Source organism: Micrococcus sp. GbtcB5, from assembly GCF_019091605.1.
GTDB classification, from domain to species: Bacteria; Actinomycetota; Actinomycetes; order Actinomycetales; family Micrococcaceae; genus Micrococcus; species Micrococcus luteus.
On the sequence record NZ_JAGXJK010000007.1, the window covers coordinates 1 to 56,691 of the forward strand.

The 56,691-nt window shown below is 73.8% G+C and carries 51 protein-coding genes and 1 pseudogene (1 of these 52 only partly in view); 36 read left to right on the top strand and 16 right to left on the bottom strand.

The window, feature by feature from the left end; translation table 11 throughout:
• Nucleotides 1-604 (top strand): integrase core domain-containing protein (locus KVS67_RS03620; protein ID WP_192535255.1); only part of this gene is annotated, 604 nt, incomplete at its 5' end.
• Between the two features lie 67 nt (nt 605-671).
• On the opposite strand, the gene KVS67_RS03625 is transcribed toward KVS67_RS03620, so the two are convergent.
• The 4 genes and pseudogenes from KVS67_RS03625 to KVS67_RS03640 form a co-directional block, all read right to left on the bottom strand.
• Nucleotides 672-1,295, bottom strand: a complete 624-nt coding sequence (locus KVS67_RS03625) for a CueP family metal-binding protein (protein ID WP_051995331.1) — start codon at nt 1,293-1,295, stop codon at nt 672-674.
• 182 nt (nt 1,296-1,477) lie between these two features.
• On the bottom strand, nt 1,478-1,813 hold the full coding sequence (locus KVS67_RS03630; RefSeq protein ID WP_269454423.1) for a metal-sensitive transcriptional regulator: 336 nt from the start codon (nt 1,811-1,813) through the stop codon (nt 1,478-1,480).
• An 11-nt stretch (nt 1,814-1,824) separates the two neighbouring features.
• A pseudogene (locus KVS67_RS03635) lies at nt 1,825-3,961 on the bottom strand (heavy metal translocating P-type ATPase).
• An 89-nt stretch (nt 3,962-4,050) separates the two neighbouring features.
• On the bottom strand, nt 4,051-4,638 hold the full coding sequence (locus KVS67_RS03640; RefSeq protein ID WP_020627858.1) for a YdhK family protein: 588 nt from the start codon (nt 4,636-4,638) through the stop codon (nt 4,051-4,053).
• A gap of 501 nt (nt 4,639-5,139) precedes the next feature.
• On the opposite strand from KVS67_RS03640, the gene dxs reads away from it, so the two are divergent.
• From dxs to KVS67_RS03660, 4 genes are read left to right on the top strand one after another with little or no spacing between them, the layout of a single operon-like run.
• Entirely contained in the window at nt 5,140-7,155 is a 2,016-nt protein-coding gene (gene dxs / locus KVS67_RS03645) for a 1-deoxy-D-xylulose-5-phosphate synthase (protein ID WP_063188918.1), read from the top strand.
• Complete coding sequence (locus tag KVS67_RS03650) at nt 7,152-7,670, top strand: hypothetical protein (RefSeq protein ID WP_063188920.1); 519 nt, start codon at nt 7,152-7,154, stop codon at nt 7,668-7,670. Before dxs ends, KVS67_RS03650 begins: the two co-directional genes overlap by 4 nt.
• Before the next feature lie 3 nt (nt 7,671-7,673).
• Nucleotides 7,674-8,648, top strand: a complete 975-nt coding sequence (locus KVS67_RS03655) for an aldo/keto reductase (RefSeq protein ID WP_036337023.1) — start codon at nt 7,674-7,676, stop codon at nt 8,646-8,648.
• Complete coding sequence (locus KVS67_RS03660) at nt 8,648-8,977, top strand: PLD nuclease N-terminal domain-containing protein (RefSeq protein WP_063188922.1); 330 nt, start codon at nt 8,648-8,650, stop codon at nt 8,975-8,977. The genes KVS67_RS03655 and KVS67_RS03660 overlap by 1 nt, the downstream gene beginning before the upstream one ends.
• 7 nt (nt 8,978-8,984) lie before the next feature.
• Here KVS67_RS03660 and KVS67_RS03665 read toward each other — a convergent pair whose 3' ends face one another.
• Nucleotides 8,985-9,497, bottom strand: coding sequence for a Rieske (2Fe-2S) protein (locus KVS67_RS03665; RefSeq protein ID WP_020627853.1), 513 nt, complete (start codon nt 9,495-9,497; stop codon nt 8,985-8,987).
• Between the two features lie 94 nt (nt 9,498-9,591).
• Between KVS67_RS03665 and KVS67_RS03670 the strand changes: the two genes are divergently transcribed.
• Nucleotides 9,592-10,248 (top strand): hypothetical protein, encoded by a 657-nt coding sequence (locus KVS67_RS03670; RefSeq protein ID WP_036382836.1) that lies wholly within the window; start codon nt 9,592-9,594, stop codon nt 10,246-10,248.
• Between the two features lie 41 nt (nt 10,249-10,289).
• On the opposite strand, the gene KVS67_RS03675 is transcribed toward KVS67_RS03670, so the two are convergent.
• The 4 genes from KVS67_RS03675 to msrB form a co-directional block, all read right to left on the bottom strand.
• Nucleotides 10,290-12,461, bottom strand: coding sequence for a 3-hydroxyacyl-CoA dehydrogenase NAD-binding domain-containing protein (locus KVS67_RS03675; protein ID WP_179297169.1), 2,172 nt, complete (start codon nt 12,459-12,461; stop codon nt 10,290-10,292).
• A gap of 76 nt (nt 12,462-12,537) precedes the next feature.
• On the bottom strand, nt 12,538-13,788 hold the full coding sequence (locus KVS67_RS03680; protein WP_166437558.1) for an HRDC domain-containing protein: 1,251 nt from the start codon (nt 13,786-13,788) through the stop codon (nt 12,538-12,540).
• 71 nt (nt 13,789-13,859) lie between these two features.
• Complete coding sequence (locus KVS67_RS03685) at nt 13,860-14,474, bottom strand: DUF3000 domain-containing protein (protein ID WP_020627849.1); 615 nt, start codon at nt 14,472-14,474, stop codon at nt 13,860-13,862.
• 75 nt (nt 14,475-14,549) lie between these two features.
• Nucleotides 14,550-15,065 carry a peptide-methionine (R)-S-oxide reductase MsrB gene (gene msrB, locus KVS67_RS03690; protein WP_020627848.1) on the bottom strand — a complete coding sequence of 172 codons (516 nt, stop codon included), beginning with the start codon at nt 15,063-15,065 and terminating at the stop codon, nt 14,550-14,552.
• Nucleotides 15,066-15,152: 87 nt separating this feature from the next.
• Here msrB and KVS67_RS03695 point away from each other — a divergent pair, with 87 nt between their 5' ends.
• Nucleotides 15,153-16,553 carry a S9 family peptidase gene (locus KVS67_RS03695; RefSeq protein ID WP_020627847.1) on the top strand — a complete coding sequence of 467 codons (1,401 nt, stop codon included), beginning with the start codon at nt 15,153-15,155 and terminating at the stop codon, nt 16,551-16,553.
• Nucleotides 16,554-16,559: 6 nt separating this feature from the next.
• Here the strand turns inward: KVS67_RS03695 and KVS67_RS03700 are convergent, their stop codons facing one another.
• On the bottom strand, nt 16,560-18,653 hold the full coding sequence (locus KVS67_RS03700; RefSeq protein WP_061867324.1) for a M3 family metallopeptidase: 2,094 nt from the start codon (nt 18,651-18,653) through the stop codon (nt 16,560-16,562).
• A 99-nt stretch (nt 18,654-18,752) separates the two neighbouring features.
• Here KVS67_RS03700 and KVS67_RS03705 point away from each other — a divergent pair, with 99 nt between their 5' ends.
• The 8 genes from KVS67_RS03705 (at nt 18,753) to KVS67_RS03740 (ending at nt 27,786) form a co-directional block, all read left to right on the top strand.
• On the top strand, nt 18,753-19,514 hold the full coding sequence (locus tag KVS67_RS03705) for a YebC/PmpR family DNA-binding transcriptional regulator (RefSeq protein ID WP_049147641.1): 762 nt from the start codon (nt 18,753-18,755) through the stop codon (nt 19,512-19,514).
• A gap of 47 nt (nt 19,515-19,561) precedes the next feature.
• Nucleotides 19,562-20,197: a crossover junction endodeoxyribonuclease RuvC gene (ruvC, locus tag KVS67_RS03710; protein ID WP_036317938.1), complete on the top strand. Its 636-nt coding sequence runs from the start codon at nt 19,562-19,564 to the stop codon at nt 20,195-20,197.
• 80 nt (nt 20,198-20,277) lie between these two features.
• Nucleotides 20,278-20,922, top strand: a complete 645-nt coding sequence (gene ruvA / locus KVS67_RS03715; protein WP_049147639.1) for a Holliday junction branch migration protein RuvA — start codon at nt 20,278-20,280, stop codon at nt 20,920-20,922.
• A complete protein-coding gene (ruvB, locus tag KVS67_RS03720) occupies nt 20,919-21,941 on the top strand; it encodes a Holliday junction branch migration DNA helicase RuvB (RefSeq protein ID WP_036317944.1) in 1,023 nt (340 codons plus the stop codon). Before ruvA ends, ruvB begins: the two co-directional genes overlap by 4 nt.
• Nucleotides 21,942-22,001: 60 nt before the next feature.
• Complete coding sequence (gene yajC / locus KVS67_RS03725) at nt 22,002-22,433, top strand: preprotein translocase subunit YajC (RefSeq protein ID WP_036317946.1); 432 nt, start codon at nt 22,002-22,004, stop codon at nt 22,431-22,433.
• 70 nt (nt 22,434-22,503) lie between these two features.
• Complete coding sequence (gene secD, locus KVS67_RS03730) at nt 22,504-24,324, top strand: protein translocase subunit SecD (protein WP_036317949.1); 1,821 nt, start codon at nt 22,504-22,506, stop codon at nt 24,322-24,324.
• Nucleotides 24,321-25,361, top strand: a complete 1,041-nt coding sequence (gene secF, locus KVS67_RS03735) for a protein translocase subunit SecF (protein WP_036317952.1) — start codon at nt 24,321-24,323, stop codon at nt 25,359-25,361. Before secD ends, secF begins: the two co-directional genes overlap by 4 nt.
• A 115-nt stretch (nt 25,362-25,476) precedes the next feature.
• Entirely contained in the window at nt 25,477-27,786 is a 2,310-nt protein-coding gene (locus KVS67_RS03740) for a bifunctional (p)ppGpp synthetase/guanosine-3',5'-bis(diphosphate) 3'-pyrophosphohydrolase (protein WP_063188926.1), read from the top strand.
• Between the two features lie 11 nt (nt 27,787-27,797).
• Here KVS67_RS03740 and KVS67_RS03745 read toward each other — a convergent pair whose 3' ends face one another.
• Nucleotides 27,798-28,415: a hypothetical protein gene (locus KVS67_RS03745; RefSeq protein WP_036380977.1), complete on the bottom strand. Its 618-nt coding sequence runs from the start codon at nt 28,413-28,415 to the stop codon at nt 27,798-27,800.
• Nucleotides 28,416-28,500: 85 nt separating this feature from the next.
• Nucleotides 28,501-30,039, bottom strand: coding sequence for a DUF349 domain-containing protein (locus KVS67_RS03750; protein WP_063188928.1), 1,539 nt, complete (start codon nt 30,037-30,039; stop codon nt 28,501-28,503).
• 174 nt (nt 30,040-30,213) lie between these two features.
• Between KVS67_RS03750 and hisS the strand changes: the two genes are divergently transcribed.
• Complete coding sequence (hisS, locus tag KVS67_RS03755) at nt 30,214-31,590, top strand: histidine--tRNA ligase (RefSeq protein ID WP_063188930.1); 1,377 nt, start codon at nt 30,214-30,216, stop codon at nt 31,588-31,590.
• Between the two features lie 60 nt (nt 31,591-31,650).
• On the opposite strand, the gene KVS67_RS03760 is transcribed toward hisS, so the two are convergent.
• Nucleotides 31,651-32,952: an APC family permease gene (locus KVS67_RS03760; RefSeq protein ID WP_060973791.1), complete on the bottom strand. Its 1,302-nt coding sequence runs from the start codon at nt 32,950-32,952 to the stop codon at nt 31,651-31,653.
• A gap of 145 nt (nt 32,953-33,097) precedes the next feature.
• Between KVS67_RS03760 and aspS the strand changes: the two genes are divergently transcribed.
• Nucleotides 33,098-34,912 carry an aspartate--tRNA ligase gene (gene aspS / locus KVS67_RS03765; protein ID WP_063188932.1) on the top strand — a complete coding sequence of 605 codons (1,815 nt, stop codon included), beginning with the start codon at nt 33,098-33,100 and terminating at the stop codon, nt 34,910-34,912.
• 23 nt (nt 34,913-34,935) lie between these two features.
• Here aspS and dtd read toward each other — a convergent pair whose 3' ends face one another.
• From dtd to KVS67_RS03780, 3 genes are all read right to left on the bottom strand, one after another.
• Nucleotides 34,936-35,388 (bottom strand): D-aminoacyl-tRNA deacylase, encoded by a 453-nt coding sequence (gene dtd / locus KVS67_RS03770; protein WP_044659818.1) that lies wholly within the window; start codon nt 35,386-35,388, stop codon nt 34,936-34,938.
• A gap of 44 nt (nt 35,389-35,432) precedes the next feature.
• Entirely contained in the window at nt 35,433-37,172 is a 1,740-nt protein-coding gene (locus KVS67_RS03775) for a choice-of-anchor I family protein (RefSeq protein ID WP_063188934.1), read from the bottom strand.
• 139 nt (nt 37,173-37,311) lie between these two features.
• The gene (locus KVS67_RS03780; RefSeq protein ID WP_020621558.1) at nt 37,312-37,902 is read right to left on the bottom strand and encodes a DUF1697 domain-containing protein; all 591 of its coding nucleotides are present in this window, start codon (nt 37,900-37,902) and stop codon (nt 37,312-37,314) included.
• Between the two features lie 52 nt (nt 37,903-37,954).
• Between KVS67_RS03780 and KVS67_RS03785 the strand changes: the two genes are divergently transcribed.
• The 19 genes from KVS67_RS03785 to carB form a co-directional block, all read left to right on the top strand.
• Nucleotides 37,955-39,352 (top strand): replication-associated recombination protein A, encoded by a 1,398-nt coding sequence (locus KVS67_RS03785; RefSeq protein WP_041103678.1) that lies wholly within the window; start codon nt 37,955-37,957, stop codon nt 39,350-39,352.
• A 172-nt stretch (nt 39,353-39,524) separates the two neighbouring features.
• Nucleotides 39,525-40,088: a general stress protein gene (locus KVS67_RS03790; RefSeq protein ID WP_020621560.1), complete on the top strand. Its 564-nt coding sequence runs from the start codon at nt 39,525-39,527 to the stop codon at nt 40,086-40,088.
• Between the two features lie 284 nt (nt 40,089-40,372).
• Complete coding sequence (gene rpsD, locus KVS67_RS03795; RefSeq protein ID WP_036313685.1) at nt 40,373-40,999, top strand: 30S ribosomal protein S4; 627 nt, start codon at nt 40,373-40,375, stop codon at nt 40,997-40,999.
• 171 nt (nt 41,000-41,170) lie between these two features.
• A complete protein-coding gene (locus KVS67_RS03800; RefSeq protein WP_020621562.1) occupies nt 41,171-41,560 on the top strand; it encodes a hypothetical protein in 390 nt (129 codons plus the stop codon).
• Complete coding sequence (gene alaS, locus KVS67_RS03805; RefSeq protein ID WP_063188936.1) at nt 41,557-44,268, top strand: alanine--tRNA ligase; 2,712 nt, start codon at nt 41,557-41,559, stop codon at nt 44,266-44,268. The genes KVS67_RS03800 and alaS overlap by 4 nt, the downstream gene beginning before the upstream one ends.
• Nucleotides 44,228-44,797, top strand: a complete 570-nt coding sequence (gene ruvX, locus KVS67_RS03810; protein WP_041103686.1) for a Holliday junction resolvase RuvX — start codon at nt 44,228-44,230, stop codon at nt 44,795-44,797. Before alaS ends, ruvX begins: the two co-directional genes overlap by 41 nt.
• The gene (gene mltG / locus KVS67_RS03815; protein WP_063188937.1) at nt 44,794-46,062 is read left to right on the top strand and encodes an endolytic transglycosylase MltG; all 1,269 of its coding nucleotides are present in this window, start codon (nt 44,794-44,796) and stop codon (nt 46,060-46,062) included. Before ruvX ends, mltG begins: the two co-directional genes overlap by 4 nt.
• On the top strand, nt 46,062-46,985 hold the full coding sequence (locus KVS67_RS03820; protein WP_063188948.1) for a shikimate dehydrogenase: 924 nt from the start codon (nt 46,062-46,064) through the stop codon (nt 46,983-46,985). The genes mltG and KVS67_RS03820 overlap by 1 nt, the downstream gene beginning before the upstream one ends.
• 79 nt (nt 46,986-47,064) lie before the next feature.
• A complete protein-coding gene (gene aroC / locus KVS67_RS03825) occupies nt 47,065-48,300 on the top strand; it encodes a chorismate synthase (RefSeq protein WP_041103692.1) in 1,236 nt (411 codons plus the stop codon).
• Nucleotides 48,297-49,001 carry a shikimate kinase gene (locus KVS67_RS03830; protein ID WP_052520057.1) on the top strand — a complete coding sequence of 235 codons (705 nt, stop codon included), beginning with the start codon at nt 48,297-48,299 and terminating at the stop codon, nt 48,999-49,001. The genes aroC and KVS67_RS03830 overlap by 4 nt, the downstream gene beginning before the upstream one ends.
• Nucleotides 48,998-50,167 carry a 3-dehydroquinate synthase gene (aroB, locus tag KVS67_RS03835; RefSeq protein ID WP_041103694.1) on the top strand — a complete coding sequence of 390 codons (1,170 nt, stop codon included), beginning with the start codon at nt 48,998-49,000 and terminating at the stop codon, nt 50,165-50,167. Before KVS67_RS03830 ends, aroB begins: the two co-directional genes overlap by 4 nt.
• Before the next feature lie 118 nt (nt 50,168-50,285).
• Nucleotides 50,286-50,849 (top strand): elongation factor P, encoded by a 564-nt coding sequence (gene efp, locus KVS67_RS03840; RefSeq protein ID WP_002857030.1) that lies wholly within the window; start codon nt 50,286-50,288, stop codon nt 50,847-50,849.
• On the top strand, nt 50,842-51,294 hold the full coding sequence (gene nusB / locus KVS67_RS03845; RefSeq protein ID WP_063188939.1) for a transcription antitermination factor NusB: 453 nt from the start codon (nt 50,842-50,844) through the stop codon (nt 51,292-51,294). Before efp ends, nusB begins: the two co-directional genes overlap by 8 nt.
• 169 nt (nt 51,295-51,463) lie before the next feature.
• A complete protein-coding gene (gene pyrR, locus KVS67_RS03850) occupies nt 51,464-52,072 on the top strand; it encodes a bifunctional pyr operon transcriptional regulator/uracil phosphoribosyltransferase PyrR (protein ID WP_036313707.1) in 609 nt (202 codons plus the stop codon).
• Between the two features lie 3 nt (nt 52,073-52,075).
• A complete protein-coding gene (locus KVS67_RS03855) occupies nt 52,076-53,059 on the top strand; it encodes an aspartate carbamoyltransferase catalytic subunit (protein WP_036313715.1) in 984 nt (327 codons plus the stop codon).
• Nucleotides 53,056-54,435 (top strand): dihydroorotase, encoded by a 1,380-nt coding sequence (locus KVS67_RS03860; protein WP_063188942.1) that lies wholly within the window; start codon nt 53,056-53,058, stop codon nt 54,433-54,435. The genes KVS67_RS03855 and KVS67_RS03860 overlap by 4 nt, the downstream gene beginning before the upstream one ends.
• Nucleotides 54,432-55,058: a hypothetical protein gene (locus tag KVS67_RS03865; protein WP_036380937.1), complete on the top strand. Its 627-nt coding sequence runs from the start codon at nt 54,432-54,434 to the stop codon at nt 55,056-55,058. Before KVS67_RS03860 ends, KVS67_RS03865 begins: the two co-directional genes overlap by 4 nt.
• Entirely contained in the window at nt 55,055-56,239 is a 1,185-nt protein-coding gene (carA, locus tag KVS67_RS03870; RefSeq protein ID WP_134416485.1) for a glutamine-hydrolyzing carbamoyl-phosphate synthase small subunit, read from the top strand. The genes KVS67_RS03865 and carA overlap by 4 nt, the downstream gene beginning before the upstream one ends.
• A gap of 3 nt (nt 56,240-56,242) precedes the next feature.
• A protein-coding gene (gene carB, locus KVS67_RS03875) for a carbamoyl-phosphate synthase large subunit (protein ID WP_134416487.1) crosses the window boundary here: on the top strand, nt 56,243-56,691 show its 5' end (the start). It continues 2,857 nt past the right edge of the window; only the first 449 of its 3,306 coding nucleotides appear in the window; its start codon is at nt 56,243-56,245; its stop codon lies beyond the right edge, outside the window.

Here is a 56,691-nt window from a genome sequence, read left to right on the forward strand (position 1 = left end):
GTGGCGTGACGAAGGGCTCCGGGTCCCGCAGCGGCGTCGACGCAAGCGCGTCGGGTCCTCGACCGTCGACGCGCCGACGGCGGACGCGCCGAACGTGGTGTGGGCGGTGGACTTCCAGTTCGACGCCGACGAGCACGGACGACCGATCAAGATCTGCTCGATCGTCGACGAACACACCCGGGAGTGCATCGGCGGGCTCGTGGAGCGCTCGATTACCGCCGACCGACTCACCGCCCACCTCGAGGACCTCGTCGCCGCCCGGGGCGCCCCGGCGGTGCTCAGGTCGGACAACGGGCCGGAGTTCATCAGCGAGGCGATGGCCGACTGGGCCGGCACCCGCACCGGCCTGTCCTACATCCCTCCGGGCTCGCCGTGGCGCAACGGGTACGTCGAGTCGTTCAACAGCCGGATCCGCGACGAGTGCCTCAACATCAACAGCTTCTACTCGCTGCTGCACGCACAGGTCATCATCGGCGACTGGAAGGACGAGTACAACCACCACCGCCGGCACTCCTCGCTCGGCTACCTAACCCCAGCCGAGTACGCTCGGCAGTGCACCCATCAAATGGAAACCGACGACTCACAGAACGTCCGGACCGAATGAAGGGGGCGGCTCAGGACGTCTCGACGCCTGATCTGTCGGCGCTGAAGAGGAGCATGAGGCCTGGGCCTCAAGCCAGCTGAAGACCGGTCAAGCAGGTGGGGTCGTCGGGGCGGGTCGAGATGGCCTTTTTCGCGGTGCGGCCTTCAGCTGAGACAGTGAGAGTGGCGTCAATTCCACGCGGCAGCCAGACCCCGACGAATCCGTTGTCGTACGTCGTCAGCGTTTCATCGAGGAGGGTCTCCCCTGACGTCGCCTCGACCACGGTGACGTGGACGTCAGTATTGGCGAGTTCGCCGGTGCAGGTCGTGAGGCTGTGGAAGTAGCATTCGTGAGTCTGGCTGCGATACGGGGCGATAGAGACGTAGAACTCGTCTTCTGGCATCGGCACGGTGGTCTGATTGTTCTGATCGTCGGTCAGTACAAGCTGGTCGGGTTCAATCGACGCGATGAATTCAGACGAGCGATCTGTCACCTTCGTTGAGTCGAGTCGCTTGATGATCTCGCGAGCATTCAATCCGTCTAGATTGTGCTCGACCACCAGTGAGTGATCGGATCCTGCATCAGCGGACGGTCCCGCATCAGCACAGCCGCTGAGCAGGAGGACGGCGCTGGTCGCCAGACCGGTCAAGGCCGCGCAGATCCTCAGGCGGCTCCTGGAGGACTGGATCGGAGCAACAATGGCAAGTGGCATGCCCAACTCTTTTCTCAGGTGAACGTGTTCATGTCGTCAGGTTAGACAGAAGGCATCCCGAGTTCGCCGGTGCCAAGGGCGCGACGACGTGCAAAGCACGCCTGCCCGGAGACATCAAGAGCCTTGTCCTGATCTGGGGCCCACCGGTCCGAGGCACCCTGTGTTGACGAAATCGGATGGTGTCAGGAGCGCACGAGGCGATTGATGGCGTCGGTGGCCTCCTGGATCTTGGCGATGGCCGCGTCTTCATCGCCTTTCTTGGCGGCGTCGAGCACGCAGTGCTTGAGGTGGTCATCGAGCAGACCGGTCGCCACTCCTTGCAGGGCGCGGGTGAGGGCCGAGACCTGGGTGAGGATGTCGATGCAGTACTTTTCGTCGTCGATCATCTTCGTGATGCCGCGGGCTTGGCCTTCGATACGCTTCATGCGGTTGCGGTAGCGGTCCTTGTCACTGATGTAGCCGTGCCGATGGGCTCCGGCGTCGGTACCGGTCTCATCGGCTGCAGTTTCAGTGGTCACGGGTGTGTCCTTCACTTCTGGTGCTCCAGGACGGAGCGGGTGCTGGCAGCTGGGGCGAGGTCGATGCGACGCAGCAGCTGGGCGTTGAGCGCGACGACGACGGTGGAGATCGACATCAGGATCGCACCTACTGACATCGGCATGACGAAGCCGACGGGTGCGAGCACGCCAGCCGCGAGCGGCACAGAGAGCAAGTTGTACCCTGCAGCCCACCACAGGTTTTGCCTCATTTTACGGTATGCGGCACGGGAGAGCTGGATCACCGAGAGCACGCTACGCGGGTCGGAGCTGGCGAGGATGACACCTGCAGAGGCGATGGCGACGTCGGTGCCGGCCCCGATGGCGATGCCGACGTCGGCCTGGGCCAGGGCAGGGGCGTCGTTGACGCCGTCGCCGACCATGGCGACCTTCTTGCCCTCCTTCTGCAGCTGGTCGACCTTGGCGGATTTGTCCTCGGGGCGGACGCCGGCGAAGACCCGGTCGATGCCGAGCTCTCTTCCCACCTCGTTCGCCACGGCTTCCGCGTCGCCGGTGATCATGACGACCTCGACGCCGAGCTGATGGAGCGCATCGACGGCGTCGCGGGACTCTGGGCGAACCTCGTCGGCGAGCTTGAGACCGCCGATGACCTTGCCGTCGCGGAGGACGTGCAGGATGATCGCACCCTCTGCCCGCCATTCGTCGGCGACACCGATCTCGTCCTGGCCGGTCTCCTCGAGCAGACGGGGTCCGCCGACGCGGATCTCATGGTCGGCCACCGTCGCGGTGACGCCGACCGCCGGGGAGGAGGTGAACCCGCTGGCCGGTTCGACGGCGAGGCCCTTCTCCTTGGCGGCGGTGACGATGGACCGGGCGAGGGGGTGCTCACTGTCGGCCTCGGCGGAGGCGGCCAGGGCGAGAAGCTGTTCGGCATTCAGGCCGCCGGTTGGGCTCCACGCCGGTGACGGTGGGCTCGCCCTTGGTCAGGGTGCCGGTCTTGTCGAAGAGCACCGCGTCGACCTGGCGCATGGACTCCAGGGCGAGGCGGTCCTTGATCAGGACGCCGCCGCGGGCGGCGCGCTCGGTGGCGATGGACACGACCAGAGGGATCGCCAGACCCAGCGCATGGGGGCAGGCGATGACGAGGACAGTGATGGTGCGAACGACCGCGTCGTCGGGGAGCCCGAAGAGCGTCCAGACGACGGCGGTGATCAGCGCAGCTCCGAGGGCGAACCAGAACAGCAGGGCCGCAGCCCGGTCGGCGATGCGCTGGGCACGGGAAGATGAGCCCTGCGCCTCGGCGACGAGCCTGTTGATGCCCGCCAGAGCCGTGTCGTCGCCGGTGGCGGTGATCTCTACGCGCAGGCCGGAGTCGGTGGCCACGGTGCCGGCGGTGACGTTCTCGCCCTCGCCGCGGGCGACGGGGTGTGATTCGCCGGTGATCATGGACTCGTCCATGTCGGCGCGGCCGTCGACGATGGTGCCGTCGGCGGGGACGCTGCCGCCAGGCCGGACGATGACGACGTCGCCGACGCGCAGCTCTGCCGGGTCGACCTTGACGACGTCGTCTCCCTCTATACGCTCAGCCTCGTCAGGGAGCAGCGCGGCGAGGGAGTCCAACGCCGAGGTGGTCTGGGCCAGTGAGCGCATCTCGATCCAGTGGCCCAGCAGCATGATGACGATCAGCAGCGCCAACTCCCACCAGAACTCGAGCTCGGGGTGGACGAGACCGACAGTGGCGGCCCAGGAGGCGAGGAACGCTACGGTGATGCCGAGCGCGATGAGCAGCATCATCCCCGGCTGGCGGCTTTTCAGCTCGCTGACAGCACCGGTGAGGAACGGGGTGCCGCCCCAGGCGTACATGACGGAGCCGAGGACTGCGGCGACCCAGCCCGCCCAGCTGGGGACCGAGTAGCCCAGGAGCATGGCGAACATGGGGGAGAACGCGACCACCGGGATGGCGATGATCAGATTGATCCAGAACAGCCGCCGGAACTGGCCGACGTGGTCGCCGTGGCCCGCGTGACCACCGCCGTGATGACCGTGCCCGGCGTGGTCACCGTGTTCCATGGTGTGGTCTTCGTTCTCGGCGCGCGAGTCGTCACGGTGGCCGGACTCGGTGGTCGCGACGCCGGCGTGGTCATGGTGATGCGTGGTCGGGTCCGTCATGCTCTTCGCTTCCCCTCGTCATTCCCCGATCTTTCCTTCGATCGGGTCGTATTTCGCCGCGGACCTTCAGCGCGCCCGCGGCGATCGGCTCAGGAGGCCGGCTTGAGCTCGCTCTCGACGACCCACTTGTGGTTGGTCATCGTCATGCCGTCGGACTCGTAATCGACCATGTAGACGGTCTCCTCGGTGGAGGAGGCGATGGTCGCCTTCGCGCCCTTCATGCCTTCCATGTGTTCGGCCTCGAGAGTGACCTCGGTGCCGTCGGCCAGACGTTCATCTCCGGCGTCCTTGATCTCCTGCTGGACGACCCACTTGTGATCCTTGACCGGCTCCCCGCCTGCGGACGGCGTGAAGTCCACCGCATAGGTGTACGTGTCGTACGCGCCGGCGATCATCGCGTTCGCACCGTCCATGCCCTCCATGTGGTCGGCGGTGAGCGTGACCTCGGTGCCGACCGGGTATGTGGGCGACGCAGCCGTCTCGATGCCCTCGGGGGCGGGGCCGCCGTCCATCGGATGCTCCATCCCGCCGCTGTCAGAGCTGCTGCCGTGGCCCTCGTGCTGGCTGGTCGTCGAGGGGGTCCCTTGGTCCTGGTCGCCGCCGGTGCTGCAGCCGGTGAACACGAGCGCTCCTCCGAGCACTCCTGCGGCGACGGTGGTCTTGAGGTGCTTGCGCATGAAGTCTCCTGTTCGTTCTGGTCCAGTCAACGCTATACCCCTCCCGGGTATCAAGTCGATGTCGATCGGCGGGCGTGGAATCGCCCGGCCAAGATCCAGTCGACCCGGGGTGGCAGCGCTGAGGCTGCGATGGAGAACATCGGCTCGGCGGCCCTGGTCGCAGATGGAATCGAGGCCCGAACGGACGGGCTCACCTCGCTCGCCGTCGTGACGGGATCGGCTGCGTCGTCTCGTGAACATCACCGTGGTGAGAAGACGATCCCAGTACCGCCGATCACCCAAGAGAAATTGGTCTTGTACGGTTGCATCGTCGGGCGTCCCGTCGAGACAGGGATCCTGAGAGCCGACGGAAGCTGTGCAACTATCGCCAGGCAGAGCGAAGCATGTCTCAGTACGTGCTCCGTCAGATCGCCGCGAAGGCCTGATCCACGGGGCCCGCCCGCGCGGGCCGCCGCCCGCGTCCCGCCCGGGCGCGGACCCGCGGAGTAGGCTGGTCGCACCATGGAACATCTGCCCCCCACGAGCCCCGGCGCCCCGCTGCTGCCGCAGATCGCCCGCCCGGCGGACCTGTCGGCCCTCACGGAGGACCAGTTGACCGCGCTGGCGGCGGAGATCCGCGCCTACCTGATCGCCCACGTCTCCAAGACGGGTGGCCATCTCGGACCGAACCTGGGCGTCGTCGAGCTGACGCTGGCCGTGCACCGCGTGTTCGAGTCGCCGAAGGATGCGGTCATCTTCGACACGGGCCACCAGTCGTACGTGCACAAGCTGCTCACGGGGCGCCAGGACTTCACGACGCTCCGCCAGGAGGGGGGCCTGTCCGGCTACGGCGACCGCACCGAGTCCGAGCACGACGTGGTGGAGTCCTCGCATGCCTCCAGCTCGCTCTCCTGGGCGGACGGCATCGCGCGGGCCTGGGCGCAGACCGGGCAGGGGGACCGCACCGTGGTGGCCGTGATCGGCGACGGCGCGCTCACGGGGGGCATGGCCTGGGAGGCGGTCAACAACATCGCCGCCGGCCGGGATCGGCGCGTGGTGATCGTGGTCAACGACAACGGCCGCTCGTACGCGCCCACGGTGGGCGGCGTCGCCGAGCACCTGGGCGGACTGCGCCGCGGGGTGCTGGACAAGGTGCGCACCCACCACCGCTACGAGCAGACCCTCGACTACCTCAAGCGCCGCCTCCAGGAGGCCGGCCTCGCGGGTGAGCTGGTGTACCGGCCGCTGCACGCGGCGAAGAAGGGCCTCAAGGACCTCTGGGCGCCGCAGGGCCTGTTCGAGGACCTGGGCATGAAGTACATCGGTCCGGTGGACGGTCACGACCTCACCGCCATGGAGGAGGCCCTCGAGGACGCGCGGGCGTACGGCGGGCCCGTGATCGTCCACGCGATGACCGAGAAGGGGCACGGCTACGCGCCGGCGGTCGCGCACGAGGCGGACCAGTTCCACGCGATCGGCGTGATCGACCCCTCCACGGGCGAGCCCATCACCTCGTCGACGGCCCAGTCCTGGACCTCCGTGTTCGGCGAAGAGATGGTCGCGATCGCGGACGAGCGGCCGGACGTCGTGGCCATCACCGCCGCCATGCAGAACCCCGTGGGCCTGGCCCCGATGGCGCTGGCCCACCCGGACCGGGTGTTCGACGTCGGCATCGCCGAGCAGCACGCGGTCACGTCGGCCGCCGGCATGGCCTTCGGCGGCCTGCACCCCGTGGTGGCCGTCTACGCGACCTTCCTCAACCGCGCGTACGACCAGGTGCTCATGGACGTGGGCCTGCACCGTGCGGGCGTGACGTTCGTGCTGGACCGCGCGGGCGTCACCGGGCCGGACGGCCCCAGCCACCACGGCATGTGGGACCTGGCCCTGCTGCAGTCGGTCCCGGGGCTGCGGATCTCCGCGCCCCGTGACGCGGACACGCTCCGGGAGGAGCTGCGCGAGGCCGTCGCCGTCGAGGACGCGCCCACCGTGGTGCGGTTCGCGAAGGGCTCGGTCGGCGAGTCGGTGCGTGCCCTGGAGCGGCTGTCGGACGGCACGGACGTGCTCGCCCGGCGCGGCGAGGCCGGCGGACGCGACGGCGCCGAGCGGGACGTGCTGATCGTGGCGGTGGGTGCGATGGCCGAGCTCGGCCTCGACGTCGCCGAACGGCTCGAGCGGCACGGCATCAGCGCCACGGTGATCGACCCGCGGTGGGTCCTGCCCGTGGCCCGATCCGTGATCGACACGGCCGCCCGCCACCGGATCGTCGTGTGCCTCGAGGACGGGGTGCGGGCCGGCGGCGTCGGCTCGCGGATCCGCCAGGAGATGCGTGCGGCCGGCGTGGACACGGCCCTGAACGAGGTTGGCCTGCCGGTCGAGTTCCTCGCCCACGGCAGCCGCGAGCAGGTGCTGGCCCGCGTGGGCCTCACCGCGCAGCGCATCACCCAGGACACCGTCGCCCAGGTCCTCGGCGCCAAGGTCCCGTACGCCCGGCCCGTCCCCGAGGACGCGGCCGCCCCCCACCACCAGGAGCAGGCATGAGCATCGTCCGGTTGTACCGTGAGACCGTCGGTGACGACGGCGCCCGGCTCTTCGAATACCGCGAGGCATGGGCCGACGCGGAGGCCGGGGAGTTCGTGGTCCACCACGGCCGGGTCGGCCAGCCCGGCACCGTCGGGGAGCAGCCCCTGGCCGACCCTGCCGAGGGCGATCAGCTGCTGGCCGCGTTCGTGGCACAGGGCGCGGAGGAGGGCTTCGCCGAGGCGGACCCCGCGACCTTCGCCGTGTTGCCGGTGGCCTACCGGCTCCGCGGCCGGGAGGCCACCGCGATCGAGCGGCGCACCGTCGAGCGGCTGCGCGTCGAGGTGACCCACCAGCTGGCCTGGCGCGGTCTCGGCGAGGTCGAGGACCTCGTCGACGAGGTCGGTGCCCTCGTGCTGCGCGTGCGGACCCCCCACGCCCGCAAGGCCGCCGCCGAGATCCCGGCGGCCGCCAAGCGCGCCGACGGCGTGCAGCCGAACAAGGTGGACGTCCGCACCGCAGAGCAGGAGGGCTGACCCGTGCGCCACACCCGTCTCGGCCGCTCCGGGCTGACCGTCTCCGTCGTCGGCTTGGGCTGCAACAACCTCGGCCGCCCCGGCACCGCCACGCTGGAGCAGGCCGGCACCGACGCCGTCGTCCACGCCGCGCTCGACGCCGGCATCACCTTCTTCGACGTCGCCGACGTCTACGGCGCGGAGCCCGGCCTGTCCGAGGAGCGGCTCGGCCGCGCCCTCGGTGCCCGCCGCAACGAGGTGGTGATCGGCACCAAGTTCGGCATGGACATGGGCGGCGTCGCCGGTGACGACGGCGGCGCGCGGGGCTCACGCCGGTACATCGTGCGCGCCGTCGAGGACTCCCTGCGCCGCCTCGGCACCGACTGGATCGACCTCTACCAGTTCCACACCCCGGACCCGGCCACGCCCATCGAGGAGACCCTCCGCGCGCTCGACGACCTCGTGCGCGCCGGCAAGGTCCGCTACGTGGGCCACTCGAACCGGGCCGGCTGGCAGATCGCCCAGGCCGAGTACGTGGCTCGCGAGCTGGGCGTGGAGCGCTTCGTGTCCACGCAGAACCACTACAACCTGCTGGACCGCCGGGCCGAGCTCGAGGTGGTCCCGGCGGCGGCCGAGTTCGGGCTTGGCGTCCTGCCGTACTTCCCCCTGGCCAACGGGCTGCTCACGGGCAAATACTCGCAGGGCGACGCCCCCGAGGGCTCGCGCCTGTCCCACGTGCGCCAGCACATGGTGGCCGACGCCGACCTGGAGCAGCTGGCCGCGTTCGGCCGGTTCGCCCGGGAGCGGGGGATCACCGAGGTCCAGGCCGCGATCGGGTGGCTGGCGGCGCAGGGACCGGTGTCCTCCGTGATCGCCGGCGCCACCCGTGCCGCGCAGGTCGTGGAGAACGCGGCGGCGGCCGACTGGCTCGCCACCGCGGAGGACCTGGCCGAGCTGGACGCCCTGTTCCCGGGCCCGGAGAAGGTCGCGCTCTTCTGATGGTCGGCGCGCTGACCGGCGCGGCCGCCGCGAACCCGCTCGTGCCGACGCCGGGGGAGGCCGCCCTGGGCTGGACCGTGTCCGTCGTGGCCGGCGCGCTGTGGGTGGCCGGCTTCGTCTCGCTGGGCCGCAGCCCCCTGGACGCCCGGGCGCGCCTGCCGTGGGTCGGCCTCATGCTGCTGCTGCCGGTGCTGGGGGCGCTCATCTGGTTCTGGTGGCGGCACCGCTACTACCCGGCGCGGCGGCGCGAGCAGCCGGCGTGGGACCCCAACGACCGCTCCGCCGTCGTGGTGCCCCCACGGCGGCGCTACGGCGCGCCGGAGGACTGAGCAGGGCTCAGAGCTTGACGACGATGCGGTCGTCGACGACGGCCGCGTCGTAGTCCATGAGGGCCTTGCGGGCCGGGCCGCCGAACGGCTTCCCCGAGGTGACGTCGAAGTGCGAGCCGTGGCAGGGGCAGGCGTAGGCCGGGCCCTCCTGCCGGTCCACGACCTGGAGCAGGCAGCCCTGATGCGTGCACACGTTGGTGAAGGCGGTCACCGTGGTCTCGTCCACGCGATGCATCATCAGCGTCCGACCCTGCACCTGCACCTCCCGGGAGGCGCCCACGGGCAGCTCGGCGGCGGGCAGCGCGTCGACGGCGTCGGAGCCGGTGTAGTGGTCCTGCGCGGTGTCCTTCTCACGCAGCCGGTCCGTGCAGCCGGCCAGCGCGAGTGTGCCGGCACCCGCGGCGGCGACGGCGGCGCCGCGGCCCAGGACGGTGCGGCGGGAGGTGTCCGGGCGGGCGTGGTCGTCGCAGCAGCCGGACCGGGAGGAGTTCGGGGTGAGGGGGGAGTCCTGCGTGGTCATCGACCCATTATCGCCCGTGGCGAGGGCGGATGCGACCGGGCCCGACGGGTGCGAGGATCGGGGGGACGGACCCCCGAGCCCCAGGAGCACCGCCGTGACCCACCCCGCCCCGCGCCCCACCGGCGCCGCCCGCTTCGACCTCACCCCCTTCGAGCGGTGGGAGGCCGTGACCCTCGACGACGTGCACGTCGGCTTCCTGCACCGGGTGCTGGAGGACGGCGTGCTGACCACCCGCATGGGCTTCGCCCCCACGCCCGCCCAGCGCGCCGCCCGCGGTGGACTGCCCGAGCGCTACCTCGCCCAGACGCAGGTCGGCTTCACGCCCGACGGGGACGGCTGGGCATGGACGACCCACGAGGACTCCGCCGGAGCCCAGCGGGTGCGCATCGACCGTGAGCGGGCCGGCATCGACGCCGCGGTGCTGCCCTCGTACGCGGAGTACCTCCTCCTCGCGCGGGTGGCCGCCGAGGGCCCGCTCGCCGTGGACCGGCTCGAGGAGGCCTCGCCCCTGCAGGGCGGGCTGCGCGTGCCCCGCGCCGAGCTGCGCCCGGCGGACGCGGGCGGGTCGGACGTGCGGGTGGCCGTCGTCGCGGACGGCGTGGAGCTGGGGGCGCACCTCGTGCGCGAGGGCGCCGTGGTCGCCTCCGACTGGGGCGGGGGCACCGCCTCGACCCCCGTGGCCGACCAGGCCGCGGCGACCGCCGGGCTCGACGCGCACGTGGTGACGTTCGCCGGGCTGCCGATCGCCTGAGCCGTGGGCCGGGCCGTCGCGGACGGCCCGGCCGGGGCCGGTCAGGCCTGCGCGGCCGGGTGGAAGCGCCGCCCGTTCACCCGCTCGGCGGCCCCGCAGTCGTCCAGGTACGGCGTGATGCCGCCCAGGTGCAGGGGCCAGTTGGCGCCGAGGATCATGCACAGGTCCACGTCCTCGGGGGCCGCGACGACGCGCTCGTCCAGGAGCAGGCCGATCTCCTCGGCCAGCGCGTCCTCGACCCGGCGCAGCAGCTCCTCGGAGGTCTGCGGGGTCGAGCCCTGCTCCAGCAGGGCCGCGGTCGCCTCCGGGATCTGCTCGCCGGTCGCGCCGGCGGCCTCCTCGTCGCGCCGGTCGGGGCGGACGTCCTTGGCCCAGATCGCGGTCTTGCCGGCGTCGATCAGGCGCTGCAGGTTCGCCGAGACCGGGAAGCGCTCCGCGCCGAAGGACGCGGAGAGGGACTCGGACACGTGCTGGGCCACGGGGATGCCGACCATGGCCAGGAGGGTGAACGGCGTCATCGGCAGGGCCAGCGGGTCCAGCGCGTGGTCGGCCTCGTGCGCGTCGGTGCCCTCGTCGAAGGAGTTCTGCACCTCGCCCATCATGCGCAGCAGGACGCGGTTGACCACGAACGCGGTGGCGTCGTGGACGAGCACGCCGGTCTTGCGGAGCCGGCGGGTCAGTTCGAACGCGGTGGCCACGACCTCGTCCGTCGTCGCCTCGGTCCGCACGATCTCCACGAGCGGCATGACCGCCACCGGGTTGAAGAAGTGGAAGCCCACGAGGCGCTCGGGACGCTCGAGGACCTCGGCCATGGCGGCCACGGACAGGCTCGAGGTGTTGGTCATCAGGATGGCGTCCTCACGCACGATGCCCTCGAGCTCGCGGAAGACGGTGCGCTTGACCTCGAGCTCCTCGAAGACGGCCTCGATGACGATGTCGGCGTCCGCGTACACCGCCTTGTCCGTGTCCGCGGTGATCAACCCGGCCAGGGCCTCGCCGTCCTCGGCGGAGAGCCGTCCACGGGAGACCATCTTCTCGACCTGCGCGCGCACGCCCGCCAGGCCGCGCTCGACACGCTCGGCGTCGACGTCCGTCATCACGACGGGCACCCGCAGGTGCCGGGCGAAGACGAGGGCGAGCTGGCCGGCCATCAGGCCTGCACCGACGATGCCGACCTTGCGGACCTCGCGGGCGAGCTCGCGGCCCGGGTCGCCGGCGGGGCGCTTGGCGCGGCCCTGGACGAGGTCGAGGAACGCGTACACGGTGCGGCGGAACTCGGGGGAGTGCAGCAGGGTCCCGAGGGCGTCCGCCTCGGCCTGGGCGGACTCGGCGCGGGTGCGCGTGCGGGCGCCGGTGAACAGGTCCTCCAGGTGGCGGCGTGCCGGCAGGTGGCGTCCGGGGCGAGCGGCCTGCAGCCGCTCCAGCGCCGCCAGGGCACGGTCCCAGGCGGCGTCGGACACGTCGCGGTCGCGGTGGGCGGCCAGTTCGGCCGCCACGGACTCGTCCCCCGTGACCAGGGCGCCGGCGAGCTCGAGGCCGGCGTCGAGGAGGTCCCCCTCGGCGATCCGGTCCATGAGGCCGAGCCCGTGCGCGGCGCGGGCGTCGAGCATGCGGTTGTCGTCGAGGGGGTTCTTCAGCACGACGTCGACGGCGGCCTCCGGGCCGATCAGGTGGGGCACGCGCCACACGCCGGACCAGCCGGGGATCAGGCCGAGCCGGACCTCGGGCAGGCCGAAGCCCTTCGCGTCGGCGGCCACCACGCGGTGTCCGGCGGCCAGGGCCAGCTCGAGGCCGCCGCCGAGGGCGAGGCCGTTCACGAGCGCGACCGTGGGGATCTCGAGGGCCGCGAGCCGGTCGTAGACGGCGTGGCCGAGCAGGGCCAGGTCGCGGCCGACGTCGTCGGTGAGGCCCGCGATCAGGGACAGGTCCGCCCCGGCCGCGAAGGTCCCCTCCACACCGGTCACGGCCAGGGCCTGGATCTCGCCCGCGGCGGCCCGGGCGGCCTGCTCGTCGAGCACCCGGCCGAGGCCGAGGAGCGTGGCCGGGCCCAGGGTCGCGGGCCGGCGGGGTCCCTGCCCGTTGTCCAGCGTGAGCAGCGCGAGCGTGCCCGCACCCTCGGGCAGGGCGTGGTCGGTCACGGTGACGGTGGTGACGACCTCATCCGGGGCCAGGGCGGGCAGGTGGTCGAAGGAAGCAAGAGAAACGGATGTCATGCGGGTCACACTACCGGCGAGTAGCCTCCGCGTCGACGCGACGCGACGGACCGATCCGGCCGGCCGCGTCGGGGGGTCAGGCGTCGGCGGGATCGGGGTCCAGCAGCGCGACCGTGACGATCGCGCCGACGTTCTCCACCTGCCACGGGCGCGCGCCCCGCTCCGTCAGGAACGCGTCCACGGTCTCGGGGGTGATCGGGGCGGGCGGGGTCCAGCAGATCCGCCGGAGGGTGTCCGGGGTGAGGAGGTTCTCGGTGGGCATCCCCAGCTGCTCGGCCCGACGGGCGACGCGGGCCTTGGCCGTGCGCAGGCGGCGGTCCGCCACCGGGTCCCGGTCCTTCCAGGCCCGGGGTGGGGGCGGGCCGTCCCCGGTGCGGACCTGCGCCGCGGGGGCGTCGCCCCGCTCGGCGTCCTCGACGCCGGCCCGGATCGCGGCGATCCAGCGCGGAGCCTCGCGGCTCGCGGCGCGGCCGTGGAAGCCGGAGGTCTGGCGCAGGGCGGGGACGGTGCGCGGCTGGGCGGCCGCGGCGGCGACGATCGACCGGTCCGGGATGAGCCGGCCGGGGGCGACGTCGCGGTGGCGGGCGAGGTCCTCGCGGGCCTCCCACAGGCGCTTGAGGACCGCGCGCTGCACGGGGCGGCGCAGCGTCTGGGAGCCCGAGGTGCCGCGCCAGGGGTCCTTCTTCGGCGCGGGCGGCGGGGCCGTGCGCACGTGCTCGAACTCCTGTTCGGCCCACGCGAGCTTGCCGTCGGCCTCGAGGCGCGCGATCAGGGCCTCACGCAGCGGGACGAGCAGCTCGACGTCGAGCGCCGCGTAGGTGAGCATCGCCTCGGGCAGCGGACGCACCGACCAGTCGGCGGCCGAATGCTCCTTGGCGAGGGTGACCCCCAGCAGCTCCTCCAGGACCGCGGCCAGGCCGACGCGCGGCAGGCCGGACACCCGGGCCGCGAGCTCGGTGTCGAACAGCCGATCGGGGCGCAGCCCCTGCTCGGCCAGGCAGGGCAGGTCCTGGCTGGCCGCGTGCAGGATCCACTCGACGCCCGCGAGGGCCTCCTGCAGCGGGGCCAGCCCGTCGAGGGCTTCGGGATCGACGAGCCAGATGCCGGCGCCCTCGCGCTTGAGCTGGACGAGCATAGCCCGCTGGCCGTACCGGATCCCGGAGGCGCGCTCCGCGTCGACGGCGACGGGCCCGGTCCCCGCGGCGAGCGCCGCGGCGCAGGCCTCCAGGCCCGCGCGGGTGTCGGTGAGCCGGGGGACTCCACCGGCCGGTGTGGCGATCAGCCGCGGGGGCGCGTCCGGGGCGGCCGTCTCGGGGGCGTCGGTCATGCTGCTCCTGTTCGGGGAGGTCGGGGCGGGGACGGGCCGGGGCCCGGTGTGTCGGAGGCGCGGGCGCGCGGTCAGGGGCCGGCCGTGTGGACGTCCGCGGCGTGCTCGGGCGGCAGACCGGCGAACGCGCAGATCATGTCCGACCACGCCTCGAGATGCGAGCCGAGGTCCCGCGGGGCCGGGGTCCACGAGGCGCGCAGCTCGATGTCGGTGGTGTCCGGGGCCGCACTGAGCGTCCCGAAGCCCTCCGCGATGCTGCGCGTCGCGGTGCCGCCGGCGTGGGAGTGCTCGGCGTGGCGGCGCTCGAGCGCCTCCACGAGCCACGTCCACGCGACGGCGCCGGCCAGCTGGTCCAGTGCGACGTCCGGTTCCAGGCTCGCACGGATCCATGTCACCGCCCGGAAGCCTCCCGGCCACCGGGCGTCCGGGGCCGGGTCGTGCAGGAGGACGAACCGCCCCGTGGCCAGCACGCCGCCGGTCGCGCCCGGCCCGTCGCACACGTCGGCGGCGAGGGCGACGGCGAAGGGCGCCTGCCCCTCGGGTGCCGGGATCTCCCGCAGCCGCACCTCGGTCCGTGGCCGCGCATCGCGCAGGTCCGCCAGGGCACGCCGGAACACCCCCGGCGGCACGGGCGCCTCGACCGCCCCGGGGGCGGCGGAGAGGCGACGGGGCCCGATCACGCTCATGCCCGTCAGCCTAGGCTGCGGGGCCCAGCGGGCCGCGGGGGCGCGCCGTGGACGCCACGGCGCTCCCGCACCGGATCAGCGCGCCCCGTCCGGGGCCGCCGCGTCGTCGGCGGGGGCCAGGCGCAGCGAGATCGAGTTGATGCAGTAGCGCAGGTCCGTGGGGGTGTCATAGCCCTCGCCCGCGAAGACGTGACCCATGTGGGAGCCGCACGCCGCGCACCGCACCTCGATCCGCTCCATGCCCAGGGTGGTGTCCTTCAGGTACTCCACCCGGTCCTCCGCGAGCGGTGCGAAGAACGAGGGCCAGCCGCAGTGCGCGTCGAACTTCTCGTCCGAGCGGAACAGCTCGGATCCGCACGCCCGGCACGCGTACACGCCCTTCACGTGCGAGTCCCAGTACTCGCCCGTGAAGGGCCGTTCCGTGCCGGCCCGGCGCAGCACCTGGAACTCCTCGGGCGTGAGCCGTCGGGCCCACTCCTCGTCCGTCAGGCGGGCGCCGCCCGGGGCGGCCAGGGTCTGCTCGGGAGCGGGGACGTCCCGCGCGGGGTCGGGGGTGGGGCCGTCATGGGGGGTGTGGGGAGTCTCGGTCATGCCCGGTGCAACGGTCCGGAGCGCCGTCGTGTTCCCGACCGGCGTCGCATTGGCGGGCGCGCCCGCCCGTGGAGGACAATGGCGCGCATGGCCGCACGACCCCGCCGTCCCCGTCCCCACCCCGCCGACCTGCCGCCCGCCCTGGCCGCCGCCGTCACCGTGGCAGCCCGGCGGGCCGGGGGTCGCGACTCCCGCGTCCGCCGAGCGGGCCGCCTGGTCCGCCGCGGAGTCACCGGATCGGTGCGCGGCGGCGTGGCCGTGGCCTCCCCGGTGGCCCGCTGGGCCCCGCCCGTGCTCAGCGTCGCCGCGGCCTCCGCCTTCGTGCTGGCCGGGGCGAGCTCGGCGCTCGCAGGCGTGTTCGCCCGCACCGTGGTGACCCCCGTGCGCCGCCACGCCGAGTCCACGCCGATCCTCGCCGTCGTCGACACGCCCGCCGGGCAGGACGTGATCCTGCAGGCCGACGAGTACACCACCGTGCCCGGCCAGTACTCCCTCACGTTCGACGACGGCGCCGGATGCGCCCGCATCGGGGAGATCACCTCCTTCGACCCCCGGGACGGCACGGTGCAGCGCGCGGTCGAGGAGGTCTTCTCCGGCGATCTGACGACGGCGACCCGGGGCCGGTTCACCGGCTTCGTCTACCCGACCCCCGCCGACGCCGGGCTCGACGCCGAGGACGTGCAGGTGCCGGTGCCCGGCGGCCACGCCCGCGCATGGCGCATCGAGCCGGACCCCAGCGAGGACGGCGAACCCCGTCCCGCGGAGGGGCTGTGGGCGGTGATGGTCCACGGCCGCGGCGCGCGCCGCAACGAGGGCATCCGCGCCGTGCCGACCGCCCGCCGCCTGGGCATGACGTCGCTGCTGATCTCCTACCGCAACGACGGCGACGCCCCGGACGCCGCCGACGCCCGCTACGGGCTCGGCACCACCGAATGGGAGGACGTCGAGGCGGCCATCCGCTACGCCCTCGACCACGGCGCCCGGGACGTCGTCCTCTTCGGCTGGTCCATGGGCGGGGCCGTGGTGCTGCAGACCGTGGACCGCTCCCCGCTGGCCCCGCACGTGCGCGGCGTGGTCCTGACGGGCCCCGTCATCGACTGGGTGGACGTGCTGCGCCACCAGGCCCGGCTCAACCGGATCCCCGAAGCCGTGGGCCTGCTCGGCCAGTGGCTGCTGGCCAACCGGGCCGGCCGGTTCATCACGGGCCTGGCCGCCCCCGTGGACCTCAAGGCCCTGGACTGGGTGACCCGCGCCGACCACGTGCGTGTGCCCACGCTGATCCTGCACTCCGAGGACGACGAGTACGTGCCCGTCGGCCCCTCGCAGGACCTGGCCGAGCGCAACCCGGACCTCGTGCGGTTCGTCCGCTTCCACCAGGCCCGCCACACCCGCGAGCAGAACGTGGACCCGCGCAAGTGGGACACCACCGTGCGCGGCTGGCTGCGCGCCGTGCTCAGCGCCCCCCGCCCCGGCGGCCGGGGGCGCTGACCGCGCTCAGGCCGCGGCGTCCGCCAGCCCCCGACGGCGCAGCAGCGGCTCGAGCTCGGCGTCCCGGCCACGGAACGCGCGGTAGGACTCCAGCAGGTCACGCGTATCGCCCCGCGAGAGCAGCTCGTCCGCGAACCGGCGGCCGTTCTCCCGCGTCATCCCGCCGTGCTCGCGGAACCACTCCACGGCGTCCGCGTCCAGCACCTCGGCCCACACGTAGGAGTAGTACCCGGCCGCGTAGCCGCCGCCGAAGATGTGCTTGAAGTAGCCGGTGCCGTAGCGCGGAGGCACCAGGTCCGGGTCGATGCCCGCCTCGGTCAGCACCCGGCGCTCGAACGCGGCCGGGTCGGCCGTGGCGGCGTCCACCGTCTCCTCCGTCAGCGAGTGCCAGGCCCAGTCCACGAGCGCCGCGCCCAAATACTCGACCGTGCGGTGCCCCTCGCCCCACAGGTCCGCCGCCTCGAGCCGCTCCAGCGTCCCCGCCGGCAGCGGCTCGCCCGACTCCACGTGCCGCGCGTACGCGGCCAGCAGGGACGGCTCGCGCAGCCACACCTCGTTGACCTGCGACGGGAACTCGACGACGTCGCGCGGCACGTTCGTCCCGGTGAGCGAGGCGTACTCGCCCCGGGCCAGCAGCCCGTGCAGGGCGTGGCCGAACTCGTGGAACAGCGTCGTGGCCTCATCCAGCGTCAGCAGGGCCGGACGCCCCGCCGCCGGGGCCGGCACATTCATCGTGGTGAACACCACCGGGCGCTCGCCCAGGGCGTCCGCCATGTCCCGCACCGTGTGCATCCAGGCACCGCCCGACTTGGTCGGCCGCGCGAACAGGTCCGCGACGAACAGACCCACCCCGGCACCGTCCTCACCCGTCACCTCGAACACCCGGATCCCGGGGCGGTACAGCTGCCGCGCCAGCTCCGGGCGCTCGGCGAACGTGAGCCCGTACAGCGCCGTCGCCGCCGCGAACACGCCCTCGGTCAGCACCCGGTCCAGCTCGAAGTACGGGCGCAGGGCGTCCGCGTCCACCGCGAACTCCTCCCGCGCGTACGCCGCGGACAGCGCCGGCCAGTCCCATGGGGCCACCTCGGCGTCCGTCCGGCCCGCGTGCGCCGCCGCCGTCGCCGCGTCCGCCCGCGCGTTGGCCATCGCCCGCGGCGCCATCGCGGCCAGCAGCTCCTCCACGGCCGCCGTCGACGGCGCCGCCCGGTCCTTCAGCGCCTGCTCGGCCCAGCTCTGCGCCCCCAGCAGCCGCGCCTTGCGCAGCCGCAGCCGCACCATCGCCATCGCCGTCGTCAGCGTCTCGTGCTCCCCGGCCCCGCCCCGGCCCGTCGACGCCTCGAACACCTCGCGCCGCATCCCCTCGTCCTGCAGGGACGCCAGCCACGGCTGCGACGTGAACAGGGACAGCGTCAGCAGCCACGGGCCCGCCGCCGCGTCCCCGTCCCCGTGCCCCGCCTCGGCGGCCGCCCCCGCCGCCGCGGCCAGGTCGTCCTCGCTCAGACCGGCCAGGCGCTCGCGGTCCGTGACGAGCACGGCGCGGGCCGCGGTGTCCGCGACGAGGCGGCGCGTGTAGGCGGCCGAGAGGGACGCCAGCTCCGTGTTGATCCCGCGCAGCTCCTCGCGCGCGGCGTCGTCCAGGTCCGCCCCCGCCAGGGAGAGGCGCAGGCGCAGCGCCTCCAGCAGGCGGGCGTCCTCGCCCGTGAGGCCGCCGTCGTCGATCGCCGCGACGCGCGCCACCAGCCGCGGGTCCAGCAGGATCGCGTCCTCGTGGGCCGCGAGCTCGGGGGAGAGCTCCTCGGCCAGGGCCTGCCGCGCGTCCGTGCCGTCCGAGCCGACGAGCGTGAAGAACATGGCGGCGGAGCGGCGCAGCAGCTGGCCGGACAGCTCGAGCGCGCGGACGGTGTTCTCGAAGGTCGGCGCCGTGGCCGCCCCGAGGATCTGGTCGACCTCGGCGCGCTGGGCCGCCATCCCCGCGCGCACGGCCTCGGCCAGCTGCGCGTCGGAGACGGCGGAGAAGTCGGGCAGCCCGTAGGGCAGGTCGGAGGGGGTCGCCAGCGGGTGGTCGGCGGGCAGGACGGAGGGCGCGGAGGTGTGGGTCATGGGCGCGAGTGTAGTCAGCCGTGATCCGCGCCACCCCACCGGGCGTCGCTAGACTGGGCGGTCGAGCCAGCAGACGAGATCCAGACCTGAGGAGGCGTGATGGCAGGACATTCCAAATGGGCGACCACCAAGCACAAGAAGGCCGTCATCGACGCGCGGCGCGCCAAGGCGTTCGCGAAGTACATCAAGAACATCGAGGTCGCGGCACGTGCCGGCGGACCCGACGTCGCCGGCAACCCCGCCCTCGACCTGGCCGTGTCCAAGGCCAAGAAGGCCTCGGTGCCCAACGACAACATCGACCGCGCCGTCAAGCGCGGCGCCGGCCTGACCGGCGAGGTCATCGACTACGCCGAGATCATGTACGAGGTCCGCGGCCCCCAGGGCTCGGCGCTGCTGGTCGAGTGCCTGACCGACAACAAGAACCGCGCCGCCGCGGACGTGCGCGCGGCCGTCACCCGCAACGGCGGCACCATGGCGGACTCCGGCTCCGTCTCCTTCCTCTTCGAGCGCAAGGGCCTCGTGCGCCTGCCCACCGAGGGCAACACCGAGGACGGCCTGCTCGAGGCCGTGCTCGAGGGCGGCGCGGACGCCGAGGAGGTCGTCGTCTCCGGCGACTCCTTCGAGATCCTCTCGGACCCCTCCGACCTGCAGTCCGTGGCCAAGGCCCTCGACGAGGCGGGCGTGGAGTACGAGTCCGACGAGCTCGAGTTCGTCCCCACCATGAAGGTGGACCTGGACGCGTCGGGCGCCCGCACCTTCCTCAAGCTGGCCGATGCGCTCGAGGACCTCGACGACGTCCAGAACGTCTTCTCGAACGTGGACATCGCCCCCGAGGTCCTCGCCGAGCTCGACGAGGACTGATCGCGCTGAGCGCGCGCCGGCCCGCCGACGTCGTCCGGATCCTCGGGGTGGACCCGGGGCTCACCCGCTGCGGGATCGCCGTGGTGGACGTGGACGCGCGACGGCGGGCCGCGCTCGTCCACGTCGAGGTCACGGGCACCCCGCCCACCGCCCCCCTGGACCAGCGCCTCCTGCGCATCGACGAGGCCGTCTCCGCGGTCCTCGCCGCGCACCGGCCCGATCGCGCCGCCGTCGAGCGCATGTTCGCGAACACGAACACGCCGACCGTGCTGGGCACGGCCCAGGCCGCGGGCGTGGCGATCGCCGCGGCCGCGCGCGCCGGCGTCCCCGTGGGCCTGCACACCCCCTCCGAGGTCAAGGCCGCCGTCACCGGACACGGCGATGCGGGCAAGGAGCAGGTCACCACGATGGTCACCCGGATCCTCCGCCTCGACGCCCCGCCGCGCCCGGCCGACGCGGCCGACGCCCTCGCCTTGGCCATCGCCCACGGCTGGCGCGGCACCGCCCTCGGCGCGGCCGCCGGCCAGACCGGCCTCGACACCGCAGACCTCGCCTCCCGGGCGGGGCGCTCGCAGTTCGCCGCCAAGGCGCCCGCGCGCGCCCGCCCGCGGGGCCAGCTCACCGCCGCGCAGCGGGCCTGGCTCGACGCCGAGCGCTCGGCGGGCGGCGGGCGTCGCCGGTAGGCCGCTGCCGGGCCGGCGTTCGATGATATGTTCGAATCCGCGCCGACCGGCGTCCGTCCGTCCCGACAGGAGGGCCCCTCATGATCGCCTCGCTCAGCGGCACCGTCGAGCACGTGGCCCTCGACCGGGCGGTCATTGCCGTCGGCGGCCTGGGTGTGCAGTTCTCCGCCACCCCGCAGACGCTGTCCACCCTGCACGAGGGCCGGCCGGGGGCGGTGCAGACCCACCTCGTGGTCAAGGAGGACGCCCTGACCCTCTACGGCTTCGCGGACCGCGACGAGCGCGAGGTGTTCGAGGTGCTCATCACGGCCAACGGCGTGGGTCCCCGCCTCGCCCTGGCGATCCTCTCCGTCCACCACCCCGAGACCGTGCGCCGGGCGGTCACCGAGGAGGACGAGAAGACCCTCACCCGCGTGCCCGGCATCGGGCCGAAGATGGCGCGCAAGATCATCGTCGAGCTCTCCGGCCGCCTCGCGCCCACCGGGGAGCCGGTGCCCGAGGCGGAGGCCGAGGCGAGCGCCGAGCCGACCGTCGAGGCGCTCTGGCACGCCGACGTCGTGCAGGCGATGGCCGGCCTGGGCTGGTCCGAGAAGGAGGCGCTCAAGGCCGTCGAGGCCACCGTGGCGGCCCGCCCGGAGCTGGACGAGGGCCGCGACGTCGCCGCGCTGCTGCGCGCCACCCTGCGCGACGTCGGCATGGCCGGCGCGGTGCGAGGCGGGCGATGAGCGCGGAGTCCTCACCGCTGTCCGCGGCGGCCGTCGACCCGGAGGAGCGTCGGCTCGAGGCCGCGCTGCGCCCCAAGCACCTGGACGAGTTCGTGGGCCAGATGCGCGTGCGCGAGCAGCTGGACCTCATGCTCGCCTCCGCCCGGCTGCGCGACCGCGCCGCGGACCACGTCCTGCTCTCCGGTCCGCCCGGGCTCGGCAAGACCACGCTGGCGATGATCGTGGCCGCGGAGATGAACGCCCCCCTGCGGCTGTCCTCCGGCCCCGCGATCCAGCATGCGGGCGACCTCGCGGCCATCCTGTCCTCGCTCACCGAGGGCGAGGTGCTCTTCCTCGACGAGATCCACCGGATGTCCCGCCCGGCCGAGGAGATGCTCTACATGGCCATGGAGGACTTCCGGGTGGACATCGTGGTGGGCAAGGGCGCCGGCGCCACCTCGATCCCGCTCGAGCTGCCGCCCTTCACGCTCGTCGGCGCCACCACGCGGGCCGGCCTCCTGCCGGGGCCGCTGCGCGACCGCTTCGGCTTCACGGGCCATCTGGACTTCTACACCGAGGTGGAGCTCGAGCGCGTCCTGCGCCGCTCCGCCCTGCTGCTGGACATGCGGCTGGCCACGGAGGGGTACCGGCAGATCGCCCGGCGCTCGCGCGGCACCCCGCGCATCGCCAACCGCTTGCTGCGCCGCGTGCGGGACTGGGCGCTCGTGAAGGGGCTGGCCGAGGTCGGCGCGCACGACGCCGCCGCCGCCCTGGACATGTACGAGGTCGACGGGCGCGGCCTGGACCGGCTCGACCGGTCCGTGCTCACGGCCCTGTGCACCACGTTCGGCGGCGGGCCCGTGGGGCTCAGCACGCTGGCCACCGCCGTGGGGGAGGAGGCCGAGACCGTGGAGACCGTGGCCGAGCCCTTCCTCATCCGCGAGGGCATGGTGGCGCGGACCCCCCGTGGCCGCGTCGCGCTGCCGGGGGCCTGGGAGCACCTGGGCCTCGCCGCTCCGGAGGCCACGCCGGGGCCGTGACGCCCAGGGCGGGCCCCTACACTGGACAGGCCCGCCCACCCCGAGCATCAGGAGTCCCCCATGCCCGTCGCCACCGCCGCGACCCTGCCCGTGATCGCCCAGCAGGCCCAGGGGGGTGGCGGCAGCCTGCTCATGCTCATCGCCTTCGCCCTGCTCGCGGTGATGCTCTTCCTCTCCTTCCGCAAGGGCAAGAAGATGCAGCAGCAGCAGGCGCAGATGCGCAGCACCCTCGCCCCAGGCGTCGAGGTCATGACGGGCGCCGGCATCTTCGGCACCGTCGTGGCCGTGGACACCGAGGGCCAGCGGGTGACGCTGGAGACCGCCCCGGGCACCCGCATGGACGTGCACCTGCAGGGCGTCACCACCGTCGTGGAGCCGGAGACGGCCGCCGCGCCCACCACGGACCCGTCGCGTCTGGATGACGCCCCCGGCACCGAGTACCGCGCCGACGACGCCGACGACCCGCGTCCGCGCCGCGACGACCTGGCCTGAGGCCCACCCACCCCTGCACACGCGGCCCCGCCTGGCGGGGCCGCTCGAATGTGACGGAAGCACCTGAGCAATGGCGAAGAGAACACCCACCGGCTCCGCCGGGCGCACCCTGGCCTGGCTGGCCGCCCTCCTCGTGGTCCTGGCCGCGATCCTCGGCGGGGGCGTGGCCTCCGGCGCGGCCTCCTGGGCTCCCAAGCTCGCCCTCGACCTCGAGGGCGGCACGCAGATGGTGCTGGCCCCCCAGACCTCGACGGGCGAGTCCGTCACCCCCGAGCAGCTGGACCAGGCCGTGGAGATCATCCGCCAGCGTGTGGACGGCTCCGGCGTGGCCGAGGCGGAGGTCGCCACGCAGGGCTCCCAGAACGTGGTCGTCTCCCTGCCCGGGGTCCCGGACGAGGAGACCCGCCGCCTGATCCAGGCGTCCGCGGACATGCAGTTCCGCCCCGTGCTGCAGTCCGGCCCGGGGGAGGCCACCCCCGAGGACCAGCGCCTGCCAGAAGACCAGCTGCCGAAGCCCGACGGGGAGCCGGCGGACGCCTACGACCCGAACTGGGTCACCCCGGCCCTGCTGGCCGAGTTCCAGGCCACGGACTGCACCGCCCCGCGGGACCCGGCCGCGCCCCCGCCGCCGTCCGACCGGGCGATCGTCGCCTGCCAGCCCTCCGAGGAGCTCGCCGACGGCGCCGTCACGCCGGCCCAGAAGTACATCCTGGGCCCCGTGGTCATCCCGGGCACCCAGATCAAGGGCGCGTCCAACGGCATGGCCCAGGCCCAGGGCGGCGTCTCCACCAACCAGTGGGTCGTCAACATCGAGTTCGACGAGGAGGGCACCAAGGCCTTCACGGAGGTCACCCAGAAGCTCACCCCGTACCCCGAGGGCGACCCGCGCAAGCAGTTCGCGATCCTGCTGGACGGGGACGTGATCTCCGCGCCGCAGTCCAACGTGGTCATCACCAACGGCAGCGCGCAGATCAGCGGCCCCACCCTGAACGAGCAGACGACGGCGCAGTTGGCCGAGCAGCTCAACTACGGCTCCCTGCCGATCTCCTTCTCGATCGAGTCCGAGCAGCAGATCTCCGCCACGCTCGGCCGGGACCAGCTCTTCTGGGGCCTGATCGCCGGCCTGATCGGCCTCGGCCTCGTGGCCGTGTACCAGTTCTTCCAGTATCGGGCCCTGGGCCTGCTGACCTTCGCCTCGATCATCGTGGCGGGCGTGCTGACGTGGCTGACCATCGCGATCCTGGGCTGGACGGACAACTACCGCCTGTCCCTCGCGGGCATCGCCGGGCTCATCGTGGCGATCGGTCTGACGGCGGACTCGTTCATCGTCTACTTCGAACGCATCAAGGACGAGCTGCGCGCGGGCCACACCGTGCCCGTCGCCGTGCACGAGGGCTGGAAGCGCGCCCGGCGGACGATCACCGCGTCCAAGGCCGTGAACCTGCTGGCCGCCGTCGTGCTGTACTTCGTGGCCGTCGGCAACGTGCGCGGCTTCGCGTTCACCCTCGGCCTCACCGCGATCGCCGACCTGATCGTGGTGTTCATGTTCACCCACCCGCTCATGGTGCTGTTGGCCCAGACCCGCTTCGTGGGCGAGGGACACCCGATGTCCGGACTGGACCCGTCGCTGCTGGGCGGGCCGTCCCTGTATCAGGGCGCCGGCCGCTTCCGCGAGCCCGCCCACGCCCCCCGCACCGGGCTCCCGGCGGAGGACTCCGACGAGCCGGCTGACGCGGCGGCCGCCGACGCCCCGCGCCCGCTCGTCGCGACGGGCGCCCCCCGCGCGGGCTCGTCCGCCCGGGGGGGCGGCCGCCGCTCGCGCACCGCGCCGCCCATGACGATCGCCGAGCGACGCCGCGCCGAGCGACGCCGCCAGGAGGAGGACCAGTGAACCGCTTCGCCGACTGGGGCAACGCCCTCTACTCGGGCCGCATCTCCTACCCGTTCATCCAGCGCTGGCGGCGGTGGTTCGCCCTCGCCGCCCTGCTGCTCGTCCTCGCCGGCGGCCTGACCGCCCTCCGCGGTGGCTTCAACCTCGGCATCGAGTTCCGGGGCGGCTCCGAGTTCACCGTCTCGCAGACGGCCTCCACCGACGTGGCCGCGGGCGAGCGCGCCGTGACCGACGTGCTGGCCGACGGCCACGCCACCGTCACGAACGTCGCCCCGGGCACCGTGCGCGTCCAGACCGAGCAGCTCGACGACGCCCAGACCCGAGCCGTGGCCGCGAACCTGCAGGAGGCCTACGGCGTCGGCCAGGACCAGGTGACCTCGACCTTCGTGGGGCCGACCTGGGGCGCCGCGGTGTCGCAGCAGGCCCTGATCGGCCTGGTGATCTTCGTGGTGCTCGTGACCCTGTTCATGGCCGTGTACTTCCGCACCTGGAAGATGTCCCTGGCCGCCGTGCTCGGCATGCTCTACGTGGTCGCGCTGACCGCCGGCATCTACGGCGCCACCGGCTTCGAGATCACGCCGTCGGCCATCATCGGCTTCCTCACGATCCTGTCGTACGCGCTCTACGACACCGTGGTGGTCTTCGACAAGATCCGCGAGAACACGATCGGGGCCGAGGAGGACCCGGAGCGCTCCTTCGTCGAGAACGTGAACCTCGCGGTGAACCAGACGCTCGTCCGGTCCATCACGACCTCCGTCGTCGGCATCCTGCCGGTCGGCTCGATCCTGTTCATCGGCGCGGGGCTGCTCGGTGCCGGCACGCTGCGGGACATCGCGCTCGCGCTGTTCGTGGGCATCATCGTGGGCACCCTGTCCACCCTGTTCCTCCAGGCGCCGCTGTACGCCCTGCTGCGCCGCAACGACCCGGACGTGCGCGACCACGACGCCCGGGCCGCGGCCCGCGCCGCCCGGGAGCGTGCCTCAGAGGCGGTCACCGATCCCGACGTCGCCCCCTGGGACGACGGCGCGCGACTCTGACGGAGCCGCTGCGGCCCCGGTGGTCTTCCTGGGGCGGGGTGGGACGGGCGCGGGTAGACTCGCCGATCATCCCGGCCGGAGCGGTCGGGGCCGCACGAGTCAGGAGGCGTGGCCCATGAGCGAGCAGGACCCCACTCCCGCCCCGGCCCGTCCCGCCCCGGCCCGTCCCGCCCCGGTCCGGCCCCGCAGCCGGATCGCACGCCTGACCGGCCGGCACGCCACCGAGTACTCGCCCCTGCTCGAGCCGCTGATGCGCACCGTGCGGCAGCGAGCCACCAAGACCGAGCTGGCCGAGATCGTCCGCGCCTTCGAGGTCGCCCGCGCGGCACACGAGGGGCAGATGCGGCGCTCCGGGGACCCGTACATCACCCACCCCGTCGCGGTCGCCACGATCCTCGCCGAGATCGGCGTGACGGGCCCGACGCTCCTGGCGGCCCTGCTGCACGACACCGTCGAGGACACGGACTACTCCCTGGAGCGCCTCCGCGCCGACTTCGGCTCCGAGGTCGCCCTCCTCGTGGACGGCGTGACCAAGCTGGACAAGGTGACCTACGGCGCCGCGGCGCAGGCCGAGACCGTGCGCAAGATGGTCATCGCGATGGCCCAGGACGTGAACGTCCTGCTCATCAAGCTCGCCGACCGGCTGCACAACGCGCGGACGTGGCGGTACGTCTCCCCGGAGTCCAGCGCCCGCAAGGCCCAGGAGACCTTGGACATCTACGCCCCGCTGGCCCACCGGCTCGGCATGAACACCGTCAAGTGGGAGCTCGAGGACCTCTCCTTCGCCGCCCTCAAGCCCAAGATGTACGCGGAGATCGTGCGCCTCGTGGGGGAGCGCAACCCGGAGCGGGAGAAGCACATCGCGGCGCTGCGCACCGTGATCGAGGAGCACCTGCGCGAGCACCGGATCCGGGCGACCGTCACCGGACGGCCGAAGCACTACTACTCGATCTACCAGAAGATGGTGACGCGCGGGAAGGACTTCGACGACATCCACGACCTGACGGGCATCCGGGTGCTCGTGGACTCCGTGCGTGACTGCTACGCCGTGCTCGGCGCGATCCACGCCCGCTGGAACCCGGTCCCGGGTCGGTTCAAGGACTACATCGCGGTCCCGAAGCTGAACATGTACCGCTCCCTGCACACCACGGTGATGGTGCCGGGCGGCAAGCCGGTGGAGATCCAGATCCGCACGCAGGAGATGCACCGCCAGGCCGAGTACGGCGTCGCCGCGCACTGGCGGTACAAGGCCCAGGCCGCCGGCCAGGCGCCGGTGCAGGCCACGCCGGCCTGGCTGCGCTCGGTGATGGACTGGCAGGCGGACACCCGGGACCCGGACGAGTTCCTCGCCTCGCTGCGCACCCAGATCGGGGCGGACGAGGTGTACGTCTTCACGCCGAAGGGGGAGATCCGCACCCTGCCGGCCGGCTCCACGCCCGTGGACTTCGCCTACGCCATCCACACCGACGTCGGCCACCGCACCATCGGTGCCCGGGTCAACGGCAAGCTCGTCCCGCTGTCCACGCCGCTGAGCCACGGTGACACCGTGGAGGTCTTCACCTCGCGCGCCGAGGACGCGGGCCCGAGCCGGGACTGGCTGGGCTTCGTGGTCTCGCCGCGGGCCCGGTCCAAGATCCGTCACCACTTCGCCACGCAGCGCCGCGACGAGCAGGCCGACCGGGGACGCGAGTCGCTGACCCGTCAGCTGCGCAAGGCCGGCATGGCCGTGCAGCAGGTGCTCGGCGGCGAGGAGCTGGTGCAGGTGGCCACGGATCTCGGCTACGCGGACCTCGACGGGCTGTTCGTGGCCCTCGGCGACGGCCACGTGTCCGCCCAGTCCGTGCAGGAACGCGTCGCGGAGCGCCTCGCTCCGCCGACGCCGACGCAGGCCGAGCCGGAGGGCGAGCTGACCGTCGGCGAGGTGCACCTGCAGGAGCTGGTCCCGGCCCAGTCGCGGCGCGCCCCCGCGCGGGCCACCAACGACGCCGGCGTGCTCGTGGACGGCGACGGCGGCGTCATGGCCAAGCTGGCACGGTGCTGCAACCCGGTGCCGCCGGACGCCATCGACGGGTTCGTCACCCGCGGCTCCGGGGTCTCCGTGCACCGGGTCGACTGTCCCAACCTGGCGACCCTGCTCGCGCAGGAGCCGGAGCGCCGCACCCCGGTCAGCTGGGCGCCGTCGCGGGACACCGTCTACCTGGTGGAGATCCAGATCGAGGCGCTGGACCGCAAGTCGCTGCTCTCCGACGTCACACGGGTCCTCTCCGAGAACCACGTGTACATCCTCTCGGCCTCCGTGAACACCACCCGCGACCGCGTGGCGATGAGCCGGTTCGTCTTCGAGATGGGCGACCCCCGGTTCCTCGGCCACGTGATCGACGCGGTGCGCCGCATCGACGGCGTCTTCGACGTGCACCGCACCTGAGCCTCCCGGCCTCAGTCGGGGACGTCCAGCGCCGCCAGCAGCGCGCCCAGCCGGCGCCGGGCCGCCACGACGCCGGCACGGCGGGTCCGGCGGGCCAGCCGCTCCCGCAGCCCGGCGGCGCCGTGGGCGCCGATCACGGCGGCCGCGCGCCGCGCCGCATCCGGGTCGGCGCTGAGCAGCAGGTCTTCGACTGTCCGGGCGGGCGTCGTGACCCGCACGGGGCCGAAGCGGAGCACGTCGTGCTCGGCGGGGGCGACGCCCGTGGCATCGGCCGCGACGTCCGACTGCGTGAGCGTCCAGGGCAGCAGGCCCCCGCCGGCGGGGCGCCGGTGGAAGTGCGGCACGGCCGCGTGTAGCCGCCCGGGCGCCGCGCCGCCGGCCAGGATCCAGGCCGCCGACGGGCCGATCGCGGTCCAGCCGGCGGCCAGGAGCGGGCCGCCGAGGGTCCACAGGGCAGCGGCCCGGACCGCGGGATCGTCCGCGGCGTCCGGCCGCGCCCACACCCCGGGCAGCAGCGGCCGCACGGCGCCCCGCGCGCCGAGCGCCTGCAGCTCCGGCTCCGTGAAGGGGTCGCCCGCCAGCACGAGTGCCCCGGTCGGGGCGGTCTCCTCGATCGTCACGGTCGTCATGCCCGGATCCTGCCAGAGACGGGGACGCCCCCGCGGCCGCCTGTGGACAGGCGGGCCGCGGGGGCGTGCTCGAGACGGGTGGGGCTCAGCGGAGCTCGGAGGCCGAGGCCTCGAGGGCCTGCTTCCACTGCAGGCGCGCGTCGAGCGCCTCCTGGGCCTTCTTGACGGCGCGCTGGTCGCCCCGGGCCTGGGCCCGGGCGAGATCCGCCTCGAGCCCCGCGATGGTCTCCTCGAGCTGCGTGAGGGCGGAGTTCGTGCGGGCCTTGGTCTCCGGGTCGGTGCGGCGCCAGTGCTCGTTCTCCGCCTGCTTGAGGGCGTCCTCGAGCTTGCGGAGGCCCTCCTCCATCCGGCGGACGTCCCCGCGGGGCACGCGGCCGGCATCCTCCCACCGCCCGCGCAGCTCGTTGAGCGCGCGCCGTCCGGCCTTGACGTCCGTGAACGGGAGCAGCTTCTGGCCGTCGGCGAGGATCTGCTCCTTCACCTTCAGGTTGGCCCCGTACTCGCGGTCGATCTCCTGGTTCGCGGCCTTGCGGGCGGCGAAGAAGACGTCCTGGGCGGCGCGGAAGCGGGCCCAGAGGGCGTCGTCCTCCTTGCGGGAGGCCCGGGGGGCGCGCTTCCACTCGTCCATCAGGTCGCGGTACTTGCCGGCGGTCACGCCCCAGTCGGTGGAGGTGGACAGCTCCTCGGCACGGGCGATGAGACGCTCCTTGACCTGCTTGGCCTCGGCCGAGGCGGCGTCCAGCCGGGAGAAGTGGGCGCGGCGGGTCTTGTCGAACGCGGTGCGGGCGCCGCGGAAGCGCTTCCACAGGTCGTCCTCGACCGACTTGGCCAGACGCGGACCGGCCTTCTGGGCGGCCTTCCACTCCTCGAACAGCTCCGTCATGCGCTTGGACGCGGTCTTCCAGGGCATCCGCTCGGCCGGGGTCTGGGCGAAGGTCTCGGCCTCGGCGACGATGGCCTCGCGGGTGGCCAGCTGCTCGGCCTGGGCGGCCTGCCGGGCCTCCTGTTCCGCGGCGCGGTAGTCGCCCAGGAGGGTCTCCAGGGCCGCCAGGCGGGTGCGGAGGGCGTCCATGTCGCCGACCATGTGGCGCTCGTTCACCGCGGTCGTCATCTGACCCAGCGCCCGGCCCAGCTCACTCGAGGGGGCGCCGGCGGCGATGCGCTGCTCGAACAGGGCCATCTGGGCGCGCACGTCGTCGTACTTGCGCACGAAGTACGCCAGCGCGTCCTCGGTGCTCGCGTCCGGCACCTGGCCGACCGCGTGCTCCTCCTGCCCGTCCAGCAGCGTGACGTGGCCGTCCTCGCTCACCCGGGCGAACCTGGCGGCCTCCTCCACCGGGGTGGGCGGCACGGTCGGGGCCACGACGGGGGTCGGGGCGGCGGACGCGGCGGCGGGCGTCGCGGGGCGCACGGCGGCCGGGCTGGCCTTCTTCATCGCGGCCGGGGAGGGCACGGCGGGCGCCTCGGCGGGCTGGGAGGAATCACCGTGCGCCGGCGCGTCGGGGACGACCTCGGGGACGGGCCGGGCCTCGGCGGGCACGGTCGGCTCGGCGGCCTCGGCCGACGCGGGGGCGGCCTCGGTGGCGGGGGACTGCTGGTCGTCGGGCTGCATGTGATTGGTCACCGCTGGAACTCTCCCTGACTGCGCCGGCACGCAGTCGTCGAGGGATGCGGCCGGTCGGGATGGACACGAACAGGGCCAGCGTACCGGGCCGGACAGCGCCCGCGCCTAGAATGGGCCGGTGCGCCGGCGGGGGACCGTCGCGCGTCCCCGCCGTCGTCGTCTCGAAGGATCGCCATGTCCCGCAAGGCCTCCCTGTCCGGTTTCCACGAGTGGCTGCCCGCCGAGCGGCTCGTGGAGCAGCACGTGCTCGACACGCTGCGGCGGACCTTCGAGCTGCACGGGTTCGCCGGCATCGAGACCCGTGCCGTGGAGACCCTGGGCCAGCTGCTGCGCAAGGGCGAGGTGGACAAGGAGGTCTACGCGGTCTCCCGCCTGGCCGAGGACGAGGAGGTCGCCGCGGGCCGGCGCGATCCCAAGGACCCGGCCGACCCCAAGCGCCTGGCCCTGCACTTCGACCTCACCGTGCCGTTCGCCCGCTACGTCGTGGAGAACGCCGGCCACCTCGCCTTCCCCTTCCGTCGCTACCAGATGCAGAAGGTCTGGCGCGGGGAGCGCCCTCAGGAGGGCCGCGCCCGCGAGTTCACCCAGGCGGACATCGACGTCGTCGGCGACGGCGCCCTCTCGCCCCGGTACGACGCCGACGTCGCACTCGTGATGGCCGAGGCGCTCGGCGCCCTGCCGATCGGCGACTTCCTCATCCGCGTGAACAACCGCAAGCTCGCCGAGGGCTTCTACCGGGGCATCGGCCTGGAGGACACCGCCGGCGTGCTGCGCAGCATCGACAAGCTGGAGAAGGTCGGCCCGGAGGAGGTCGCGCGGCTGCTCCAGGAGGAGGTCGGCGCGAGCCCCGAGCAGGCTGCGCAGGCGCTGGCCCTGGCGGACATCCGCACGTCGGACGCCTCGTTCGTCGAGCGGGTCCGCGCCCTGGGGGTGACCCACGAGCTGCTCGAGGAGGGGCTGACCGAGCTGGCCGACGTCGTCGCCACCCTGCACCGCCGCGCCCCCGGGCGCGCCGTGGCGGACCTGTCCATCGCGCGCGGCCTGGACTACTACACGGGCACCGTCTACGAGACCGTCCTGGTGGGCCACGAGCAGCTCGGCTCGATCTGCTCGGGCGGCCGCTACGACGCGCTCGCCTCCAAGGGGAACCGCGTGTTCCCCGGTGTCGGACTGTCCATCGGCGTGACGCGGCTGGTGATGCGCATGCTGTCCCAGCAGATGGCCGTGGCCTCCCGCTCCGTGCCGACCGCGGTGTACGTGGCGCTGACGGCGGACGAGGACTGGCCCGAGGCCCAGGACGTCGCGGCCCTGCTGCGGGAGCGCGGCATCCCCGCGGAGGTCGCGGTGTCCGCGGAGAAGTTCGGCAAACAGATCAAGTACGCGGACCGCCGCGGCATCCCGTTCGTGTGGTTCATGGGCCGGGACGACGCCGGCGCGCGGGTCCACGAGGTGAAGGACATCCGCTCCGGCGAGCAGCACGCCGCGGACCCGGCCGACTGGACCCCGCCGGCCGAGGACCTGCTGCCGCAGGTCGCCCGCGCGCAGGACTGAGCGGACGCGGCCGCTGTGCCGGCCCCGGTGTGCGGCGGCGGTGGGTGTCTGCGCGTCGGGTCACCGGCCCCGGCGCCCGGCCCGCACGAACGCGCGCCCGCCCACCCCGATCAGGAACACGCCCGCCATCGCGGCCACGGACATCGGCGGCAGGCTGAGGGCGAGCAGCAGGCACAGGGCCAGGCCGAGGACGTTGACGGCGCGGGGCACGCGCAGCGGGCGCAGCGGGCGCGGCCGGGCCGGGCGGCGGCCGTCGTCGTCCCCGCGCAGGGTCAGGGCGGACAGGTTCGCCACCGCGTAGTAGACGAGCACGCCGAACGAGCTGAAGCCCACCACGGTGAGGATGTCCGTGGTGAGCAGGAGCAGGATCACGGCCGCGGCCACCGTCAGCTGAGCCGTCCACGGCGTGCCGGTCCCCGCATGGACCCGTGCCAGGGGGCGGGGCAGGTCGGACTCGCGGGCCATGGCCAGGGCGGTGCGGGAGATGCCCGTCAGCAGGTTGAGCATGGCCCCGGCCGCGGCGAGGGCGGCGCCGGCCACCGCCACCCAGCCCCAGCCGGAGCCCAGGGCGGTCTCGAGCAGGTCGCGCACGGGCGCCGGGGACCGGGCCAGCCCGGAGGTCCCGAGGCCCGAGATCAGCGCCGTGGCGAGCAGCAGGTACAGCGCCACGGTCACGGCGAGGGCGATCAGGATGGCGCGCGGGATCGTGCGTGCGGGGTCGATGACCTCCTCACCCATGGTGGCCACGCGCGCGTAGCCGGCGAACGCGAAGAACAGGACGCCCGCGCCCATGAGCACGCCCTGCACGGGGGAGTCGACGCCGAGCGCCGCGGCCGAGCCCCCGGGGGCCTCGCGCGCCAGGCCTGCGCCGATGGCCAACACGAGCACGGCGAGCACGGGCACGAGGATCGCCAACGTCGCCTGCGCGGTCCGCGTCACGCCCGCCATCGCCACCCCGGTGAGCACGACGACGGCGGCCACGCCCGTCCACCGGGCCGCGGCGGCGTCGTCGGGGAAGAGGTACAGGCCGAGGGTGGCCGCCATCGCGGCCACCGACGCGGTCTTGCCCGTGACGAAGCCCCAGCCGGCGACGAAGCCGGCCCACGGGTGCAGCTGCCGCCGGCCGTAGACGTAGGCGCCGCCGGACTCGGGGTGGACGGTGGCCAGCTGCGCCGTGGACAGGGCGTTGCACAGGGCCGCGACGGCCGCGACCGCCAGGGCCCCGTACAGCAGGCCGGGGTGGCCGCCGGTGAGCGCGGCCGCCAGGCCGATCGCGGTGAACACGCCCGCGCCGATCATCGAGCCGAGGCCGATCGCGACGGCGTGGAGCAGGGTCAGGCGGCGCTGCAGGGCGGCGGTCATGACGGGGTCCTCCTGGGCTGGGGCAGTGTGGACGGGGCACTAGACTGACGGGAACGGCGCGCGCCCGCCCCGCAGGCGTATCACACGGCGTCGACCATCACATGAACCCCGCACATCGTCCGGCGACCGGACGGAGAGGATCCTCGTGCTGCGCACCCACTCCCTCGGCGAGCTCAACGCCTCGCTCATCGGCCAGACCGTCACCGTCACCGGCTGGGTGGCGCGGCGGCGCGACCACGGCGGCGTGGCCTTCGTGGACCTGCGCGACGCCTCGGGCTTCGCCCAGGTCGTGGTGCGGGAGGAGGCGGACTTCGACCCGCTGCGCAACGAGTGGGTCCTGCAGGTCACCGGCACGGTCGAGCGCCGCCCCGAGGGCAACGAGAACCCGAACCTGCCCTCCGGCGAGATCGAGCTGATCGCGGAGACCGTGACGGTGCTCAACACCGCCGCCGCGCTGCCGTTCCAGGTGGACGAGCACGTGGAGGTCGGCGAGGAGGCCCGGCTGCGCCACCGCTACCTGGACCTGCGCCGCCCGCAGCCCTCGCGCATCATGCGCCTGCGCTCCGAGGTCAACCGGACGGCGCGCGAGCTCCTGCACGGCGAGGGCTTCGTGGAGGTCGAGACCCCGACCCTCACGCGCTCGACGCCGGAGGGCGCCCGCGACTTCCTCGTCCCGGCCCGCCTGGCTCCCGGCTCCTGGTACGCCCTGCCGCAGTCGCCGCAGCTGTTCAAGCAGCTGCTGCAGGTGGGCGGGATCGAGAAGTACTACCAGATCGCCCGCTGCTACCGCGACGAGGACTTCCGCGCGGACCGTCAGCCCGAGTTCACCCAGCTGGACATCGAGGCCTCCTTCGTGGAGCAGGATGACGTGATCGCCCTCGGCGAGAAGATCGTCAAGGCCCTGTGGGCCCTCGTGGGCGTGGACGTGCCGACGCCGATCCGCCGCATGACCTACGCCGAGGCGATGGAGAAGTACGGCTCGGACAAGCCGGACCTGCGCTTCGGCCTCGAGCTGACGGACCTGACCGAGTACTTCAAGGACACCCCGTTCCGCGTGTTCCAGAACGAGTACGTGGGCGCCGTCGTGATGCCGGGCGGCGCCTCCCAGGCCCGCCGCACCCTCGACGCGTGGCAGGAGTGGGCCAAGCAGCGCGGCGCCAAGGGCCTGGCCTACGTGCTCATCCAGGAGGACGGCGAGCTGACCGGCCCGGTGTCCAAGAACATCTCCGAGGAGGAGAAGGCCGGGCTGGCCGCCGCCGTGGGCGCGAACCCGGGCGACTGCGTGTTCTTCGCCGCCGGGAAGCCGAAGGAGTCCCGCGCGCTGCTGGGTGCGGCCCGCGTGGAGATCGGCCGTCGCTGCGGGCTGTTCACCGATGCCGGTGACGGCGTGGCCGCGAAGGACGCCGACTGGGCGTTCGTGTGGGTCGTGGACGCGCCGATGTTCGAGCCGGCGGCCGACGCCGTGGCCTCGGGCGACGTCGCCGTGGGTGCGGGCGCCTGGACCGCCGTGCACCACGCGTTCACCTCGCCCAAGCCGGAGTTCGCGGACACCTTCGACACCGACCCGGGCGCGGCCCTGGCGTATGCGTACGACATCGTGTGCAACGGCAACGAGATCGGCGGCGGTTCCATCCGCATCCACCGTCAGGACGTGCAGGAGCGCGTGTTCGAGGTCATGGGCTTGTCCCCGGAGGAGGCGAACGAGAAGTTCGGCTTCCTGCTCGAGGGCTTCAAGTACGGCGCCCCGCCGCACGGCGGCATCGCGTTCGGCTGGGACCGCGTGGTCGCCCTGCTGGCCGGCACCGACTCGATCCGCGAGGTCATCGCGTTCCCGAAGACCGGCGGCGGCTTCGACCCGCTGACGGCCGCACCGGCGCCCATCACCGCCCAGCAGCGCAAGGAGGCCGGCGTCGACGCGCAGCCGGAGCCGAAGCAGGCCGAGGCCGAGCCGGAGGCCTGATCCGGGTCCGCGGCGGGCCCGCCTCAGCCGCGCCGCGGACCGGCCAGCTCGTCCGAGTCCACGATCAGCGTGAACGGCCCGGAGTTGGTGAGGGAGACGTCCATCTTCGCGCCGAACACCCCGCGCTCCACGCGCACGCCGGCGGCCTCGAGCTCGGCCGTGAACCGCTCGTAGAGCGGCTCGGCCTGGTTGCCCTTCGCCGCGCGCGTCCAGGACGGCCGCCGGCCCTTCCGCACGTCGCCGTACAGCGTGAACTGGCTGACGACGAGCGCCGGGGCACCGGCGTCGGTGAGGGACCGCTCGCCGTCGAGCATGCGGAGCCCGGCCACCTTGCGGGCCACCTGGACGGCCTCGGCCTCGGTGTCGTCGACGGTCACGCCGAGCAGGATCACCAGCCCCTCGCCCTCGAAGGAGCCGACGACTTTGCCGTCGACGGTCACGGACGCGGAACGGGCGCGTTGCAGAACGGCTCTCATGCAGCCATTCTGCAACGCGCCCGGAACCGGTCCGCGTCAGCGGATCACTGACGACGGGTCGGATTCACCTCGTACACGGTGGTCGAGCCGGAGACCTCGTTGGCGACGATCAGCAGGGCGGTGCCGGAGGGGGACTCGTCGGCCGGCACGAAGGTCAGGCCCTCGGCGCCCATGTCACCCAGGCCGGCCGTGGCGTCGTCGCCCGCGGCATCCCAGTCACGGTCGTTGACGTAGTCCACGTAGGTGGCGTTCCGCGGGTCGGTGATGTCGAAGACCACCACGCCGCCGATGCGCTCGAGGCCCACGAACGCGTAGGTGCGGCCCTGGATCGTGCCCACCACCACGGACTCGGGCTCGGGGCCCTTGTCATCCGAACGGGAGTCCCCGGACGGGGTCTCGTCGTTGTTCGCGTTGAACGCGTGCTCCGGCAGCTCGCCGGCGGCCACGAGCCGGGCGATCTGCTCCTCGATCATGCCGGCGGAGTCGAACAGGCGGGTGCCGTCCGCGGTGTAGATGGAGAAGGACCGGCCGCCCAGTGTGGTCAGGGAGGAGTGGCACTCGCGCTCAGAGTCGTAGCCGAGGTCGGTGAGCACCTTCAGGCGGCCCAGGGCATCCTTCTTCTGCAGGGCCTTGGCCCCCGGGAACTCGGCGGCGCACAGGTCCAGGTCGCTGACGCGCTCGGAGTCGTTGAAGTCGCCCCACTCCCGCCCGTCACCCTCGTTGGCGGTGACGACCAGGTTCTGACCGCGCCAGCGGTACGTGTCGATGCCGTCGGGCATGGGCAGGCCGTCGACCGGCCAGTGGCCCAGCTCGATGCCGCCGTCCTTGTCCGAGGCGTCCAGCACGCCCTCGGTGGACCAATCGGTGGGCGTCAGCGCCCAGAGGTCCTCCAGCGTGGCGGACTTCAGGTCCACGACGGCGACGGCGTTGGCCTCCTGCACGGACACGTAGGCGGTGCGTCCGGTCGGGTCGACGGTGACGTACTCCGGCTCGAGGTTGCGAGCCACCCGACCGGCGGGCTCGTGACCGGCGGGCACCGCCATATCGGGGCCGGAGACGCGCACGCCGGCGGGCAGGGCGGTGCCGGCGTCGTAGGCGCGGAAGTCCACGGTGCGCACCGCGTCCTGGGTCAGGCGGGAGAACTGCCGGGCGTTCTTCGGTACGGAGACCACGGAGATCGTGCCCTCCGGGTCGACGGAGAAGTCGTCGGCCGGTTCGCCCTCGTTGGCGACCACCACGTACGCCCCGTTCGGGGAGAAGGCCAGCGAGTCCGGCAGGGCACCCACCCGCACGCCGCCGAGGTAGCGCAGGGTGGTGGTGTCGAAGAACACGACCCAGCCGTGGTCGGTCTTCTCGGCGGCCTCCACGGCGACGGCCATCACGCCGCCGGAGACGGCCACGGAGTTCACCGTGGCGCCCTTGTCCGTGACGGAGCCGTCCGCGGTGCGCAGGCCCTCGGCGGAGAGGGTCCGCTCGGCCACGGGGGCGGCGTCGGCGCCCAGGCGCATGACGTCGACGGCGCCGCGCTGCGCGTTCACCACGAACAGGCGGCCGGAGACCGCGTCGAAGGCCGGGATCTCGGCGGCGGACTCGCCGAACACGCCGGTCTCGTGGGTGCCGGCGCGGGTGAGCTCGATGCTCTTGCCGGACGGGTTGGCGGCGATGGCGGCGCGCTGGGCCGTGGCCGAGTGCGGGGCGGGCGCGCTGAGGGAGGCCGGGGCGAGGAAGGCCGTGGACAGGGCCGCGGCGGTGACGGCCGTGGCGAGGCGTGCGAGGCGAGGCATGGATGCTCCAGTCAGGGCAGGGAGGCGGAGGACGGGGTCACCCCATCGCACGGATGTGAACGGACCGTGACGTCCCGGCCAGCGCGCGGTGTCCCGCGGGTGTCGACGCCCCGGACGCCCCGCGTGCCGTCCGCCGAGGTCAGTCCTCGCTCGGCAGCCCCGCGAGCACCCGCACCGTCGTGAGGTTCCGGGCCGTGCCGCGCACCCCGAGCGCCCGGTCGAGGCGAGCCGGGGTGAGCGGGGAGTCGGCGACCCCCGCGGCGCAGCGCATCCACAGCAGCCGTCCCTCCAGGGCCGTGCGATCCGGCCCCGCGGGTCGGCCATCCCCGTGGTCGAGCGCGGCCAGGGCGGCGGCCGCCTCGGGTGCGGGGTCGTCCTCGAGCACGGTGAGCTGGGTGCGTTTCGGCTCGCCGCCGGCCCAGGGGAGCGCGTCGTGCAGCTCCAGGGCGCGCCGGAGCGTGCCCACGTCCACGAGGACCACGGGGACGTCGAGGCCGCCCTCCTCACGCGCCCGCCGCGCGAACCCCTGCCGCACGCCCTCGGCGGCCGCGTCGGAGGACGCCCGGAACAGGACGTTGCCGCTGGCCAGGTGGGTCGTGACCGCCTCCCCGCCGGCGGCCCGGGCCCAGCGGATCAGCGTGTCCTTCCCGACACGGTTGCTCCGGCCCACGTTGATCCCGCGCAGCAGCAGGACATGGGTGTGGTCGGCGCGCGGGGCGGCGGGGCTCATGCGGCCAGGATGCCACCCACGCGCCCGCGGGCCGAGGACTACCCTGGACCCGATGGACGACCTCTTCAGCGCCGCGCACAACGGGGCCGACGACGACGGCCCGGCCGGCACCGTGGCCGCCCCGCACCCCGGCGCACCGCTGGCCGTGCGCATGCGCCCGCGCACGCTGGATGACGTGCTGGGCCAGCGGCACCTCATGCGGCCGGGCTCCCCGCTGCGCAAGCTCGCTGAGCCCGATCCGGACTCCGCCGCGGGACCGAGCTCGGTCATCCTCTACGGGCCTCCGGGCATCGGCAAGACGACGCTGGCCCACGTGATCGCCCGCGCCCCCGGGCGCACGTTCACGGAGCTGTCCGCGATCACGGCCGGTGTGAAGGACGTGCGGCAGGTGATGGAGCAGGCCCAGCGCGAACGGGACCTCTACGGGCGCACCACCGTCCTGTTCCTCGATGAGATCCACCGCTTCTCCAAGGCGCAGCAGGACGCGCTGCTGCCGGGCGTCGAGAACCGCTGGGTCGTGCTGGTGGCCGCGACCACGGAGAACCCGTCCTTCTCCGTGATCGCACCCCTGCTCTCCCGGTCGCTGCTGCTCACGCTGCGTCCCCTCACGGACGACGACATCGTCGGGCTGCTGGACCGTGCCGTGACCCAGGAGCGCGGGCTCAACGGCGCCGTGGTGCTCCAGGACGACGCGCGGGACTACCTGGTGCGGATGGCCGGCGGCGACGCGAGGCGGGCGCTCACGGTGCTGGAGGCCGCGGCCGGCGTCGCCCTGGACAAGGCGCGCGAGGCCGGCCGGGCGGGGGAGGGCGCCGTCGCGGTCACGGAGGAGGACGCCGCGCAGGCGATGGACCACCACGTCCAGCGCTACGACAAGGACGGCGACCAGCACTACGACGTGATCAGTGCCTTCATCAAGTCCATCCGCGGCTCGGACGTGGACGCGTCGATGCACTACCTCGCCCGGATGCTGGAGGCGGGGGAGGACCCCCGGTTCATCGCCCGGCGGCTGATCATCTCCGCGTCCGAGGACGTGGGCATGGCCGACCCGACCGCGCTGCAGACCGCCGTGGCCGCCGCCCAGGCCGTGCAGCTGATCGGCATGCCGGAGGGACGCATCATCCTGGCGCAGGCCGTGACGCATCTGGCCACCGCGCCGAAGTCCAACGCGAGCTACACCGCCGTGAACGAGGCGATCGCGGACGTGCGGGCCGGCCACACGGGCGCGGTGCCGGCGCACCTGCGGGACGCGCACTACCCCGGCGCGGCGGCCCTCGGCCACGGCCAGGGCTACGTCTACAGCCACGACGAGCCGCACGCCGTCGCCCGTCAGCAGTACGCGCCGGACCCCCTGGTCGGGAGGGACTATTACCGGCCCAAGCCCATCGGACACGAGAAGCGGCTCACCGAGCAGGTGGCCGCGCTGCGCCGGATCATCCGCGGCGACTGAGCGCGCGCCGGGCCCGGGGGCGGACGCCTCGGGCGGCCGCGCGGAATAAAGACGCCCGGATCACCGGTTGTCCAGGGATGAGCGGGGCGGTCGACGTCGGCCCGCCGACTCCTCGCCCGCTCGCGCCCCCATGCACCACCGACGCACAGAAGGAACAGAAGGAGCCGCCCCCATGACCCAGTCCACTCCGCAGCAGTCCACCCCGCAGCACACCGCCGCGCAGCAGCCGGCCCCGTACGGCCGCCCCGGCGCCGGCGGCCCCGCCCTCCCGCAGGCCGACTACCGCATCCTGCGCTCCGTCCCGGCCTACGCCGAGGCCCAGGCCCTCGTGGACCAGCTCTCCGACGCCGGGTTCCCCGTGGAGCGCGTGCGCATCGTGGGCACCGGGCTGCGCTCCGTGGAGCAGGTCCTGGGCCGGATGACCACCGGCAAGGCCGCCGTCCGCGGCGGGCTGCAGGGCCTGTGGTTCGGCCTCCTGCTCGGCCTGCTCTTCTCGATCTTCGCCCCCGGCTTCGGGTTCCTCTGGATCCTGCTGATCTCCCTGGGCCTGGGCGCCCTGTGGGGGGCGGTCTTCGGGGCGATCGGCCACGCGGCCACCGGCGGCAGGCGCGACTTCACGTCCCTGCAGACCATGGAGGCCGAGTCGTACGACGTGCTGGTCGAGGCCTCCCACCTGGACCAGGCCGGTCAGCTCCTCGGCGCGGACCCCGGCACCGCGGCCACGCCGCGCGCCTGAGCCCCGGCCCGCCCCGTCGTCGTCGCTCTGGTAAGGTGGACCGGTCTGGCAGGCGCTGCGCCCCGGACGCATCCCCCTCGCTCGGATCCCCGCGGACGCCCGCGTGCCCGGGCGAGGGACGCGCAGCGCATCAGTGGATGACGGGCGGCGGCACGCCCCTCAGCTCTCCTCAGGATCGCGGGGAGGCCAGGTTCGAGGCCCCTTGACCCGTGCGCCCCGGCGCCCGGACGAGACCTCGAGACAAACCCGAACCGTGCCGCACGTCAAGGAAAGGCAGGTCCACCATGAGTGGCAACCTTCGCACCCGCCGCACCGTGCGGCACTCCCGCGCCCTGGGCATCGCGCTGACTCCCAAGGCCGAGAAGTACATGGAGCGTCGTCCGTACGGCCCCGGCCAGCACGGCCGTGCCCGCCGCAAGCAGGACTCGGACTACGCGGTGCGCCTCAAGGAGAAGCAGCGTCTGCGCGCCCAGTACAACATCCGCGAGGCCCAGATGCGCCGCTACTTCGAGGAGGCCAAGCGCACCGCCGGCCTGACCGGTGAGAACCTGGTCGAGCTCCTCGAGCAGCGCCTCGACGCCCTCGTGCTGCGTGCCGGCTTCGCCCGCACCATCCAGCAGGCCCGTCAGCTCGTCGTGCACCGCCACATCATGGTGGACGGCAAGCGCGTGGACGTCCCCTCGTTCCGCGTGAAGGAGGGCCAGATGATCCACGTGCACGAGCGCTCGGAGAAGATGGTCCCCTTCCAGCTGGCCGCCGCCGGCGCCCACCAGCAGGTCCTGCCCGCCACCCCGGGCTACCTGACCGTGGAGATCGACAAGCTGCGCGCCACCCTCACCCGTCGCCCGAAGCGCTCCGAGGTCCCCGTGACCTGCGAGGAGCAGCTCGTGGTCGAGTACTACGCGCGCTGATCCGCCGCGGCCGGGTCCGTCCCGGACGACGGCGCCCCGCGCGTCCCGCAGGCCCGGTCACCTCTCGGAGGTGACCGGGCCTGCGGCGTCCCCCGGGCCCGCCGCCGGGGATCGGCGCCGCGCCCGGTAAGGTGGGGCCGGAATCCCTGCCGTCCGAAGGAGGCCCCCGCCATGCTCCGCTCGCTGCTGCTCGTCGGCGCCGGCGCCGCATCCGGCTGGTTCGCACACCGCGCCCTCGGCGACCGTGCCCACCCGGCCACCGACGCGACCGACGCGCCGACGTCTGACCCTGGCTCCGCGGGGGGGCGCGCGGGGTTCTCCGCCCGCCTGGACCCGGAGCGTCTGGCCCGCCAGGCCGGTGAGGCCGCCGCCGACGCCGCGGCGGCCGCCCTGCAGGACGGTGCCCGGCGCCTGGCCGAGCGCGTCCGCGCCGAGGCCCCCTGGGCCGCGCCCTACCTGCCCCACACGGGGCCGATCATCTCCGGGGAGACCGTGGAGCCGCCGTCGCACGGCGCCGCCCGCCCCCAGACCACCACCACGCAGAAGGACACCCCCGCATGAAGTCCCAGGAGATCGCCCGCCGCTGGACCGCCTTCTTCGAGTCCAGGGGGCACCGCGTGGTGCCGTCGGCGTCGCTCGTCTCGCCGGATCCGTCGCTGCTGTTCACGGTGGCCGGCATGGTCCCGTTCATCCCGTACTTCCTGGGGGAGCAGACCCCGCCGAGCCCGCGCGTCGTCTCGGTGCAGAAGTGCATCCGCACCGCGGACATCGAGGAGGTCGGCAAGACCGTCCGCCACGGCACCTTCTTCCAGATGTGCGGCAACTTCTCCTTCGGCGACTACTTCAAGGAGACGGCCATCCCGATGGCCTGGGAGCTGCTGACGTCCTCGGTCGAGGACGGCGGCTTCGGCCTGGACCCCGAGCGCCTCTGGGTCACCGTGTACCGCGAGGACGACGAGGCCGAGCGCATCTGGCGCGAGGACGTGGGCGTCCGTCCAGAGCGCATCCAGCGCATGGGCAAGGAGGACAACTACTGGCACACCGGCCAGCCCGGCCCGGGCGGCCCCTGCTCGGAGATCTTCTACGACCGCGGCCCCGCGTACGGCGTCGACGGCGGCCCGGCCGCGGACGACACCCGCTACATCGAGATCTGGAACCTCGTGTTCATGCAGTACCGCCTCTCCGCGGTGCGCTCGAAGGACGACTTCGACGTCGCCGGCGAGCTCGAGCACAAGAACATCGACACCGGTCTCGGCCTCGAGCGGCTCGCCATGATCCTCCAGGGTGTGGAGAACATGTACGAGACGGACCAGGTCCGCCCCGTGCTCGACCGCGCCGCGCAGCTGGCCGGTCGCTCCTACACCTCCACCGAGGACCCGGCCGACCCGCACTACGACGACGACGTCCGCCTGCGCATGGTGGCCGACCACGTGCGCTCGGCCCTGATGCTGATCAGCGACGGCGTGCGTCCCGGCAACGAGGGCCGCGGCTACGTGCTGCGCCGCCTCATCCGCCGCGTCGTCCGCGCCCTGCGCCTGATGGGCGTCACCGAGCCCGTGTTCCCCGAGCTGCTGCCGGTCTCCCGGGACGCGATGAAGGGCACCTACCCGGTCGTCGCGGACGAGTTCGAGCGCATCGCCCGGATCGCCTACGCCGAGGAGAAGGCGTTCCTGCGGACCATCGCCGCGGGCACGGCCCGCCTCGACGCCGCGGTGGGCCAGGCCCGCTCGGCGGGCGGCGGCATCGCCGGCCCGGACGCGTTCGAGCTGCACGACACCTACGGCTTCCCGATCGAGCTGACGCTGGAGATCGCGGAGGAGGCCGGCGTCGCCGTGGACGAGGCCGGGTTCCGCGCCCTCATGGCCGAGCAGCGCGACCGCGCCCGCGCGGACGCCAAGGCCAAGAAGTCCGGCCACACGGACACGGCCGTGTACCAGCGCCTGCGCGCCGAAGGCCAGACCCACTTCACCGGCTACACCGAGCACACCACCGAGTCGGTGGTGCGCGGCCTGCTGCAGAACGGCGAGGAGGTCCCGTCCGCGGGCGCCGGCACGGAGCTCGAGCTCGTCCTAGACGCCACGCCGTTCTACGCGGAGTCCGGCGGCCAGGCCGCGGACACCGGCCTGATCACCGGCGACGGCTTCCGCCTCGAGGTGCTCGACGTGCAGGCCCCCGTGAAGGGGCTGTCCGTGCACAGGGTCAAGGTCCTCGACGGCGAGGTCGCCGCCGGCGCGCAGGCCCTCGGCGCGATCGACCTGCAGCGCCGCCTTGACGGCGAGAAGGCCCACTCCGGCACCCACCTGGTGCACGCCGCGCTGCACCAGATCCTCGGCCCCGAGGCCACCCAGTCCGGCTCCTTCAACAAGGAGGGCTACCTGCGCTTCGACTTCCGCTGGGCCGAGTCGCTCTCGGCCGGGGCCCGCTCCGAGGTCGAGGACGTGGTGAACATCGCCATCCGCGACGACCACACCGTGCTCACCCAGGAGATGAGCCTCGAGGAGGCGCGCGCACTCGGCGCGATGAGCCTGTTCGGCGAGAAGTACGGCGACCGGGTGCGCGTCGTGGAGATCGACGGCGCCTGGTCCCGCGAGCTGTGCGGCGGCACCCACGTGGGCCGCACCGCGCAGATCGGCTCGCTGACCCTGCTCGGCGAGCAGTCCGTGGGCTCGGGCAACCGCCGCGTCGAGGCCCTCGTCGGCCTGGACTCGTTCCGCCACCTCGCCGCGGAGCGCACCCTCGTCTCCGAGCTCTCGGAGATGTTCAAGGCCCCGGCCGAGGAGCTCAAGGACCGCATCGGCGCCACCCTGGACCGGCTCAAGGCGGCCGAGAAGCAGGTCGCGGAGCTGCGGGCCCAGGCGCTGCAGGCCCAGGCCGGACAGCTCGCCGCGCAGGCCCGGGACGTCACGACGTCCGGTGGGACGTCGGTGCGGGTGCTGGCCCACCACGCCGGCGACGTGGCCGGGGACCAGCTGCGTTCCCTCGCGCTGGACCTGCGCGCCCGGATCGAGTCGGCCGGCGGCAACGCGGCGGGCACGCCCGTGTTCGTGGCCCTCACGGCCGAGGCCAAGGGCCGGCCCCTCGTGGTCGTGGCGACCAACGAGGCCGCCCGCGCGGCCGGCCTCAAGGCGGGCGCCATGGTCAAGACCGCCACCGGCGTGCTCGGCGGCGGGGGCGGAGGCAAGGACGACGTCGCCCAGGGCGGCGGCCAGGACGTCACGCGCGTCGGGGATGCGCTCGACGCCGTCGTCGCCGCGGTGCGCGCGGCCTGAGGCGGACGTGAGCGCAGGTCAGGACGGGGCCAACGCGGCAACCGACGCCGTGCGCCGGGGGCGCACCCTCGGCGTCGACGTCGGCCGTGCCCGCGTGGGCGTCGCGTCGGCCGACCCCGACGGCCTGATCGCCACCCCCGTGGCCACCCTGCGGCGGGATGCGCGTCGACGTCGTGACGTGGACGAGCTCGTCGCCCACGCACGCGAGCTCGACGTCGTCGCCGTGTACGTCGGCCTGCCGGTGAATCTACGGGGCGAGCACACGCCGTCCACGCAGGACGCCCTCGACTACGCGGACGCCGTCGCCGCCGCCCTGGCCGAGGCGGGCCACCCTGTGCCGGTCCGGCTCGTCGACGAGCGGCTCAGCACGGTCTCCGCGCAGGCCGGACTGCGGGCCGCGGGCCGGTCCGTCAAGGACAGCCGCGGCGTGATCGACCAGGCGGCCGCCGTCGCGATCCTGCAGGCCGCCGTGGACGAGCAGCGCCGCACCGGGCGCTGGGCCGGCCAGGACCGGGAGCCGATCCGGTGACCGGCGACCACCAGCACGCTCGGCGTGAGGACCACTGGGACGATCTGCTCGACGACGAGGCCGACGTCCACGACGACCTCGACGTGTTCGGCTTCGCCCACGAGGAGGCGGACGAGGCCGACGTCGGCGCCCCGTCCCAGCCGGTCGGCGCGGCCGGCCCACGCCGGCCCCGCACGTTCCTGCGCCGCCGGGGCACCGGGTCCCACCCGGCCTCGCGGGTCGACCGCGGCGCCGGCCGGCGGCGGACCGCGCTGGTGCTGGGCACGGTGCTGGTGGCGTTCGCCGTCGTGGTCGGGCTGATCGTGCGCGGCTTCCTGAGCGGCCCCGACCACACGGCCGTCGAGGGCGACGAGGTGACGTTCTCGGTGGAGCCGGGCGAGGACCTGGGCTCCGTGGCGGCCCGCCTGGACCGGGCCGGCATCGTGGGCTCAGCCCGTGCTTTCGAGCGCGCCGCCAGGGACACGGGCAGCGGTCTCGTCCGTTCGGGGGACTTCGTGCTGCGCGAGCGGATGCCCGCGGCCGAGGCCCTCGCGGTGCTCCAGGGTGCCACGGACGGGGCCGTGCACTACGTGCTCGTGGAGCGCGGGCGGCGACTCACCGAGGTGCTGGACGCCGTCGCCGAGGCCACGGGGCTGCCCCGCGAGGAGCTCGAGGCCGCCGCCCAGGACCCGACCCGCTACGGCGTCCCCGGGGAGGCGGGCACGCTCGAGGGCTGGCTCGACGCCGGGGAGTACCGCCTCCCCGTCGACGCCACCGCCGGGCAGGTGCTCGACGCCCTGGTCCGGCCCACCCTCGCCGAGCTCGAGGCCCTCGACGTCCGCGACCCGGCCGAGCAGCAGCGCGTGCTCACGATCGCCTCCATCCTCGAGGCGGAGGCCCTGCCCCAGGACTACCAGCAGGTCGCCGGCGCCATCGAGAACCGCCTCGCCCCGGACAACACCGAGACGCACGGGCTCCTGCAGATCGACGCCACCGTCACGTACGGCCTCGGAGTGCGCAGCCTCAGCTTCACCTCGGGCCAGCGGCAGGACGCCTCGAACCCCTACAACACGTACGTGCACCCGGGCCTGCCGCCGGGTCCGATCGGCATGCCCTCCGACGCGGCCGTCGAGGCCGCCCTCGACCCGGCCGAGACGGACGCCTACTACTGGGTGACCACGGACATCGGCACCGGCCACACCGAGTTCTCCCGCACCTATGAGGAGCACCAGCAGCACGTGCGCACCCTGCAGCGCTACTGCGCGTCCAATCCGGGGGTGTGCTGATGCGCCCCGTGCTGCGCGCGGCGGTCCTGGGCCGGCCGATCGCCCACTCGCTCTCCCCGGTGCTGCACGCGGCCGCCTACCGGGTCCTCGGCCTCGACGTCGACTACGGCCGCCGTGACCTGGGCGAGGACGAGGTGCTGGCCTTCGCGGCCGAGCACCTCGGCGCCCCGGGCGCGGCCGACGGCGGCGCGGCCGCGGCCCGCGGGCAGGACTGGCTCGGCTGCTCCGTCACCATGCCGCTGAAGCGGGCGGTCGTCGCCGCCGCCGGGCACGTCAGCGACCGCGTCCGGCTCCTGGGCACCGCGAACACCCTCGTGCGCGACCATCCCGCCGCCCCCGGGGTCGTCCACGCCGAGAACACGGACGTGGACGGCATCCTCGGCGCCCTCGCCGCGGCCGGCCTCGACCGTGCCGCCCGGGGCGGGACCGTCGGCGTCCTCGGGAACGGGGGGACCGCGACGGCGGCCGTCCTCGCCGCCGCCACGCTCGGCGCGAACGCGGTGCTCTTCGGCGTCCGCGACGCCGCCCGCGCCGCCGAGGTGACGGCCCTGGCCGACGCGCTGGGGCTGCGCTGGGCGACCCTGACCCAGGCGGATCTGCTCCGGCGGGCGCCGGGGCTGCGTGCCGTCGTCGCCACCCTGCCGCCGCGCGCCGCGGACGCCCTGGCCGCGCACGTGCCGGCCGACGCCGCCCTGCCGCCCCTGCTGGACGCGGCCTACGACCCGTGGCCCTCCGTGCTGGCGGCCGCCTGGTCCCGGGAGGGCGGTCCGGTGGCGTCCGGGCTGTCCATGCTGCTGCACCAGGGCGTCGAGCAGGTGCGGCTGTTCACGGCCCGGCCCCGCGCCGCGGCCGGGATGCCCGAGCCGGACTGGGCGGCGGTGACGCGCGCCGCGGCGGACGCCCTGGGGCCGGCCGCCGGCTGAGCGCGGGACGCCGGATCCGGCCCGTCCCGTCCGGTCACACGTGACGGCGCGGTGCCCCGTGCGTGAGAGACTGCACGCCATGGTGCGCTGGTTGACAGCGGGGGAGTCTCACGGCCCCGCGCTCACAGGAATCGTTGAGGGACTGCCGGCCGGGATCCCGGTCACGACGCAGGACGTGCAGGACGCGCTCGCGCGCCGCCGCCTGGGGTACGGGCGCGGCGCGCGCATGAAGTTCGAGCAGGACGCGGTGACGATCCTCGGCGGCGTCCGCCACGGCCGCACCCTCGGCTCGCCCGTGGCGATCCAGGTGGGCAACACGGAATGGCCCAAGTGGGAGAAGGTGATGGCCGCCGATCCCGTCCCCGCGGAGGAGCTCGACGGTCTGGCCCGCAACGCGGCGCTCACCCGCCCGCGGCCCGGCCACGCCGACCTGACCGGCATGCAGAAGTACGGCTTCGACGAGGCCCGCCCCCTCCTCGAGCGCGCCTCCGCCCGTGAGACCGCCGCCCGTGTGGCCCTGGGCACCGTCGCCCGCGCCTTCCTCGGCGAGCTCGGCGTGCGGATCGTCTCCCACACCGTGGCCTTCGGGGAGGCCGCCCTGCCGGAGGGCCACCCGTTCCCCGTGCCCGAGGACGAGGCCCGCCTCGACGCCGACCCGGTCCGCTGCCTCGACCCGCAGACCTCGGCGGCGATGGTCGCCGAGGTCGACGACGCCCACCGCGCCGGGGAGACCCTCGGCGGCGTCGTGGAGGTGCTGGCGTACGGCGTGCCGATCGGCCTGGGCTCCCACGTGCACTGGGACCGCCGCCTCGACGCGCGGCTGGCCGGGGCGCTCATGGGCATCCAGGCGATCAAGGGCGTGCAGGTCGGCGACGGGTTCGCCACGGCCGCCCGACGCGGCTCCGCCGCCCACGACGGGATCGCCCGCGGCGCGGACGGCCGCCCCCGGCGCACGAGCGACCGGGCCGGCGGCATCGAGGCCGGCATGTCGACGGGTGAGCTGCTGCGCGTGAGCGCCGCGATGAAGCCGATCGCCACGGTGCCGCGCGCGCTGCCCACGGTCGACGTCGCCACGGGCGCGGAGACCACGGCCCACCATCAGCGCTCCGACGTGGCGGCCGTGCCCGCCGCGGGCATCGTCGCCGAGGCCATGGTCGCCCTCGTCCTGGCCGACGCGATGCTCGAGAAGTTCGGCGGCGACTCCGTGGCCGAGACGCGCCGCAACCTCGAGGCGTTCCAGGCCGCGGTCCCCGCCCTGCCGGAGCCGGCCGCCGACGTCGTGGCGGACGGCCCGATGGGCGACCCCCTGCCGTGACCGACACCCCCGGGACCGCGCCGGCCCCGGGACCGGACCCGAGCACGCGTCCCGTCCCCGGCCCCGTCACCGTGTGCCCGTGGGAGGGCATGACCGGTGCCCTCGAGGCGCGCCTGACGGCCGCGGCCACGGTGGCCGCCGCGGCCGACGAGGACCCGGCCGCGCGCCCGGCCCGCCGGGTCGTCCTCGTCGGCCCGATGGGGGCCGGGAAGACGACGGTCGGCCGGGCCCTGGCCGCCGTGACCGGGCTGCCCTTCGTGGACTCCGACGAGCTGTTCACCCAGGTCCACGGCCCGATCCCGGAGTTCTTCGCCGAGCACGGCGAGGCCGCGTTCCGGGCGGAGGAGGCGCGCGTCATCGGCCATGTGCTCGGCCGACCCACCCCGTGCGTCCTCTCGTGCGGCGGCGGCGCCGTCCTGCATCCGGGCACCCGCCGCGCGCTGGCCGGGCCGGACTCCGACGTCGTCTACCTCGCGGTCGGAGAGGAGGAGGCGCTGCGCCGCGTGGGCGGCGGCGCGGGCCGCCCCGTCCTGGCCGGCGACCCCGCCGGGACCTGGCGGCGCATCCTCGCCGAACGCGAGGGGCTGTACCGCGAGGTCGCCGACCTCGTGCTCGACACCACAGGCCTGACGGCCGCCGAAGCGGCCTGGCGTATCGTGGGGGACGCCCACCGCCCCCGAAGGAGTGAGTCACACCCATGACCGACCGTGAGCCGGACATCACCGAGCAGGAGACACCGGGGGCGGCGCCCGCGGCCGCTCCGGCCGCACCCGAGGACGTGACGGTCATCCCCGTGGCCGGCGGCCACGAGGCGGCCGTGCACGGCGGCTACGACGTGGTGGTGGGCCGGGGCCTGCTCGCGCGCCTGCCGGACCTGCTCGGCCCGACCGTCCGACGCGTGCTGGTCATCCATCCGCGCGCCCTCCGGGCCACCGGCGACGTCGTCAAGAACGACCTCGAGGCCGTGGGCCTGACCGCACTGACCGCCGAGATCCCGGACGCCGAGGAGGGCAAGCACCTGCAGGTGGCCGGGTTCTGCTGGCAGGTGCTCGGCCAGAACGACTTCACCCGGTCGGACGCGATCGTCTCCGTGGGCGGCGGCGCCGTGTCCGACCTGGCCGGCTTCGTGGCGGCCACGTGGCTGCGCGGCATCCGCGTCGTGCACATGCCCACCACCCTGCTGGGCATGGTGGACGCGGCGGTGGGCGGCAAGACCGGCATCAACACCGCCGAGGGCAAGAACCTGGTGGGGGCGTTCCACAATCCGGCCGGCGTGCTGGCCGACCTGGACACGCTGCTCACCCTGCCGGCCAACGAGCTGATCTCCGGCCTGGCCGAGGTCGTGAAGTGCGGCTTCATCGCCGACCCCGCGATCCTCGACCTCATCGAGGAGGACCCGGCCCAGGCCCAGAACCCGCACTCCCCGCGGCTGCGCGAGCTGATCGAGCGCTCGATCCGGGTCAAGGCGGACGTCGTCTCCCGCGACCCCCGCGAGTCGGGCGCCCGCGAGGCACTGAACTACGGCCACACGATGGGGCACGCGATCGAGCTCGCCGAGCGCTACCAGTGGCGCCACGGCGCCGCGGTGTCCGTGGGCCTGGTCTTCGCGGCCGAGCTGGCCCGATCCCTCGGCCGGCTCGACGACGCCACCGCGGACCGGCACTGGTCGGTGCTGACAGCCCTGGGCCTGCCCGTCTCCTACCGCGGGGACCGGTGGCAGACCCTGCTCGAGGGCATCCGCCGGGACAAGAAGAACCGCGGCGACCAGCTGCGCTTCGTCCTGCTGGACGGGCTCGCGCAGCCCACCACCGTGGACATCCCGGACGCGTCCCTGCTCTTCGCGGCGTACCAGGAGATCGCGGAGTGAGCCGCCGCTGACCCCGGCCCCGCGCGGGGCCTCCCGTAGACTGGCCCGCGCACATCCAAGACCCCACCCACTGCAGGCGGACCCGTGACGGTCCGCGAGACCGATTGGGAGCACACACGTGGCAACGAGCAACGACATCAAGAACGGCGCCGTCCTGAAGCTGGAGGGCCAGCTCTGGAACGTCACCGAGTTCCAGCACGTCAAGCCGGGCAAGGGCGGCGCGTTCGTCCGCACCAAGATGAAGAACATCACCACGGGCAAGGTCGTGGACAAGACCTTCAACGCCGGCGCCAAGGTCGAGTTCGCCACCGTCGACCGCTCCGACTACCAGTACCTCTACCAGGACGGCGCGGACTACGTGTTCATGGACGTCAAGGACTACGACCAGATCACCGTGCCCGGGGCCGTGGTCGGCGACGCCGCGAAGTACATGCTCGAGAACACCCAGGTGGTCATCGCCCTGCACGAGGGCACGCCGCTGTACCTGGAGATGCCGGCGTCCGTCGTCCTGGAGATCACTTACACCGAGCCGGGCCTGCAGGGGGACCGCTCCTCCGCCGGCACCAAGCCCGCCACCGTGGAGACCGGCGCCGAGATCCAGGTGCCGCTCTTCGTGGAGCAGGGCACCCGCGTCAAGGTCGACACCCGCACCGGCGACTACCTCGGCCGCGTCAATGACTGAGCGGGCCTCCGCCGGCTCCGGTGCCAAGCGGGGAACCACGGCGCGCAGCCGCTCCCGGCAGCGTGCGGTGGAGATCCTGTTCGAGGCCGAGCAGCGCGGCTCCACCGTGCTGGAGGGCATCCGCACCCGCCGCGAGAGCACCGACCTGCAGGTGAACGCCTACACCCAGCGGCTCGTGGAGGGCGTCATCGCGGACCAGGAGCGGATCGACGAGGCCCTGAGCTCCTACTCCCGCGGCTGGTCCCTGGACCGCATGCCCGCCGTCGACCGGGCGATCCTGCGCGTGGGGGCCTGGGAGCTGCTGTTCCAGGACGACGTGCCGGACGCCGTCGCCATCTCGGAGGCCGTCGCCCTGGCCGCCCAGCTGTCCACGGACGACTCGCCCGAGTTCGTCAACGGTCTGCTCGGCCGCCTGCAGCAGGTCAAGCCGACGCTGCTCGCCTGAGCCGCCGAGAGCTCCGTCACGAGGCCCGTTTCGCACCGCGTCATCCGCGCCGTGGGGCGGGCCTCGCTGGTAGAGTCGGCGACGTCCCGCGCGGGGGCCCACCGGCGCCCCGGGACGAACCACGCATCCTTTAAGAGCCGTCCTGTGAGGCGGGGAAGGAGGCGCCGGCATGGGAACTGACCCCGCCGCACCTCGTGCTGCCCGGACCGTGCTGTCCACGTCCGAGATCGACCGGGCGCTGACCCGGATCGCCCACGAGATCCTCGAGTCCAACAAGGGCGCCGAGGGTCTCGTCCTGATGGGGATCCCGCGCCGCGGGGCCCCCCTGGCCCGGCGGCTCGGCGCCCTGCTGGCCCGCATCGAGCCGGCCTTCGACCCCACCGCCGCCGTCGGTGAGGTGGACGTGACGCTCTACCGGGACGACCTCCGCCGCGGCACGGCCCGCACCCCGATGCCCACCCGCCTGCCCGAGGTCCCCCTCGACGGCGCCGTCGTCGTGCTCGTGGACGACGTCCTCTTCTCCGGCCGTACCGTCCGGGCCGCCCTCGACGCGATCGCCGACCTGGGCCGCCCCGCCGCCGTGCGCCTGGCCGTCCTCGTGGACCGCGGGCACCGCGAGCTGCCCGTCCGGGCCGACTTCGTGGGCAAGAACCTGCCGACCTCCACCGCCGAGCGCGTCCAGGTCCGGCTCATGGAGGTCGACGGCCCCGAGGGCACCGGCGAGGTCACCGAGGACGCCGTGAGCATCGTCGACCGTGTCGCGACCCGGGAGGGTTGAGCCGTGCGCCACCTGCTGTCCACCGCCGACCTCTCCCGCGCCGACGCCCTCGCCGTCCTCGACACCGCCGAGGAGATGGCCGCCGTCAACCAGCGCGAGGTCAAGAAGCTGCCCGCCCTGCGCGGCCGCACCGTGGTGAACCTCTTCCTCGAGGACTCCACCCGCACCCGCATCTCCTTCGAGGCCGCCGCCAAGCGGCTCTCCGCGGACGTGATCAACTTCTCCGCGAAGGGGTCGTCCGTCTCCAAGGGGGAGTCGCTCAAGGACACCGTCCAGACGCTCGAGGCCATCGGCGCGGACGCCATCGTGATGCGCCACTGGTCCTCGGGCGCGGCCCGCCAGCTGGCCGACTCCGGCTGGGTGCGCTCCGCCGTCGTGAACGCCGGCGACGGCACCCACGAGCACCCCACCCAGGCCCTCCTGGACGCCTTCACCCTGCGCCGGCGCCTCGCCGCGGCGACGGGAGAGGACCTGGTCGGCCGGGACCTGACCGGCATGCGCGTGGTGATCGTGGGGGACATCCTGCACTCGCGCGTGGCCCGGTCCAACGTGTGGCTGCTCAGCACGCTGGGCGCACAGGTCACCCTGGCCGCCCCGCCCACCCTGCTGCCCGTGGGCGTGGCCGCGTGGCCGTGCCAGGTCACCTACTCGCTGGACGAGGCCCTCGACGCCGGCCCCGACGCCGTCATGATGCTCCGCGTCCAGGCCGAGCGGATGGGCGGCGCCTTCTTCCCGTCCGCAGGGGAGTACACCCGGACCTGGGGGCTGACCGATGACCGCTTCGCCCGCCTCACCGCCGGCCGGGGCGCCCTGCTCGACGAGCCCGTGGTCATGCACCCCGGCCCGATGAACCGCGGCCTGGAGATCAGCCCGGCGGCGGCGGACTCGCCCCGCAACACCGCCCTCGAGCAGGTCGCCAACGGCGTGTCCGTCCGCATGGCGGTCCTGCACCTCGTCCTCAACCACGACCAGGAGGTCCGCCCGTGAGCGCCCCCAGCCCCGCCCCCCTGCTGCTGCGCAGCGCGCGCCTGACCACGGGCGAGACCGCCGACGTGCTCGTCGCCGAGGGCCGGATCGCCGCCCTCGGCCCGGACGCCGCGACCCACGCCGCCGGCCTCGACCCGGCCCCCGAGGAGGTCGACTGCGCCGGCCTGGTGCTGCTGCCCGGGCTCGTCGACCTGCACACCCATCTGCGCCAGCCCGGCAAGGAGGACGCGGAGACGGTCGAGACCGGCACCCGCGCCGCCGCGATGGGCGGCTTCACCTCGGTCCACGCGATGGCCAACTCGACGCCGACGGCCGACACCGCCGGCGTGGTGGAGCAGGTGTGGCGGCTGGGCCGGGACGCGGGCTGGTGCGATGTGCACCCCGTGGGCGCGGTGACCGTGGGCCTGGCCGGCGAGGCCCTGGCCGACCTCGGCGCGATGGCCGACTCGCAGGCCCGCGTGCGGATGTTCTCCGACGACGGCATGTGCGTCCACGACGCCGTGCTGATGCGCCGGGCGCTCGAGTACGTGAAGTCCTTCGGCGGCTTCGTGGCCCAGCACGCGCAGGAGCCGAACCTCACCGCCGGCGCCCAGATGAACGAGTCCGAGCTCTCCGGCGTCCTCGGCCTGGCCGGCTGGCCCGCCGTGGCGGAGGAGGCCGTCATCGCCCGTGACGTGCTGCTGGCCCAGCACGTGGACTCCCGCCTGCACGTGTGCCACGTCTCCACGGCCGGCTCCGTCGAGCTGATCCGCTGGGCCAAGGCCCAGGGCGTGGCCGTGACCGCCGAGGTCACCCCGCACCACCTGCTGCTCACCGAGGAGCTCGTCCGCTCCTACGACCCCGTGTTCAAGGTCAACCCGCCGCTGCGCCGCGAGTCCGACGTGATGGCCCTGCGCGCCGGGCTGGCCGACGGCACCATCGACACCGTGGGCACCGACCACGCCCCACACCCCGCCGAGACCAAGCAGTGCGAGTGGACGGTCGCGGCGATGGGCATGACGGGCCTCGAGACCGCCCTGTCCGTGGTGCAGCAGGCGATGGTGGACACCGGCCTGATGGACTGGGCCGGCGTCGCCCGCGTGATGTCCACGGCGCCGGCCCGGATCGCCGGCCTGACCGACCAGGGCCAGGCCGACGAGCGCGGCGTCCCGCGCGTCGGCGCGGTGGCCAACCTCGTGCTCGTGGACCCGCGGGCCCGCCGCACCGTGGACCCCGAGCAGCACCTGACGAAGTCCCGCAACAGCCCGTACCGGGGCATGGAGCTGCCGGGTGCGGTGCGCCACACGGTCTATCGCGGTGCCCGCGTCGTCGCCGACGGCGCCCCCGCCCGGCCGTACCGCCACCCGGCCCTGACGGAGACGGGGGAGCGCGCGTGAGCATCACCCCCCTGGCCGCCGCCCTGGCGGCCCGTCCCGTCCCGCCGCGGACCCCGACGAAGGACTACGCGGACGTGTGGCTGCCGGTGACCCTGGGCACCCTGGCCGTCGTCCTCGTGCTGCTCGGCCTGCTGGCCCTCGGGTGGCGGGCCCGCCGCCGGGCGCAGGCCGGGATCCCGGCCCCGGCCCCCGTGCCGACGGCCCTCTACGACGCCGAGCCGACGCTGTCCGCGGAGGGCATGCACGTGGGCACGGTGCGCGGCGAGGACCGACTGGACCGCGTGGCGGTGCACGGCCTGGGCCTGCGCTCGCGCGCCGTCCTCGAGGTCCACGACGCCGGCGCCCACCGCGGCCTGCTCGTGCTCCGCCCCGGGGCCGCCAACCTGTTCATCCCCGCGGACGACCTCGTCGAGGCCGGCCTGTCCGCGGGGATCGCCGGCAAGTTCGTCGAGCCGGGCGGGCTCGTCGCCTGGGGCTGGCGCCTCGGCGACGTCGAACTCACCTCCGCCTTCCGCCCCGACCGCCCCGAGGACCGCGACCGGCTCCTCGCCGCCCTGCAGACCATCATCGACCCCGCCCCGGCCGACCCGGCCGGCCGCGCAGGAGAAGGAGACCCCCGATGAGCACCCCCACCGACGACCTGGCCCTGCTCGTCCTCGAGGACGGCACCGTCCACCGCGGCCGGGCCTACGGCGCCCGCGGCCGCACCCTGGGCGAGGCCGTGTTCACCACGGGCATGACCGGCTACCAGGAGACCCTCACCGACCCGTCCTACGCGGGGCAGATCATCGTGCAGACCTCCCCGCACATCGGCAACACCGGGGTCAACGACGCCGACCGCGAGTCGCGGGCGATCTTCGCGGCCGGCTACGTGGTCCGCGACGCGGCCCGGCGTCCGTCCAACTGGCGCGCCGAGCGCAGCCTCGACGAGGAGCTCGAGGCGTTCGGCGTCGTCGGGATCCGCGAGGTCGACACCCGGGCCATCACCCGCCGCCTGCGCACCGAGGGCTCGATGCGCGCCGGCGTGTTCTCCGGCGAGCACGCCGCCCGCCCGGAGGCCGAGCTGCTGGCGGAGGTGCGCGCCCAGCCGTCGATGGCCGGCGCCCGCCTCGCGGAGTCCGTCACCACGGAGGAGCCGTACGTCATCGAGCCGGCCGAGCACGGCTGGGAGGGCGAGCCGATCGCCGAGATCGCCGCCCTCGACCTCGGCATCAAGGCCGCCACGCCGCGGCACCTGGCCTCCCGCGGCATCCGCGTGCACGTGCTGCCCGCGGCCACGGACCTGGCCGGCATCCGCGCCGTGGACCCGGACGGCGTCTTCCTGTCCAACGGCCCCGGCGACCCGGCCACGGCAGACGCCCAGGTGGAGCTGCTGCGCGAGGTCCTCGACGCCGGCCTGCCGTTCTTCGGCATCTGCTTCGGCAACCAGATCTTCGGCCGGGCGCTCGGCTTCGACACCTACAAGCTGAAGTTCGGCCACCGCGGTCCGAACCAGCCGGTGCTGGACAAGGCCACGGGCCGCGTGGCCATCACCTCCCAGAACCACGGCTTCGCCGTGGACGCCCCCCTCGGCGACCCGATCGAGGCGCCGGAGTCGCGCTTCGGCCGCGTCGAGGTCTCCCACTGGTCCCTGAACGACCAGGTCGTCGAGGGCCTGCGCCTGCTCGACCGGCCCGCCTTCTCCGTGCAGTTCCACCCGGAGTCCGCGGCCGGCCCCAACGACACCCTCGACCTGTTCGACCGCTTCGTGCAGCTGCTCACCGAGCACCGCACCGCCACCACCCCCGCCACCGAAGGAGCCTGATCCATGCCCAAGCGCACCGACCTGAAGTCCGTCCTGGTCATCGGCTCCGGCCCCATCGTGATCGGCCAGGCCGCCGAGTTCGACTACTCCGGCACCCAGGCCATCCGCGTCCTCAAGGAGGAGGGCGTCCGCGTCGTCCTCGTCAACTCCAACCCGGCCACGATCATGACCGACCCGGAGCTGGCCGACGCCACCTACGTCGAGCCCATCACCCCGGCCGTGGTCGCCAAGATCATCGAGAAGGAGCGCCCGGACGCCCTGCTGCCCACCCTGGGCGGCCAGACGGCGCTGAACACCGCCATCGCCCTCGACAAGGACGGGGTGCTCGAGCGCTTCGGCGTCGAGCTGATCGGCGCGAACATCGAGGCCATCGAGCTCGGCGAGAACCGCGAGCTGTTCAAGGGCGTCGTGGAGCGTGCCGGCGGCGAGTCCGCCCGGTCCCACATCGTGCA

Excerpts from the sequence above, each read along its gene's own strand:
- KVS67_RS03625 (WP_051995331.1), bottom strand. The coding sequence starts at position 1,295 with ATGCCACTTGCCATTGTTGCTCCGATCCAGTCCTCCAGGAGCCGCCTG.
- secD (WP_036317949.1), top strand. The coding sequence starts at position 22,504 with ATGGCGAAGAGAACACCCACCGGCTCCGCCGGGCGCACCCTGGCCTGG.
- KVS67_RS03650 (WP_063188920.1), top strand. The coding sequence starts at position 7,152 with ATGAGCATCGTCCGGTTGTACCGTGAGACCGTCGGTGACGACGGCGCC.
- ruvA (WP_049147639.1), top strand. The coding sequence starts at position 20,278 with ATGATCGCCTCGCTCAGCGGCACCGTCGAGCACGTGGCCCTCGACCGG.
- KVS67_RS03705 (WP_049147641.1), top strand. The coding sequence starts at position 18,753 with ATGGCAGGACATTCCAAATGGGCGACCACCAAGCACAAGAAGGCCGTC.
- KVS67_RS03760 (WP_060973791.1), bottom strand. The coding sequence starts at position 32,952 with ATGACCGCCGCCCTGCAGCGCCGCCTGACCCTGCTCCACGCCGTCGCG.
- KVS67_RS03695 (WP_020627847.1), top strand. The coding sequence starts at position 15,153 with ATGGCCGCACGACCCCGCCGTCCCCGTCCCCACCCCGCCGACCTGCCG.
- KVS67_RS03775 (WP_063188934.1), bottom strand. The coding sequence starts at position 37,172 with ATGCCTCGCCTCGCACGCCTCGCCACGGCCGTCACCGCCGCGGCCCTG.
- carA (WP_134416485.1), top strand. The coding sequence starts at position 55,055 with ATGAGCACCCCCACCGACGACCTGGCCCTGCTCGTCCTCGAGGACGGC.
- rpsD (WP_036313685.1), top strand. The coding sequence starts at position 40,373 with ATGAGTGGCAACCTTCGCACCCGCCGCACCGTGCGGCACTCCCGCGCC.
- KVS67_RS03745 (WP_036380977.1), bottom strand. The coding sequence starts at position 28,415 with ATGACGACCGTGACGATCGAGGAGACCGCCCCGACCGGGGCACTCGTG.
- aroB (WP_041103694.1), top strand. The coding sequence starts at position 48,998 with ATGACCGACCGTGAGCCGGACATCACCGAGCAGGAGACACCGGGGGCG.
- pyrR (WP_036313707.1), top strand. The coding sequence starts at position 51,464 with ATGGGAACTGACCCCGCCGCACCTCGTGCTGCCCGGACCGTGCTGTCC.
- KVS67_RS03785 (WP_041103678.1), top strand. The coding sequence starts at position 37,955 with ATGGACGACCTCTTCAGCGCCGCGCACAACGGGGCCGACGACGACGGC.
- msrB (WP_020627848.1), bottom strand. The coding sequence starts at position 15,065 with ATGACCGAGACTCCCCACACCCCCCATGACGGCCCCACCCCCGACCCC.
- yajC (WP_036317946.1), top strand. The coding sequence starts at position 22,002 with ATGCCCGTCGCCACCGCCGCGACCCTGCCCGTGATCGCCCAGCAGGCC.
- ruvB (WP_036317944.1), top strand. The coding sequence starts at position 20,919 with ATGAGCGCGGAGTCCTCACCGCTGTCCGCGGCGGCCGTCGACCCGGAG.
- KVS67_RS03820 (WP_063188948.1), top strand. The coding sequence starts at position 46,062 with ATGCGCCCCGTGCTGCGCGCGGCGGTCCTGGGCCGGCCGATCGCCCAC.
- KVS67_RS03790 (WP_020621560.1), top strand. The coding sequence starts at position 39,525 with ATGACCCAGTCCACTCCGCAGCAGTCCACCCCGCAGCACACCGCCGCG.
- KVS67_RS03665 (WP_020627853.1), bottom strand. The coding sequence starts at position 9,497 with ATGACCACGCAGGACTCCCCCCTCACCCCGAACTCCTCCCGGTCCGGC.
- KVS67_RS03700 (WP_061867324.1), bottom strand. The coding sequence starts at position 18,653 with ATGACCCACACCTCCGCGCCCTCCGTCCTGCCCGCCGACCACCCGCTG.
- dtd (WP_044659818.1), bottom strand. The coding sequence starts at position 35,388 with ATGAGAGCCGTTCTGCAACGCGCCCGTTCCGCGTCCGTGACCGTCGAC.
- KVS67_RS03675 (WP_179297169.1), bottom strand. The coding sequence starts at position 12,461 with ATGACATCCGTTTCTCTTGCTTCCTTCGACCACCTGCCCGCCCTGGCC.
- KVS67_RS03680 (WP_166437558.1), bottom strand. The coding sequence starts at position 13,788 with ATGACCGACGCCCCCGAGACGGCCGCCCCGGACGCGCCCCCGCGGCTG.
- KVS67_RS03780 (WP_020621558.1), bottom strand. The coding sequence starts at position 37,902 with ATGAGCCCCGCCGCCCCGCGCGCCGACCACACCCATGTCCTGCTGCTG.
- alaS (WP_063188936.1), top strand. The coding sequence starts at position 41,557 with ATGAAGTCCCAGGAGATCGCCCGCCGCTGGACCGCCTTCTTCGAGTCC.
- aroC (WP_041103692.1), top strand. The coding sequence starts at position 47,065 with ATGGTGCGCTGGTTGACAGCGGGGGAGTCTCACGGCCCCGCGCTCACA.
- KVS67_RS03740 (WP_063188926.1), top strand. The coding sequence starts at position 25,477 with ATGAGCGAGCAGGACCCCACTCCCGCCCCGGCCCGTCCCGCCCCGGCC.
- ruvX (WP_041103686.1), top strand. The coding sequence starts at position 44,228 with ATGCGCTCGACGCCGTCGTCGCCGCGGTGCGCGCGGCCTGAGGCGGAC.
- KVS67_RS03685 (WP_020627849.1), bottom strand. The coding sequence starts at position 14,474 with ATGAGCGTGATCGGGCCCCGTCGCCTCTCCGCCGCCCCCGGGGCGGTC.
- KVS67_RS03640 (WP_020627858.1), bottom strand. The coding sequence starts at position 4,638 with ATGCGCAAGCACCTCAAGACCACCGTCGCCGCAGGAGTGCTCGGAGGA.
- KVS67_RS03800 (WP_020621562.1), top strand. The coding sequence starts at position 41,171 with ATGCTCCGCTCGCTGCTGCTCGTCGGCGCCGGCGCCGCATCCGGCTGG.
- KVS67_RS03660 (WP_063188922.1), top strand. The coding sequence starts at position 8,648 with ATGGTCGGCGCGCTGACCGGCGCGGCCGCCGCGAACCCGCTCGTGCCG.
- hisS (WP_063188930.1), top strand. The coding sequence starts at position 30,214 with ATGTCCCGCAAGGCCTCCCTGTCCGGTTTCCACGAGTGGCTGCCCGCC.
- nusB (WP_063188939.1), top strand. The coding sequence starts at position 50,842 with ATGACTGAGCGGGCCTCCGCCGGCTCCGGTGCCAAGCGGGGAACCACG.
- dxs (WP_063188918.1), top strand. The coding sequence starts at position 5,140 with ATGGAACATCTGCCCCCCACGAGCCCCGGCGCCCCGCTGCTGCCGCAG.